The 56971-nt window shown below is 67.9% G+C and carries 47 protein-coding genes and 1 pseudogene (1 of these 48 cut by a window edge); 13 read left to right on the top strand and 35 right to left on the bottom strand.

Annotated elements, in window-relative coordinates:
* The 6 genes from GSE44_RS18770 to GSE44_RS18745 all read right to left on the bottom strand — a co-directional run.
* Positions 1-411, bottom strand: partial view of a carbohydrate ABC transporter permease gene (locus tag GSE44_RS18770; RefSeq protein WP_159350366.1) — the start only. Its footprint begins 552 nt before the window's first position; the window shows 411 of its 963 coding nt (coding positions 1-411); its start codon is at positions 409-411; its stop codon lies off the left edge, out of view.
* Positions 412-438: 27 nt separating this feature from the next.
* The gene (locus GSE44_RS18765; RefSeq protein ID WP_159350365.1) at positions 439-1767 is read right to left on the bottom strand and encodes an ABC transporter substrate-binding protein; all 1329 of its coding nucleotides are present in this window, start codon (positions 1765-1767) and stop codon (positions 439-441) included.
* Between the two features lie 42 nt (positions 1768-1809).
* Positions 1810-2877, bottom strand: a complete 1068-nt coding sequence (locus GSE44_RS18760) for an ABC transporter ATP-binding protein (protein WP_159350364.1) — start codon at positions 2875-2877, stop codon at positions 1810-1812.
* Positions 2878-3211: 334 nt separating this feature from the next.
* Positions 3212-3844 carry a bifunctional 4-hydroxy-2-oxoglutarate aldolase/2-dehydro-3-deoxy-phosphogluconate aldolase gene (gene eda, locus GSE44_RS18755; protein WP_159350363.1) on the bottom strand — a complete coding sequence of 211 codons (633 nt, stop codon included), beginning with the start codon at positions 3842-3844 and terminating at the stop codon, positions 3212-3214.
* Positions 3841-4785 (bottom strand): sugar kinase, encoded by a 945-nt coding sequence (locus GSE44_RS18750; RefSeq protein WP_159350362.1) that lies wholly within the window; start codon positions 4783-4785, stop codon positions 3841-3843. Before GSE44_RS18750 ends, eda begins: the two co-directional genes overlap by 4 nt.
* 15 nt (positions 4786-4800) lie before the next feature.
* Positions 4801-6570, bottom strand: coding sequence for an IlvD/Edd family dehydratase (locus GSE44_RS18745; protein ID WP_159350361.1), 1770 nt, complete (start codon positions 6568-6570; stop codon positions 4801-4803).
* Between the two features lie 564 nt (positions 6571-7134).
* Here GSE44_RS18745 and GSE44_RS18740 point away from each other — a divergent pair.
* Positions 7135-9783 (top strand): beta strand repeat-containing protein, encoded by a 2649-nt coding sequence (locus GSE44_RS18740; protein WP_159350360.1) that lies wholly within the window; start codon positions 7135-7137, stop codon positions 9781-9783.
* A 161-nt stretch (positions 9784-9944) separates the two neighbouring features.
* On the opposite strand, the gene GSE44_RS18735 is transcribed toward GSE44_RS18740, so the two are convergent.
* Entirely contained in the window at positions 9945-11102 is a 1158-nt protein-coding gene (locus tag GSE44_RS18735; protein ID WP_159350359.1) for a M20 aminoacylase family protein, read from the bottom strand.
* 76 nt (positions 11103-11178) lie between these two features.
* Positions 11179-12765, bottom strand: a complete 1587-nt coding sequence (locus GSE44_RS18730) for an ABC transporter substrate-binding protein (protein ID WP_159350358.1) — start codon at positions 12763-12765, stop codon at positions 11179-11181.
* 313 nt (positions 12766-13078) lie between these two features.
* Here GSE44_RS18730 and GSE44_RS18725 point away from each other — a divergent pair, with 313 nt between their 5' ends.
* A complete protein-coding gene (locus GSE44_RS18725; RefSeq protein ID WP_159350357.1) occupies positions 13079-14284 on the top strand; it encodes an MFS transporter in 1206 nt (401 codons plus the stop codon).
* A gap of 88 nt (positions 14285-14372) precedes the next feature.
* On the opposite strand, the gene GSE44_RS18720 is transcribed toward GSE44_RS18725, so the two are convergent.
* Entirely contained in the window at positions 14373-15485 is a 1113-nt protein-coding gene (locus tag GSE44_RS18720; RefSeq protein ID WP_159350356.1) for a sulfite oxidase, read from the bottom strand.
* 307 nt (positions 15486-15792) lie between these two features.
* Here GSE44_RS18720 and GSE44_RS18715 point away from each other — a divergent pair, with 307 nt between their 5' ends.
* Positions 15793-17820, top strand: coding sequence for a M3 family metallopeptidase (locus GSE44_RS18715; protein WP_159350355.1), 2028 nt, complete (start codon positions 15793-15795; stop codon positions 17818-17820).
* A 32-nt stretch (positions 17821-17852) separates the two neighbouring features.
* Positions 17853-18809 carry an MYG1 family protein gene (locus GSE44_RS18710; protein WP_159350354.1) on the top strand — a complete coding sequence of 319 codons (957 nt, stop codon included), beginning with the start codon at positions 17853-17855 and terminating at the stop codon, positions 18807-18809.
* Positions 18810-19229: 420 nt separating this feature from the next.
* On the opposite strand, the gene GSE44_RS18705 is transcribed toward GSE44_RS18710, so the two are convergent.
* The 11 genes from GSE44_RS18705 to GSE44_RS18655 form a co-directional block, all read right to left on the bottom strand.
* A complete protein-coding gene (locus GSE44_RS18705; protein WP_159350353.1) occupies positions 19230-19613 on the bottom strand; it encodes a response regulator in 384 nt (127 codons plus the stop codon).
* A gap of 105 nt (positions 19614-19718) precedes the next feature.
* A complete protein-coding gene (locus GSE44_RS18700) occupies positions 19719-20060 on the bottom strand; it encodes a hypothetical protein (RefSeq protein WP_159350352.1) in 342 nt (113 codons plus the stop codon).
* A gap of 336 nt (positions 20061-20396) precedes the next feature.
* Positions 20397-21137 carry a RadC family protein gene (gene radC / locus GSE44_RS18695; protein ID WP_235924944.1) on the bottom strand — a complete coding sequence of 247 codons (741 nt, stop codon included), beginning with the start codon at positions 21135-21137 and terminating at the stop codon, positions 20397-20399.
* Positions 21138-21515: 378 nt separating this feature from the next.
* Positions 21516-22091, bottom strand: coding sequence for an alpha-ketoglutarate-dependent dioxygenase AlkB (locus GSE44_RS18690; protein WP_159350350.1), 576 nt, complete (start codon positions 22089-22091; stop codon positions 21516-21518).
* A 122-nt stretch (positions 22092-22213) separates the two neighbouring features.
* The gene (locus tag GSE44_RS18685) at positions 22214-23191 is read right to left on the bottom strand and encodes a Bug family tripartite tricarboxylate transporter substrate binding protein (protein WP_159350349.1); all 978 of its coding nucleotides are present in this window, start codon (positions 23189-23191) and stop codon (positions 22214-22216) included.
* Positions 23188-24789 carry a hydantoinase B/oxoprolinase family protein gene (locus GSE44_RS18680; protein WP_159350348.1) on the bottom strand — a complete coding sequence of 534 codons (1602 nt, stop codon included), beginning with the start codon at positions 24787-24789 and terminating at the stop codon, positions 23188-23190. Before GSE44_RS18680 ends, GSE44_RS18685 begins: the two co-directional genes overlap by 4 nt.
* Positions 24786-26798, bottom strand: coding sequence for a hydantoinase/oxoprolinase family protein (locus tag GSE44_RS18675; protein WP_159350347.1), 2013 nt, complete (start codon positions 26796-26798; stop codon positions 24786-24788). The genes GSE44_RS18680 and GSE44_RS18675 overlap by 4 nt, the downstream gene beginning before the upstream one ends.
* A 169-nt stretch (positions 26799-26967) precedes the next feature.
* Positions 26968-27687, bottom strand: a complete 720-nt coding sequence (gene trhA, locus GSE44_RS18670; RefSeq protein WP_235924939.1) for a PAQR family membrane homeostasis protein TrhA — start codon at positions 27685-27687, stop codon at positions 26968-26970.
* A complete protein-coding gene (locus GSE44_RS18665; RefSeq protein ID WP_159350346.1) occupies positions 27668-27859 on the bottom strand; it encodes a hypothetical protein in 192 nt (63 codons plus the stop codon). Before GSE44_RS18665 ends, trhA begins: the two co-directional genes overlap by 20 nt.
* Positions 27860-27934: 75 nt before the next feature.
* Positions 27935-28168, bottom strand: coding sequence for a hypothetical protein (locus GSE44_RS18660; protein ID WP_159350345.1), 234 nt, complete (start codon positions 28166-28168; stop codon positions 27935-27937).
* Between the two features lie 361 nt (positions 28169-28529).
* Entirely contained in the window at positions 28530-28736 is a 207-nt protein-coding gene (locus GSE44_RS18655; RefSeq protein ID WP_159350344.1) for a cold-shock protein, read from the bottom strand.
* 972 nt (positions 28737-29708) lie between these two features.
* Between GSE44_RS18655 and GSE44_RS18650 the strand changes: the two genes are divergently transcribed.
* On the top strand, positions 29709-31046 hold the full coding sequence (locus GSE44_RS18650) for an AsmA family protein (RefSeq protein ID WP_408015122.1): 1338 nt from the start codon (positions 29709-29711) through the stop codon (positions 31044-31046).
* Between the two features lie 8 nt (positions 31047-31054).
* On the opposite strand, the gene GSE44_RS18645 is transcribed toward GSE44_RS18650, so the two are convergent.
* The 9 genes from GSE44_RS18645 to GSE44_RS18605 all read right to left on the bottom strand — a co-directional run bounded on the left by GSE44_RS18645 (position 31055) and on the right by GSE44_RS18605 (position 43967).
* Positions 31055-33058: an acetyl-CoA carboxylase biotin carboxylase subunit gene (locus GSE44_RS18645; protein ID WP_159350342.1), complete on the bottom strand. Its 2004-nt coding sequence runs from the start codon at positions 33056-33058 to the stop codon at positions 31055-31057.
* A 5-nt stretch (positions 33059-33063) separates the two neighbouring features.
* On the bottom strand, positions 33064-34704 hold the full coding sequence (locus GSE44_RS18640) for a carboxyl transferase domain-containing protein (RefSeq protein WP_159350341.1): 1641 nt from the start codon (positions 34702-34704) through the stop codon (positions 33064-33066).
* Positions 34704-35873, bottom strand: coding sequence for an isovaleryl-CoA dehydrogenase (locus GSE44_RS18635; RefSeq protein WP_159350340.1), 1170 nt, complete (start codon positions 35871-35873; stop codon positions 34704-34706). Before GSE44_RS18635 ends, GSE44_RS18640 begins: the two co-directional genes overlap by 1 nt.
* 79 nt (positions 35874-35952) lie before the next feature.
* Entirely contained in the window at positions 35953-38229 is a 2277-nt protein-coding gene (gene xdhB, locus GSE44_RS18630) for a xanthine dehydrogenase molybdopterin binding subunit (RefSeq protein WP_159350339.1), read from the bottom strand.
* The gene (locus GSE44_RS18625) at positions 38229-39602 is read right to left on the bottom strand and encodes a xanthine dehydrogenase small subunit (protein WP_159350338.1); all 1374 of its coding nucleotides are present in this window, start codon (positions 39600-39602) and stop codon (positions 38229-38231) included. The genes xdhB and GSE44_RS18625 overlap by 1 nt, the downstream gene beginning before the upstream one ends.
* A gap of 69 nt (positions 39603-39671) precedes the next feature.
* Positions 39672-40034: a response regulator gene (locus GSE44_RS18620; RefSeq protein ID WP_159350337.1), complete on the bottom strand. Its 363-nt coding sequence runs from the start codon at positions 40032-40034 to the stop codon at positions 39672-39674.
* A 111-nt stretch (positions 40035-40145) separates the two neighbouring features.
* Complete coding sequence (locus GSE44_RS18615; protein WP_159350336.1) at positions 40146-41141, bottom strand: tripartite tricarboxylate transporter substrate binding protein BugD; 996 nt, start codon at positions 41139-41141, stop codon at positions 40146-40148.
* A gap of 99 nt (positions 41142-41240) precedes the next feature.
* A complete protein-coding gene (lepA, locus tag GSE44_RS18610; RefSeq protein ID WP_159350335.1) occupies positions 41241-43046 on the bottom strand; it encodes a translation elongation factor 4 in 1806 nt (601 codons plus the stop codon).
* Positions 43047-43154: 108 nt separating this feature from the next.
* Positions 43155-43967: a potassium channel family protein gene (locus tag GSE44_RS18605; RefSeq protein ID WP_201306136.1), complete on the bottom strand. Its 813-nt coding sequence runs from the start codon at positions 43965-43967 to the stop codon at positions 43155-43157.
* A gap of 295 nt (positions 43968-44262) precedes the next feature.
* Between GSE44_RS18605 and GSE44_RS18600 the strand changes: the two genes are divergently transcribed.
* Positions 44263-44736, top strand: a complete 474-nt coding sequence (locus GSE44_RS18600) for a PadR family transcriptional regulator (RefSeq protein ID WP_235924938.1) — start codon at positions 44263-44265, stop codon at positions 44734-44736.
* Positions 44736-45557, top strand: a complete 822-nt coding sequence (locus GSE44_RS18595) for a siderophore-interacting protein (RefSeq protein ID WP_235924937.1) — start codon at positions 44736-44738, stop codon at positions 45555-45557. Before GSE44_RS18600 ends, GSE44_RS18595 begins: the two co-directional genes overlap by 1 nt.
* Positions 45558-45564: 7 nt before the next feature.
* Here GSE44_RS18595 and GSE44_RS18590 read toward each other — a convergent pair whose 3' ends face one another.
* The 5 genes from GSE44_RS18590 to rpmI form a co-directional block, all read right to left on the bottom strand.
* Positions 45565-46143 carry a peroxidase-related enzyme gene (locus tag GSE44_RS18590; protein ID WP_159350333.1) on the bottom strand — a complete coding sequence of 193 codons (579 nt, stop codon included), beginning with the start codon at positions 46141-46143 and terminating at the stop codon, positions 45565-45567.
* A 71-nt stretch (positions 46144-46214) separates the two neighbouring features.
* Positions 46215-48710, bottom strand: a complete 2496-nt coding sequence (pheT, locus tag GSE44_RS18585; protein WP_159350332.1) for a phenylalanine--tRNA ligase subunit beta — start codon at positions 48708-48710, stop codon at positions 46215-46217.
* A gap of 7 nt (positions 48711-48717) precedes the next feature.
* Complete coding sequence (gene pheS / locus GSE44_RS18580; protein ID WP_159350331.1) at positions 48718-49800, bottom strand: phenylalanine--tRNA ligase subunit alpha; 1083 nt, start codon at positions 49798-49800, stop codon at positions 48718-48720.
* 182 nt (positions 49801-49982) lie between these two features.
* Complete coding sequence (gene rplT, locus GSE44_RS18575) at positions 49983-50351, bottom strand: 50S ribosomal protein L20 (protein WP_159350330.1); 369 nt, start codon at positions 50349-50351, stop codon at positions 49983-49985.
* 18 nt (positions 50352-50369) lie between these two features.
* Positions 50370-50576, bottom strand: a complete 207-nt coding sequence (gene rpmI, locus GSE44_RS18570) for a 50S ribosomal protein L35 (RefSeq protein ID WP_073132793.1) — start codon at positions 50574-50576, stop codon at positions 50370-50372.
* A 218-nt stretch (positions 50577-50794) separates the two neighbouring features.
* Here rpmI and GSE44_RS18565 point away from each other — a divergent pair, with 218 nt between their 5' ends.
* The 6 genes from GSE44_RS18565 (at position 50795) to GSE44_RS18540 (ending at position 56672) form a co-directional block, all read left to right on the top strand.
* On the top strand, positions 50795-51532 hold the full coding sequence (locus tag GSE44_RS18565; protein WP_159350329.1) for a metallophosphoesterase family protein: 738 nt from the start codon (positions 50795-50797) through the stop codon (positions 51530-51532).
* Between the two features lie 11 nt (positions 51533-51543).
* Positions 51544-52956: a bifunctional serine/threonine-protein kinase/universal stress protein gene (locus GSE44_RS18560; protein ID WP_159350328.1), complete on the top strand. Its 1413-nt coding sequence runs from the start codon at positions 51544-51546 to the stop codon at positions 52954-52956.
* Entirely contained in the window at positions 52953-53492 is a 540-nt protein-coding gene (locus tag GSE44_RS18555; RefSeq protein WP_159350327.1) for a deoxycytidylate deaminase, read from the top strand. The genes GSE44_RS18560 and GSE44_RS18555 overlap by 4 nt, the downstream gene beginning before the upstream one ends.
* Positions 53493-53573: 81 nt before the next feature.
* The gene (gene dapF, locus GSE44_RS18550; RefSeq protein WP_159350326.1) at positions 53574-54404 is read left to right on the top strand and encodes a diaminopimelate epimerase; all 831 of its coding nucleotides are present in this window, start codon (positions 53574-53576) and stop codon (positions 54402-54404) included.
* Between the two features lie 313 nt (positions 54405-54717).
* The gene (ftsY, locus tag GSE44_RS18545; RefSeq protein ID WP_408015121.1) at positions 54718-55872 is read left to right on the top strand and encodes a signal recognition particle-docking protein FtsY; all 1155 of its coding nucleotides are present in this window, start codon (positions 54718-54720) and stop codon (positions 55870-55872) included.
* A complete protein-coding gene (locus GSE44_RS18540) occupies positions 55869-56672 on the top strand; it encodes a creatininase family protein (RefSeq protein ID WP_159350325.1) in 804 nt (267 codons plus the stop codon). The genes ftsY and GSE44_RS18540 overlap by 4 nt, the downstream gene beginning before the upstream one ends.
* Here the strand turns inward: GSE44_RS18540 and GSE44_RS18535 are convergent.
* A pseudogene (locus GSE44_RS18535) lies at positions 56666-56971 on the bottom strand (hypothetical protein); the annotation flags it as partial. The gene GSE44_RS18540 and the pseudogene GSE44_RS18535 overlap by 7 nt on opposite strands.

Genomic DNA, 56971 nt, shown 5'->3' with positions numbered 1-56971 from the left:
GACGGTCGGCACGATCCAAGGCATCAAGATGATGGCGCGGATCAGGGACTTGAGCGGCACGTTCTCGTTCAGCAGAAGTGCCAGCCAAAGCCCCAGTCCGAACTTCAGGACCGTGGCAACGGTTGTGTAGAAGACCGTGTAGAACACGGCTCCCCAGAACACGTTATCGTACCAGAGCGATTCAAAGTTCTCGAGCCCGACGAAGATGCCGCCTCGGCCCACATGGGTGTCCGTAAAGGCGAGCCAAATGCCCAGGCCGAGCGGATAGGTCAGGAAGGTCAGCAGCAGCCCGACTGCCGGCAGCAGGCAGAGGAAGATCAGAACAGGCTTGCTGTCCAGCAGTCGGGCGATCGCACCAGGTGCGGCTCGCTTCGGGCTCCAGGGCACTTCAGCAGTGGTGACCTCGGACATGCTGACCTTCCTGCGCTGGCCGGGAGTCTAGCGGTAGTAGCGGCGGGCCCGGCGCTCGGCATCACGGACGGCATCTTCGGGCGAGGATTGCCCTGACGATGCCGCGGCAAACATTTGGACCACGACATAGTCTGCGGCGACGGAGCCGGAGGCAGCACTGATGGGCCCCTTGTACCCTGACCAGAACTCGACCGTATTCGAATCACGGTAGACCGCGATTTTCGGGTCGCTCTTCCAGACATCACTTTCGGCATAGGCGGCGAGGGGGTGCGCCCAGTACCCGCCGCATCCCGTCAGCCAGGGATCATACTGCTCCGCCTCCATCATAAAGCGGATGTATTCCTTCGCGGCATTGGGGTAGCGCGTGTGCTTGAACACCATGGCGTTCAGCAGAAGAACATTCTCCGCCATCTTGCCCGATGGCCCCGTCGGCATGCGCATCATGCCCGTATCCTCGGCGATGGCTGCGGTGCGCGGGTCGTTCTTCAAGGAGAAGTACATGGACACGCCATTCTGGGTCAGGCCGACTTCGCCCGCCGCATAGGCGCGGTTGTTGTTCACGTCGCCCCAGGAGAGGGTGCCGGGGATGAAGGTCTGATACAGTTCCTTGGCGTAGCGCAGCGCCTGCAGCGTCTGCGGGCTGTTGATGGCGACCTTGCCGGCCTCATCCACCACCATCCCGCCATGTGACCAGAGCAGCCAGTTGCAATAGGCGTTGCCGTCGCCGACGGCGTTGCCAAGTGCGAAGCCGGCCGGGTGGCCATTGCGCTTAAGCCCCTGGCAGAGCTTCAGGAATCCATCGTGGTCCGTCGGGATGCTGTCGTAGCCGGCCTCCTTGGCCCAGGAGATGCGGTAGACACAGGGTGCGCCGGTGCCGCCCATTGGAATGGCGATCCACTGCTCGCTGCCCCACTTCTTGCCGAAGCGCTGGGGCAGGGCGAGCCACCCACCATACTTCTGGCCAAGGTAATTCGCGAGCTCGGACAGGTCCAGCAGCTTGTCGGAATAGATGTGCGGATCATCCGCCCAGCCCACGACCACATCCGGGCCTGCGCCGGTGTTGGCTGCCACTGCCGTCTGCGGCCGCAGGTCCTCCCAGCCAGCGAAATCGGCGCGCACCTGGACGCCCGTCTGGGCAGTGAACTTTGCGGTGTTCTCGCGGAAGACCGTCTCGTCGGCATCCACGAATTTGGTTGGGCGCAGCACGCGCAGGGTCGCGCCATTCTCGATGCGCGTCTGCGGCGGCGAGACATTGGCCGTGGGAATGGCCGCGCGAGTGCCGCGAGGTCCGACAGCAGTGGTCGCAAGGGCACCGGCGCCGAGTGCAAGCGTACCGCGCCGCGTGAACAGATCCATTCTTCGTTTCCTCCCGGGATGTTCTTGTTTGCCGAGTGGTCTTCAGCTCGTCAGCCGCATCCCCGTCTCTTCGCTGAACAGATGAGCGAGGGCCGGGTCCGGCATGATCCGCAGCGTGTCGCCAACTTTGGCCGATACGCGCTCGCGGAACGCCCCGACCAGCGTGGCATTGCCCAACCGGGCCGTGACCATTGTCTCCGAGCCGGTGGGTTCCACGAGCTGAATGGTCACGGGAATGCCGCTGTCCGAGAGGCGAAGATGCTCCGGGCGGATGCCGTAGACCGCGGGCTTCCCGTCCGCCACTGGCTCGGGCAGGGGAAACACGATGTCCGACGTCGGGCTGGTGCCCGGTAAGCGGAAGCCGCCGCCTTGAACCTGGCCGCGCAGCAGGTTCATGGCGGGGCTGCCAATGAAGCCGGCGACGAAGAGATTGGCCGGGTGGTCATAGAGCTCCAGCGGTGTGCCGATCTGCTCCACCCGACCGCCCTGCATGACCACGATTTTGTCGGCCATCGTCATCGCCTCGATCTGGTCATGCGTGACGTAGACCGTCGTCGTGCGGAGCCGCTGGTGCAAGTCCTTGATCTCGCCCCGCATCTGGACGCGGAGCTTTGCATCAAGGTTGGAGAGTGGCTCGTCGAAGAGGAAAACCTGGGGGTGCCGCACAATGGCGCGGCCCATGGCGACGCGTTGCCGCTGCCCGCCCGAAAGCTGGCGGGGGTAGCGATCCAGAAGTGTGTCCAGTCCCAGGATGCGACTCGCGCGGCTCGTCTCGGCCTCGACGACCGCTTTGGGCGCCTTCGCGAGACGCAGCGAGAAGGCCATGTTCTCGCGGACTGTCATGTGGGGGTAGAGCGCGTAGTTCTGGAACACCATGGCGATGTCCCGGTCCTTCGGGGGCACGTTGTTCACGACCTTACCACCGATCGCGATCTCTCCGCCGGATATGTTCTCCAGGCCTGCGATCATCCGCAGAAGCGTGGATTTTCCGCAACCTGATGGGCCCACAAGGACGCAGAACTCGCCGTCAGCGATGTCCAGGTCTATGCCATGAAGGATGGGAGTGCCGCCGAAGCTCTTGCGGACGTCCCGTATCTCAACTGCAGCCATGGACCTGCCTGCTAGCCCGGCACGCGAGGGCGCACATGCTGGCTTCCCATGACATCCGCCTCCCGTTGTTCCGCTGAGCCTACGCAGGCCGAGAGAGCGAATGCAACAAGGTTTGCGGACTGAGCGCCCGGAGGTCGTTCTGCGTCCCGGGACTGGAGGGTGGCGCCGCAGACCTGGGAACTCGCGCCGACCTGCGCTATCCGGCGGGTGTGGCCGAATGCGGCGGCCAGCTACGGGATGGATAACGGCGCGGCAGGGCCAGGCGGGCAAAGGTGCCGCGAGTCCTTCGTCCTGCCGCCCGCGCATCGTTTGCAATGCGGCAGCGGCCAACCCCTCAGGATGCGAGCCCGGCCATCGCCCGCCGTGCAAGGGTCTCGATGACGCCCCACTCGCCAGCCGCTACCTTGGCAGCCGGGGCCAGCCAGGAACCACCCACCGCCAGCACATTGGGAAGGGCAAGGTAGTCTCGGGCCTCCGTCTCGCTGATGCCACCGGTGGGGCAGAAGCGTGCATCGGGAAAGGGGGCGCCGAGGGCGCGTAGCGCGGCTATACCGCCGAGCTGTGCGGCGGGGAACAGCTTCACGGTTGAGAAGCCCCGCGCCATTGCTGTCATCAGCTCCGAAGCGGTAGCAACGCCTGGCACGAAGGGGATGCCCGCCTCGGCCGCAGCGTCCAACAACTCCGGCGTGGCGCCAGGGGAGAAGGCAAACTGCACGCCCAAGCGACAGGCGAGGTCGAGGTCGCCTTGGGTCAGCACCGTTCCCAATCCGACCAACGCTTCCGGCACTTCCTCCATGATCGCCTTGGCCGCATCAGCGCCTGCCCTGGTCCGCAGCGTGACCTCCAGCATATGCACGCCACCCGCGACCAGGGCCCGGGCTAGCGGAACTGCCGTCGTCACGTCCTGGATGGTCAGTACCGGCACGATGCGCGCCGCGCGCAGGAGATCGGCGGGCGACCGCGTCATGGGGTCACCGGGGCGCCCTGGGGCGCGGAAAGGTCTGTCGGCATGGCATCGCGGGGGATGATCGCGCCGGGATGGCGGATCACAGTGCCCGCAAGGCGATGCCCGGCCAGGACGGCCGCCCTGGGCGAGGCGCCGGACAGGCGCGCCGCGAGGAACGCGGCGGCGAAGCTGTCCCCTGCCGCCGTAGTGTCTACCGGCGTCACCGCCTCAGGCACGGGCACCATCGCCTCGCTCTCTCCGGACAACACGATGGCCCCGGGCTCATCCAGCTTCACCACCGCCTCCACCACGCCCGCATCGCGCAGACGCCGCAACAGTTGGTCTGCAGTGCATTCGGTTTCGAGCAAGGCAAAGTCCTCAACACCGGCCAGCACAGTGTGGCTGAGCTTGAGCGCCCGCCCGAAGGCAACCCGGGCTTCGTCACGGTCCGGCCAGCCGCGCGGGCGGAAGTTGGTGTCGAACACGACCTGACCGCCCCGCATCCGAACCGCTTCAAGAAGACCGAACAACCGCTCGCGCGAACTTCCAGGGAAGAGCGACAAGGTAATTCCAGACAGGTAGAGCACATCCGCGGCGGCTAAGGCTGTTTCAATCCGCGGCGTATCCGGCAGGTCGAAAAGGCGGCGTACGGGAGAATGGTCGCGCCAGTAGGAGAAGCGCCTTTCACCTTCCTGATCGGTCTGGATCAGGTACAGGCCCGGCAACTGGCCAGCGATGCGCAGGACGAGGGAGGTTCCCACCCCCTCTGCCTCCCAGGCGCGCAGCATCTCCTCGCTATGCGGGTCATTCCCGAGGGCCGTCGCGTACTCCACGGCTGTGCCCAGGCGGGCGAGATAGACGGCCGTGTTCAGCGTGTCTCCGCCAAAGCCGCGAGAGAGCAGCCCGTCTGGGCGCTCTCGCAACTCAATCATGCATTCGCCGACGCAGATGACGCGAGGCATGGACGCTCCAGCTGCTCAGTGAGAATGCCTCGGAAAACCAGCCTCATTGGCGACATCCTGGTAGGCCGTGGCAAAGTCCATGCAGGCGCCATCGGAAAGCTGCCCGACCCGCTCACGGTAGAGCTGCTGCCAGGGCGTCTGGTTCCGGAGCTCGTACGGCTTCAGCGCGGCCCTGCGTTCCGCCATCTCTTCCTCCGTGAGCAGCAGGTCCACGCGCCGCTGCCGCAGGTCGAAGCGCACCCGGTCCCCCGTCCGTAGCAGGGCGAGGCCACCGCCCACGGCGGCTTCCGGGGAGACATTGAGGATCGACGGACTGGCCGAGGTACCGCTCTGACGGCCATCGCCGATGCAGGGGAGGGCGGTAACCCCATTCCGAATGAGCGCGTCTGGCGGCTGCATGTTCACCACCTCCGCCGAGCCGGGGTAACCAACCGGGCCGCAACCACGGATGACCAGGATGCAATACTCGTCGATCTCGAGCGCCGGATCGTTGATCCGCGCATGGTAGTCCTCGGGTCCCTCGAACACGATGGCTCTTCCCTCGAAGGCGTCGGGATCCGAGGGATTTGAAAGATACCGGGCGTGGAACTCGCGGGAGATGACGCTGGTCTTCATGATCCCTGAATCGAACAGGTTGCCGCGCAGTACGAGCATGCCTGCCTCCGGCATCAGCGGGGCAGAAAAAGGACGGATCACATCCCGATCCTCAACAGCGACAGCGGCCAAGCTGTCCGTGAGGGAGCGGCCACTCACGCCCACGACCTCGCCGTGCAAAACGCCCGCGTCGAGGAGCTCCCGCATCACCGCAGGCACGCCGCCCGCGCGATGGAATGCCTCTCCCAGATAGGCGCCGGCCGGCTGGCAGTTGACTAGCAGCGGCAGCGAATGTCCGACACGTTGCCAGTCGTCGAGGCTCAGCTCCACGCCGACATGTCGTGCTATGGCGATGAGATGCGGCGGGCAGTTGGTGGAGGCACCAAGGGCCGACGCCACCATGATAGCGTTTTCGAAGGCTGGCTTCGTCATCACCCGGCGCGGTGTCAGGTCTTCATGGACCATGCCGATGATGCGATGCCCCGTGTCGTAGGCCATCTGGCCACGTTCCCGGTAGGGCGCCGGAATCGAAGCGCAGCCGGGCAGGCTCATGCCCAGCGCCTCGGCCAGGGAGTTCATCGACAGCGCGGTGCCCATGGTGTTGCAATGGCCCACGCTCGGGGCCGACGCGGCCGCGATCCGCATGAACTCCTCGTACCCGATCTCGCCGGTGGCCAGGCGGCGGCGCGATTCCCAGATGATCGTGCCGCTGCCGGCCAGGCGCCCCTTGTAGTGCCCATCCAGCATCGGTCCGCCCGAGAGCACGATCGCTGGGATATTCACCGTAGCAGCGCCCATCAGCAGGGCCGGCGTGGTCTTGTCGCACCCGGTGGTGAGCACGACCCCATCCAGGGGATAGCCGTAGAGCACCTCCACCAGCGACAGGTAGGCGAGGTTTCGGTCCAGGGCCGCAGTGGGACGCTTGCCCGTTTCCTGGATGGGATGGCAGGGGAACTCCAGCGGGATGCCGCCTGCATCGCGGATGCCGGCCTTGACCCGCTCTGCCAGGGCAAGATGGTGACGATTGCAGGGAGCAAGATCGCTGCCGGTCTGGGCAATGCCGATAATTGGACGGCCCGACTGCAGCTCACCTCGGGTCAGGCCGAAATTCAGGTAGCGCTCGAGGTAGAGAGCCGTCATGTCAGGATCGTGGGGATCGTCGAACCAGGCTTGGCTGCGTAGCTTGCCCATGTCGCTGCTCGATCCTTTTGTACGGACGTTCCTGCGGGCTGGATCAGTACCTGCGCCAGCCTGATCCAAGATGCTCGGTCTAAGCTGTTGCCGCTCTTCGCGTCAACGGCCGGGTAAGGACCGACACACTGTCATATCCTACGAAGCCCATAACGCAGAACTTTGTGTGCGGCGCAGCGAAAACTGGTTACCTGCGAGCGGCGCAAGCCATCTGCGCAGGCAATAAAGTCCTGGGCGAGGCCGCAGCCTGAGGTGGGGATGCGCCTGCGCGGGAGAATTAGGACCAGCTCGCCCGGACCTTATCCGAGGTTAAGGAACTGCCATGTGGCAGCAGTAATGATCCTCCAGAAGGCGGTGCCGATATTGAGTGGCAGGGAAGGGCGCGCCCCTCCGTCACCGGTGTATCATTTCGACGACGCCGAAGAGCGGTCGCACAAACCACCCGTGTAGTTGAGGGTCAATCCCTGCGGATTGTTACAATGACGTACCCGTTGCGGATCCCTTTCGCTGAACCTGCGTACGTTCTGTTGAGAAGAACGAGCACTCACTGTCAGGGGACGACAAATGAGCAGTTTCTACGTGTCTGCCACAGCGGCGAACGGCATTGCCGCGGGAAATGACCAGACCGGGAACGGCTCACGGGAACGTCCCTGGGCGACAATCGGACGTGCCAGGATGGCAGCCGCGAACGGCGACACGGTTTATCTGAATGACGGCATCTATTCACCGTCGGATGGCGTCTATGCACCGGCCAAGACCCTGGAGATCAGCAACTCTGTTTCTTGGATGGGTGTAAGGGATTACGGTGCCACCATCCGTGGCGTCGCGGGCCAGTCGCGTGTTGTTGGCATTTCCGAGGACCAGGCCGGGACCGTCACATTCGGCAAGATCAACATCGACGGTGCCAATGGCACCACGTCACTAATCACGCTCAACAGCCAAGCCTCCACCTACGGCATCCGGCTTGATGGCACACGGCTGTTGAATCCGACGAGCTACGGCATTCAGGGAACGAGCAGCGGTACCCGCGCGCGGATCAGCCTTAATAATGTTCAGTTCAGCGCAAGCAGCGCGCTTTCGATGCTGAATGTATCATCAATGCTCGCCGGTGGCGTCACCATCCAGGGCGGATCCGTGAATATCGCGAGTGCCTGGCGCTCGGGCTTCGGAGGAATCGCCACCGTCAACGCGAACGCCGCAGGCGTTTCTGCGAGCATATCCGGGGTCGTCGCCAACCTGACGGCGACCGGCACCAGCGCGACGGGCAATGGCGCAGGCCTTTACTATGGAATCCGCCTCACCGACGTGGCAGCGCCGCTGATCGAGAACAACAACATCACACAGAACGGCACGTCCGTCGACCAGATCGGCTCTACGGTGCTGGTGACCTACGATAGGCTGAATCCCTTCAACGTGTCCGGCGGCATCATCCGCTATAACACGCTGCGGAACTATATCGACGGCGGTGCCGGCAAGATCATCCTGGTGGGTGCCGACTCCGATCCAGGCGACTCTGTGCGCAATTATGCGAACAACTTTCAGATCTACGGGAATAGCGGCTTCGGCGACCAGGGAGCGGAATCAGCGAAGCTGCACGGCATCCTGGTCGGCTGGCAGACGGGCGCCAAGGTCTATGACAACAGCATGGACTACACGAGCCTCGCCTATGTGATGAAGGGAATGTCGGGGCAGACGCTTGTCTTCGACAACACCGACACGCATACGAGTTCCAAGAGCCTGTACCAGAAGGGCGGCACAGGCGTTCAGTTTCTCTACAACACAAGCTACCAGACCGGAGATCTAAGCCCGGACATCATCAATATCGGCGATGCAAGCTCGGCCATCTACAACGCCAACAACGCCACCGTCATCGGCAATTCCCTGGTCTACACCGGGACGCCGGACTCCTTCCTGACGGTCTCCCCAGGATCCAGCATCGCCACCATTTCAGGCAACAACTACTATTCCGCCACGGGCAATGTCAGCTCTGCCTGGAGCTATAAGGGCACCAATTACAAGACGATCGAAGCATGGAGGGCGGCCGTCGAGGGCAGCGCGACGGCAAACCGGAACGTGACGCTCGGCCAGGGTGCCATCCTGGATGCCGTCGGCGTGTCCGGCCAACCCTTGAAGCTGGCCGGCATGGTCAACGGCGTGCAGACCTACCGCGTAACCTTCACGACCGGCGTTGCCGGCACAACGACCTTCGCGATCGGCAATTTCGGTGCGTCCGGTGCGGCTGCCATCTCGGGCACGGTCGACGCGAACACAACCGGGACCGGCAATTCGAGCTTGAGTGGCTCTGGCCTCCAGGATGGAAGGTACGGGCCCCTGGGAAGCGGCGGCCGGAAATCCTACAGCGTTTCCTACGATGGTCTGGCTGCGGTCGGAGGGCAGGTCCTGCGCGTCTATGGCAACTACACCAACACGCGGCCGATCGAGATCCAGTTCAGCAGCAACACGTCGGGCGCCGCACCCAGCGCGACTCACACGGCGCCGGTCTCGTCCGATGTCGCAGCAAACAAGACGAGGAGCGAGCAAATGGTCACGATGCCATTCGCGAGCACCTCTCTTGTTAGTCCTGAGGCGGGGCAGATCGGGACGGATGGGTTCGCGGTGAGCAGCAGGGTCCAGGGTGTCTCCCTTGCAGATGCCGGCTTCCCTGGCGTCGAGAATGGCACTTACAGCTTTACGGGCGGCGCGGCGTCTGCCCTGTATCCATCGCTTGACCCGACGGTCGCGCCGCATTTGCGGGGAGGCACCAGCGCGGCGGCGGCGGCACCTTCAACCAAGGCCGGGAACACGGCACCGCTTCTGACGGCGGACGCGGTGAGGGCCGTCGCGGACGACCGGACGGTCAAGCCTTTCGCAGGTGCGACGGTCAATGATCCGGACCGCGGCGCCAAGACAAGCGTGACAGTACAGCTGGATGACCCGGCGAAGGGCAGCTTCGCCTCACTCGGCGGCTTTACCGATAACGGCAATGGTCTCTACGCTTTCTCGGGCAGCCCCGACGAGGCCCAGAAGGCGTTGCGCGCCATGGTTTTCGATCCGGCCGACGGACGCGTTCCAGCAGGGAAGAGCGAACTTGCGCAGTTCACCGTCACTGCTTCCGACGGCATGGTCGCGTCCTTTGACGAACGCATAACGGTGATCGTCTCCGGAACGATGGAGCGGCGTCAATCCCTTCTCACAGCGAGCCCGGCCGCCTGAGCGCATCAGGGCTGTCTGATCAGGGCTGCCGCTGGAGGAGGCGAGTTTCGAGCGGCGCAGGACTGGCCTGGGGATTTGATGGGCAAGCCACTGGCCGGTCGCCAGCCGTGCTGGAGGAGATGCATGGCGGCATCCCGAGGGAATGCCGCCGCCGCGTCACCTCACCCAGGCAACATCCGCTCCACGATGCGGGCATAGAGGGCGGCACCATAGGGGATTGCGGAATCGTTGAAGTTATAGTGCGGATTGTGCGCCTGGGCGCCGGGACCGTTGCCGACATGGATATAGGCACCCGGCACCTTCTCCAGCATGAAGCTGAAGTCTTCCGAACCCATCACGGGCGGGCGGTTGCGATTGACCAAGTCCTCGCCCACCAGGTCCGCCGCCGCATCGGCCAGCTCCGTCGCGCGCTCCGGATGGTTGATGGTAGGCGCGAAGATCAGCCGGAAGTCGAGGCGTGCCGTCGCACCGAAGCCCGCAGCGACCCCTTCCACGACGCGCCTCATCGCCACCTCGATCTCCTGCGCCACCTCCTTGCTGAAGAAGCGCGCGGTGCCGGAGAGCGTGGCGCTTTGCGGGATCACGTTGTAGGCGTCGCCCGCAACGACCTTGGTGACGCTGACGACCGCCGTCTCGCGCGGAGAGAGGTTGCGCGCGACGATCGACTGCAGCGCCGAGCCGATATGGAAGGCCGTCAGCACCGGATCGACGCTTACCTCCGGGCGCGCGCCATGCGCGCCGCGCCCCTCGATCATGATGTCAAAGAAGGCGCCACCGGCCATGAAGGGTCCGCTGCCGATGGCATATTTCCCGACGTCGAGTGCCGTGGCGTTGTGCATCCCGTAGAGCTTGTCGCAGGGGAAGCGATCCAGCAGCCCGTCCTCCAGCATGGCCAACGCCCCGCCGCAGCCTTCCTCACCCGGCTGGAAGATAAAGTTCACGGTTCCGCTGAAGGCGCGCGTCTCCGCCAGGTAGCGCGCCGCGCCCAGCAGCATCGTGGTGTGCCCGTCATGGCCGCAGGCATGCATGCGGCCCGGATTGCGGCTCGAATACGGGAGGTTGGTCAACTCCTCCAGCGGCAGCGCATCCATGTCGGCGCGAAGCCCGACGGAACCAGTGCCGCTGCCATTGCGTAGCACGCCGACGACGCCGGTCCGACCAACGCCCCGATGCACCTCAATGCCCATCGCTTCTAGCTGCTCCGCGACGATACCAGCCGTGCGGTGCTCCTCCATTCCCAGCTCGGGATGGGCATGCAGGTCCTGCCGAATGGTGGTGAGCTCGTCATGATAGCGGCTGATATGCTCGAACGCGGACATCGTGGTCTCCGGCAGGGCAGCACCGCCCGAGTGGCGGCAGGGAGCGCCGGGCAGGCTTGCCCGGCACCAGGTCAGGTCAGGCGGCGCGAACGTCCCAGAAGACGAACAGTCCCTTCGGCACATCCGAGAGACGCCGGCGGAAAGCGGTCTTGTAGAAATACTGGCCGGTGGGCACGTAGGGCACCTCCTGCATTGCCACGGCCTGAATCTCGGCAGCCGCCTTTTCCTGCGCCTCGACATCCGGCGCGTCCAGCCAGGCCTCGCGGAGCTGCTCGATGCGCGGGATGTCCGCCCAGCCGAAGAATCCCTTGTCGCCGTTGCAGCGAAGTACCTGCTGCACAACGGGGTTGATCATGTCGAGGCCCGCCCAGGTCGTGTTGAACATGCTCCAGCCACCCTGGTCCGGCGGCGCCTTGCTGGCGCGCCGCTGCACCAGCGTGCCCCAGTCGGACACGGCTGGTTCGACATTCATGCCGATCTTCTTCAGCGTATCCAGGCAGACTTCACCGAGCGCCGCCAGCACCGGCTGGTCGGAGGGGATCATCAGGATCACCCGCTCGCCCTTGTAGCCAGCGGCCATGAGCGCCTGCTTCGAGGCTTCCATAGCCCGCTTCTTCGTTATCGCCTCGATGGAGGCCGCATTTGCCATCGGGGTGTTCGGCGTGAAGATGCCGACGCCCGTCGCGTAGAGGCTGGGATCAGTGCCCGCCGCGGCGATCATTGAATCCTCCTGGCTCATTGCCTCCAGCACAACCCGGCGCACCGCGGCCTTGTCGAAGGGCGGATGCAGGTGGTTGAAGATGCCGGTGCCCATGGTTCCGAGCGGCGTCGCAAGCTGTGTCGCGATCTGGCGGCTGCGCTCCAGTACCGGAAGGAGGTCATTGGTCGGGTTCTCCCACCAGTCGACCTCGCCATGCGACAGGGCGGAGGCGGCCGTGCCGGGATCCGGCATGACATGCCATTCGACACGGTCAAAATGCGCGCGCTTGGGCCCTGCAGCCCAGCTCGAGAGGCTGCCGCCCTCGCGCGGCCTGTATCCGGCAAATCTCTCATAGACCGCCCGGGCGCCGACCACGCGCTCATCGGCCTTCCATCTGAAAGGACCGCTGCCGATCATCTCAGTAACGGCCCTTGTGGCCTCGGTTTGTGCCAAGCGCTCGGGCATAATGAGCAGGGCAGGGGGCCCGACCTTCGCCAGCGTGTCCAGCATGGCGCCGTAGGGCCGCTTCAGCCGGATGACGAAGCTGCGGTCATCGGGGGCGCTGATCTCGTCCATCCGCGCCAACAGCGCTTGGCCGAGCGAGTCCCGCTGCGTCCAGCGCCGGATCGAGGCCACGCAGTCGCGCCCTCGCACCGGTTCGCCGTCGTGGAATTGCAGCCCTTCGCGGAGCCGGAAGGTCCAGCGCCGGCCATCATCTTCAACCCTGTGCCCCTCGACCATCTGCGGCTGCGGGCGCAAATCGGCATCCAGACCATAGAGCTGATCCCAGATCATCAGCCCATGGGTGCGGGTGATATAGGCGGTGGTCAGCACCGGGTCGACGACCGTCAGATCGCTCTGCGGCACGTATTTCAGGACCGAGTTGCCTTGGGACTGCCCGAGCGAGGGGCGTGGCAGGATGGTTGCTGCGGCGGCGCCGGTCAGCAGGGTGCGTCGAAGCATGGCGGACCTGTCTTCTCCAGGGCGGGAACCAGGACTGGCGCGGGGCGTCTGACGCGCCCGTTTCGGCCCCTACCAAAGCCTGCCGCACGCCGGGCGACAAGGACCCTTGCACCAAATGCCGTGCCGCTTCGGCTTCGGTTCGAGGCCGGGGCCGGCCTCACCGGATCCGCCAACCTGTGCTAACCAAGGGGCGGCTTCGTTCCGGCTGGAGGGCTGATCATCGCTGGTGACAGCCCGGAGGCGCAAGATGCGCGTCCTGCATCGATGAACGACTTGCCGGGCGGGAGGGGTTTGGGCTGTGGCGAAAGAGAGCATGACGGACTCCACCTATGCGTGGTGGCGGCTGCTGGCCTCGGTCCTTCTCTCCGCTATCGGCGGCATCGGTCTCTGGTCCATCGTGGTCGCGCTGCCCACCGTGCAAGCGGAGTTCAACGTTGCGCGGGCCGGAGCCTCGCTGCCTTACACGCTGACGATGCTGGCCTTCATGCTGGGCGGCGTGCTCATGGGACGTGTCGCCGACCGCTTCGGCGTCGTCCTACCCGTTGTGATCGGCACGCTGGCGCTGGGCACAGGATATCTGGCGACTGCCTTCGCCGCCGATCTCTGGCAGTTCGCGGCGCTCTACGCGCTTTTCATCGGCGGCCTAGGCAGCTGTGCCGTCTTCGGCCCTCTTGTGGCGGATACCTCCCTCTGGTTCGTCCGCAGGCGCGGCATCGCGGTGGCACTCTGTGCCAGCGGCAATTACTTCGCGGGCGCCATCTGGCCACCAATCCTGCAGCAGTTCATTGCGACCTACGGTTGGCGCACGACGCATATCGGCATCGGCCTGTTCTGCGTCGCAACGATGCTGCCTCTGGCCCTCGCTCTTCGCCGTCCGCCGCCGGTGCAGGCCGCCGGAGCCGCGGCGCTGACGAAAGGGGGGCTGGCACAGCTCGGGCTCTCGCCCGGTGCGCTGCAAGCCCTGCTCATGATCGCGGGCGTTGCCTGCTGCGTCGCGATGGCGATGCCGCAGGTGCATATCGTCGCCTATTGCGGCGATCTCGGCTACGGTCCGGCGCGCGGAGCCGAAATGCTGTCGCTCATGCTGGGCTTCGGCGTCATCAGCCGCCTTGTCTCTGGCGGAATCACGGACCGGGTGGGGGCGCCCATCATGCTGCTGCTGGGCTCAGCCTTGCAGGCCGTGGCGCTGGCGCTGTTCCTCCAGTTCGACAGCCTTGGCTCGCTCTACATCCTGTCGGCCATCTTCGGCCTTTTCCAGGGCGGGATCGTGCCTAGCTACGCCGTCATGGTCCGGCAGTTCTTCCCGCCGGCCGAGGCGGGGCTGCGCGTCAGCCTGGTCCTGTCTTCCACCCTGGCCGGGATGGCCCTCGGCGGCTGGCTCTCGGGCGCCATCTTCGACGCTACCGCGAGCTACCGGCTGGCAATGGTGAACGGCATCGCCTGGAACCTGCTCAACCTGTCCATCGCGGTTTGGCTTGTGCTTCGGCTGCGCGCCAAGCCGGCGCTGCTGGCACGATAGCCGCGCTCGAGCCACGCGGCCGCTCCGGGGCATACGCGGACGGCGAGTGGCCAGACGCGACGGCTTGATCGTCGTCCAGGACGTGGCGCTATGCGACGAGCACCTCGACCTTCTGGCACTGGTTGTTGGCGTAGCCCTTCGGGTTCCACGGCGCCTCTTCGATCGGCTGGGCAGCGCCCCGCGCATTCCTCGCACGCGGCATCAAAATGAAATGGCCGGCCGAGGGAGGTGTCCAGCTCAACCGGAACGGAACCCAGGCAAAGGCGCCCCCCGCCGGCGACATCTCGGCAGCCTTCCAGTCCCGTCCACCATTCGTCGAGACATCGACACCGGCCAAGGGTGTATGGCCGGACCAGGCGAAACCGTGAATTTGCACCGCCTGGCCCACTTCAAGCTTCTCCGTGGCAAGGGGCGACACGATGAGCGACTTCACCGGCATGTCCTCGATCACCTTCATCTCGGAAGGGGCCGGCTTCTCGCCGGGCTGCAGGCTGCGTACCGGCAGGCGGTAATCGTAGCCGGTCATCTTGGCGCCATCGTGTTCCCGGTCGCGTAGCGTGATCCGCTCCAGCCACTTCTGCCAGGCCGAGCCCGGAAAGCCCGGCGCCACGATCCGCATCGGCGCACCGTGAAGCGGCGTCAGCGGATTGCCGTTCATGGCGAAGGCAACGAGGGTCTCCGCCGAAAGAGCCTTCCACAGAGGAAGACCACGCGACAGCGCGGGCCCATCGCTCTTCGGGTCCCGATCACAGCTGAAATGTGCCGTGTAGCACGCCGAGGGTCTCGGCCCGGCAGCCCTCAGCAGATCGGCGAGGCGCACGCCAGTCCACCGCGCGCAGCCGATCGCGCCGTCGCCCCATTGAAGCCCCTCCGTCGGAGGCGTGAAGTTACGGCGGCCATTCCCCGCGCATTCCAGCACGGCCTCCTCCGTCACCGTCTCGAAGCGAGACCGGATATCATCCAGGCCGAGGCTCATTGGCCGATCGACCTCTCCGTCGATCACGAGCCTCCAATCGTTCAACTGCTGCGCGGTGAAGGAAGGAAGAACACCGTTGTTGCGCACGAAGAAGCGGTCGATCGGGGTCACAGCGTCGCGCAGCAGATGCACCGGCGCTTCCGCGTTGAGGGTCACGTCCTCTAGCACCACAAGGTCGCCCTTACCGGACCGACGCAGCAAGTCCTCGAATGCCGCCGCTTTCATCTTCTATCCTAATTTTTCGCCCGCGGTTGGAAAGCCTTGCCCGGATCTGGATCCCCGAACCCCGGGTTTCCACGGTAGCGACGTTCCTAGCCCTGCTCGGATCGTTCCAATCCCGCGGCCGCAACAAGCCCAGCCTGCCGCCACAAGGCCCGCGCCGCTGGCCGTGCGGCGGCCGCTCATCCGGTGCTTTCGCCCCGTGAGCCCCCGGGAAACCTGCCGCCGGAGCCATGAAGCGGCGAGCACAGCTAACCCGCCGCCTACACAAGTGTCCCTTGACCCGGATGTCACTTCTGCACCGTATGCCGCCATGAGCGAGACGAACCCTCTCCTGGCACCCTGGACGACCTCGTTCGGCATGCCGCCTTTCGACCGGATCCAGCCCGCGCATTTCGCCCCCGCCTTTGAGGAAGCCATGGCGTCGCATTTGGCTGAGATAGAGGTCATCGGGGCCAATCCGGCGCCGCCGGACTTCACCAATACCATTGAAGCCCTGGAGCGCAGCGGCCGTGCCCTGACGCGGGTCGGCACCCTTTTTTCCAACCTGGTGGTCAGCCTTGGGGGCGAGGCGCTCGAGGCCCTGGACCGGGAGTTGTCGCCGCGGCTCGCCCAGCACGGCATGCGGGTTTCACTCGATCCTGCGGTCTTCGCCCGGGTCGATGCCCTCCACCAGCAGCGGCACGCGCTGGGGCTGGAGGAAGATCAGCTGCGCCTGCTGGAGCGTATCCATCTCGGCTTCATTCGCAGCGGCGCGGCCCTGGACGAGGCGGCGAAGGAGCGCATGGCCGCGATCTCCGAACGGCTCGCGGTGCTGCACACCCGGTTCGGCCAGAACGTGCTGCATGACGAGAAGGCTTGGCACCTGACGCTGGCCGAAGCCGATCTCGATGGGCTTCCCGACTTCGTGCGTGCCGGCGCGTCCCAGGCGGCCGCTGAGCGGGGGATCGAGGGCTTCGCCGTCACCCTGTCCCGCTCGCTGATCGAGCCCTTCCTGACCTTCTCCGCTCGGCGGGACCTGCGCCAGGTCGCCTACAAGGCCTGGATCGCCCGCGGCGCCCATCCCGGCGACCGCGACAACCGGGTGTTGATCCCCGAAATTCTGGACCTGCGCGCGGATCGGGCGAGGCTGCTCGGCTATCCGAGCTTCGCTGAGTTCCGCCTGGTCGACACCATGGCGGGCACCCCGCAGGCGGTCCAAGGCCTGCTGGCGGAAGTTTGGGAGCCGGCCAAGCGCAAGGCCGCGGCCGAGCGGGACCGGCTCCTCGCCGTGGCCGGGGCCGAGGGATTCGTCGGACCAATCGAGCCCTGGGACTGGCACTACTATGCCGAGAAGGTCCGGCGCGCCGACTACGCGCTGGATGAGGCCGAGCTGAAGTCCTACTTCGTATTCGCCAACATCCAGCAGGCCGCCTTCGACACTGCCACCAGACTCTTCGGCGTCTCCTTCGCACCGCGCCCAGACCTGGCGACCTACCACCCGGATGTGCAGGCCTATGAGGTGCGGGACGCGTCGGGGCATGTCGGCGTCTTTCTGGCAGATCCCTATGCCCGGGCCGACAAGCGCTCCGGCGCATGGATGAGCAGCTACCGCGACCAGGAAACGCTCGACGGCCTGGTTTCGCCGATCGTCGTCAACAACAACAACTTTGCCAAGTCCGAGCCGACGCTGCTCAGCTTTGACGATGCGGAGACACTGTTCCACGAGTTCGGCCACGCCCTGCATGGCTTGCTCAGCCAGGTGCGCTATCCCAGCCAATCCGGCACCTCCGTCCGCCAGGACTTCGTGGAGCTGCCTTCGCAGATCTACGAGCACTGGATTGCCCTGCCCGAAACCCTGCGCCGCTACGCCCTGCACCACGGGACCGGCGCGCCCGTACCCGATGACCTGATCGCGCGGCTGCTTTCCGCGCGGGAATTCAACCAAGGCTTCGCCACGGTCGAGTACACCGCTGCCGCCCTGCTGGACATGGCGCTGCATAGCCACCCTGCGCCGGCTGCGCTCGACATCGAGTGCTTCGAGGCCGATTATCTGAAGTCCATCGGCATGCCGGCCGAGATCGGCATCCGCCATCGCCCGGCGCATTTCCAGCACCTCTTCGCGGGGAGCGGTTATGCGGCGGGCTATTACTCATACCTGTGGGCCGAGGTGCTGGATGCCGATGGCTTCGAAGCCTTCAGCGAGGCGCAGAATCCCTTCGATGCCGCCACAGCCGCCCGCCTGCGAGCCCTGCTGGGAGCTGGAGACACACGGGATCCCATGGATCTGTACGTCGCCTTCCGCGGCCGCCCTCCCAGCACTGCGGCGCTGCTCCGTAGCCGCGAGCTGGTGACCAACTGAACCTTCCGAACGATTGCAATTGGACCGTCTTGATGCCCATCGACAACGCACGTCCCGTGCTCGCCACCCATAGCGGCAAGTTCCACTGTGACGAAGTATTCGCCTATGCCGTCCTACGCTTGGCGCTCGGCCTGAACGAGCCGGGCGGGGACCATCTCCTGTTGCGGACGCGCAAGCCGGAGCTGCTCGAAAGCGCCGACATCGTCTGGGACGTGGGAAGCCTCCATGATCCGGCGAAGAACCGCTTCGATCATCACCAGCGCGGCGCGCCCCTGCGTCCCGATGGCACGCCCTTCTCCTCCGCCGGCCTCGTCTGGCAGGTATTCGGCGAAGGTGCGGTCGCCCGGCTGCTGCAGGCAAAGGGGGCTGAGGCTTTTGCCGCGGCTATCGCGGCCGAGCTCGACGCGGGCCTGATCCGGCGCATCGACGAGGTGGACACCGGCGTCTCGGCCAATGGCCCTGTCTTGGATGATAGTCTCGGGCTCGCGGCATTAATCGGCCAGTTCAACCCGACCTGGGACGATCCCGCCGGATCGGGCGCGACTGCTGGGGACGCGGCCTTCCTGGAAGCCGCGGCATTTGCCGATGGGGTCCTGCGCCGCAAGGTCGGCAGCCTGCGCGCGCGACACGCCGCGGAGGCGTCGGTGCTGGCGGCCCATCGGTCCGGGGAGGACCCCCGCATCCTGGTGCTGGATCGCGGCATGCCCTGGAAGGGCGCAGTCTTCAGCCATGATCTGCCGGTCCTTTTCGCCGTAAGCCCAGCCTCGAACGGGAACTGGATGCTGGACACCATGCCGCCGGAACCGGGCTCCTTCGCGCAGCGCCAGCCCCTTCCGGAGGCCTGGGCGGGCCTGCAGGAGCGTGAGCTTGCCCAGCAATCCGGGGTGGAAGACGCGGTTTTCGTGCATTTGCGGCGCTTCGTCGGCGCGGCCAGATCGAGGGCTGGGGCGGTCGACATGGCGCGGAAGGCCCTGGGAGAGGTTGGCTGAGGATCCAGGGCCTCACCGGACCTGTTTCAGTCACGAGTGGTGCTAGGCGGCATCCCGATATGGAGCGGCATCGCTCCATATCGGGATAAGATGCCGTTACTACGACGGCGTGCCGCGTATGAAAGGATGATCGGGGCGGCGGATCAGAGTTCACGTTGTCAAAGGATGTGGTCGGTGCTGATCAAATCCTCATACTCGCCGTTCTCGCTCGCTTCCTCACCGATGCCGTTTCGCGCGACCTGAGGGCGATCACGAACCTCGCCGGCGCCATACCCGCCATACCTACGTCTTTCGGACCCGAACTCGCCCGAGAAGCGAAGGAGGTAACCGCACGGATTCAAGGCGGCATCTACTTTGGCTGATCTACCAAGAACATCCAAGATCGTCAGAGGTCGGCAGGCTTCCGGGCTTCTCCACTCCTCATCGCGGGAGCGGTGATCCGCTCGGCTGCACGCCTAGTTCCTGCAACGTCGAGAAGAGTTCCAAGCGGCTGAAGGGCTTCTCCAGATAGCGCTCGTTCTGGCCCAGCGGACGGTCGGCGGGCGCCCGTTCGTGGCCGCTGTAGTAGACCGCGAGAAGGTCCGGCCTTGAGCGGCGCGCCTCCTCGACCACCGCAAAACCGTTCATCTCAGCACCGAGATCGATGTCCGTGAGGATGATCTGGCAGGCCGGGGTTGAACGCAGGACGTTCAACGCTGCTTCGGGCGCACTCGCCTGCCTGATCGTATACCCACGATCCTCCAGGGCGAGATGAACGATTTCGAGGACATCCGGATTGTCCTCAACCACCAGCAGATCACACATAGGACAGCCCCGATACCAAGTCTGATAGGAGTTCTAAACTACGGTTGGGACCAAAGGTTTTCCCCGAGCCGGCGGGGTGGCCGCTGGTGTAGTCAGACTCCGGCTTCAATCCTGTCCGGAGGCGAGAGCCTGCACGCGCCGCGCCATCTCCGTGACGCCCGGCCCAGCATCCCGCAGCACCCGATCGCGATCGAGCATGAAGGCAGGGGCACCGCAGTTGAAGGCGGCGATTCCCCCTTTCGGAAGCGCGACGGCGGCGCCGGCGGAATGGACCTCGCGGTTCCAGTCGCCGATGGAAACCGTGAAGCCGAGGGCGGCATGCATGTCCACGGCCTCACGCAGCGCATCGCGAACCACCGCCCAGCGCTGGGGGAAGCGCTCGGCGATCTGGTGGTCGATGGCGGCGCGTTCTTCCGCCGAGGCGATGGCGTAATAGGCCCGCCCCATGGCAGTGACCGCGGGCGGGATACGGGAACCCTTGTCGAACTACAGCGCCACAGCCGGGGGCGGCTGGCAATGCTCGACATACAGCATGCAAAGGCGGTCCCGATCCCCCGGTGGCGATCTTGCGAATTCTCATCCGCGCCGCCTAACTCGCCGCGCTAACTGATCCGGCGGCCGGGTGCCCGGTGCTGGCCCGCGCCCGCTTCGAACAATCCAGGTCATCGGATGCGGCTGGGATCCTGGCTGAGGGGCGAACCACCGGTGCGGCGCGCGTCCATCGGGCGGAGCCCCACGCCTCATCTGCACAGCCGCTCGCAGCGCCAAGCGCCATGCAGCGTCTCAGAGAAGTCCTTCGCGCCTGAACGAGAGATGGCGCCCATTGCCGATGATGAGATGGTCATGCACGACGACGGCGAAGATCTCGCCGGCCTGCCTGATTTCCCGCGTCATCTCGATATCGGCGCGGCTCGGTGTCGGATCGCCGCTGGGATGGTTGTGTACGAGGATCAGCGCGGTCGCGTGCAGGTCCAGCGCCCGCTTGATGACCTCTCGCGGATAGACAGGCGTGTGATTTACCGTGCCCTTTTCCTGCGCCTCGTCCGCGATCAGGCGGTTCTTGCTGTCCAGGAACAGGATTCGGAACTGCTCAACCTTCTCGCGGGAGATCGCGGCGTTCAGATAGGCGAGCAGCCGGTCCCAGTTGTTCAGCACCGGCTGCTCCATCGCTTCCGCGCGCGCAAGACGCAGCGCCGATGCCTGCACGAGCTTCAATGCGGCGACGCTGTGCTCGCCGAGCCCGCGCGTCGCCATCAGTTCGCCCTGTGGGGCCGCCAACACGGCCGCGAAACTGCCGAAGCGGTTGATCAATGACTTCGCGAGCGGCTTGGTGTCCCCGGTTTTGAAGGCGAAGAAGAGCAGCATCTCCAGCAGCTCGTAATCCGCCAACGCGTCCGGCTTGCGTTCAAGCAGCTTTTGCCGCATACGCGCGCGATGGCCCACTGGGCCGGTTCCGGGAAAGGGCGTGCTACCGATCCCGCTGCCGCCACGGCGGGTGGGCCATTCCGCCTCGCTTGTGGTCATCTCGCCGGACCGGAGGAAGCGCGGGGCGCGGCCGAATTCATGGGCCCCCATGTCCTCGGCAAAGCCGGACCGCGTCGCGGGAGCGGAGCGATAAGAAGGAGCGCACCCGGCCTGCTCCCGCCGCCTGAATATCGCCAGGCGAAAGACTTTGTCCAGCCACATCGCCCTCGCCCCATCCTGGCAGTTCATGTCGCCTTCCTGGCGACGCGCAGGAGATCATTCCCCCGCTACTGGCCAATCTCAAGGCAGAATTCACGACTTTGTGAGGTTCTGGTGGCCTTTTTGCCCGCAAGCGTCGGGAGCGGCCGCCGTGGGCAAGGCTCACCTATACGGAGGCCACCGCGGTAACTCGCACCGCAGCAGCGCGAAGCCCGTTCTTCAACGCGCTCGCAGGTTCCGGAAAGTCACCGAGTAGCGAAGGCTGTCGACCGCCGGGACACTGTGTTCCCATTCGGTCCGCGCCGGTCCCGCCAGCAGGTAGGCCGAGCGTGGCTCCAGGGTCAGCGACGCGCGCTTCAATCCGGTGCCCGCCTGCCGCCTCAGTCGAAGCACGCAGGGGGAGAGAAGCGAGACCCCGACCACCTCCTCAAACACGGCCTTGTCCCGGTGCCAGCCGATCCCCGCACCCGCTGCGTATTCAGTAACGAGGATGTGCTGCAGCCCGGCCGGATCAACGCCGGCGAAGGCTGCGGCACGATTGCGGAGGGGAAGCAGAAACGTCGGAATGCTCTCCGCCCTACGGATTGCCTCCTTGCTGAAATCATAGTGCCAGCCGAAAGAGACCACGCGGCGCTTGCCGAGGTAACCGTGGAACTCGAAGGGCGCGAAGGGAAGCCCGGTGAGCCGCTCCACGAGGCCGCGCTCCTCCTCGGCCGAGATCAGGTCGTCCCGGTAACGGAAGCCCTCCGGCAAGTCGGGCGCCGGCTCGAAGAGATCGGTTTGCGTCGCCTTCATGGGGAGATCCAAGCGGCAGCGGGCTCCTCAGGTTGCGTCGCAACAGTGCAGAGGTGGCGCCGGAGGCCACATGCGCCGTTCAACGTCAGCGAACGGTGGCCGTGACCACGGATCGTACCTTCTCAGTCCTCGACCTCGATCTTTGCTGCCGTTACGACCTCCGCCCAACGCCGCATATCCGCACGCCACACCGCGTCGAACGCGGATGCCGGGGCAGGGGCGGGCTCCGCACTGATGGTGCGAAGACGTGCCAGGCCGGCTGGCGATCGCACTGTCTCCACGATCGCGCCCGAAAGTTGCTCAACTGTTCGCGGCGGCAGGTTGGCGGGAGCGAAGACGCCCACCCAACTCGTCACCACGAAGTCCGGCACGCCGGCTTCCGCCATGGTCGGCACATCGGGCAGCGCCGCAAGGCGTTTGGCCGAGGTCACGGCCAGGGCGCGCAGCGTTCCCGCCTGTATCTGCCCGAAGACATTGGGCAGATTGTCGAACATCACTTGGATCCGGCCAGCCTGGAGATCCAGAACCGCCGGTGCGCTGCCGCGATAGGGCACATGGGTCATGGCAATCCCCGAGCGCAGCCGGAACATTTCGCCCGTCAGATGGATCGAGGTGCCGGCGCCCTGCGAACCGAAGTTCAACCCGGCCGCCTGTGCCCTACCCATCGCGATGAAGCCCTGCACGTCGCGCGCCGGCGAGTCGCCACCAACCACCATGACATCGGCGAATTCCGCGACACGGGCGATTGCGGTGAAGTCACGCGCCGTGTCGAAGGGCAGGTTGCGCCGCACCGCCGGCGTTACCCCATGAGTGCCCGCGCCACCAATCAGCAGAACCGTGCCATCCGCCGTCGCCTTGGCCACGTGGTCGGAGCCGATGGTGCCGCCCGCGCCTGTGCGGTTCTCCACAACCGCAGTCACCCCAAGGCGCTCCCGAAGCCCGTCCGCCACAAGCCGCCCGATCACGTCGAAGGAGCCGCCGGGGGCGTAGCCCACCACCAGCCGAATGGTGCGGCCAGCTTCGACCTGGGCGGCGGCGGGGCGCGGCAATACCCCGAGTGCCAGCGTGGACAGAAGCAGCGTCACGAAAGTGCGTTTCATGCGGATGGCCCCCAGCCTCCGGCGCCGGCAGTGCCCATCAGCAGCCGGTCGCCTGTGCTCAATACCGTGGTGAGCTTAGAGCGCACTTCCTCCCGCCGTCCGTCCCGGCGGATCACCCAGGCTTCCGCCATCAGGCCATCCTGGCCGCCGGCGCTGCCCCTTGCCGCGTGGTAGTGCCGCTCTCCCCGGAAGGTGAGGGTGAGTGGGCCACGCAGAACTTCGTATTCGCGCTCGATGCCACAGCCGCCGGCATGGAGCCCCGCGCCGCCCGAGCCGCGCCGGACCGACAGCCGGTGCACGCGCACCGGCGCATCCGTCTCCATCGCCTCCACTGGCAGGTTCATCGTGTTACCGACATCGGTGGACACGCCATGCACCCCGGGCCCCTGCGAAGACCCGCCGCTGCCACCCGCCATGACCTCCGTCACCACCCAGGCAGATCCATCCGCATGGCGTCCGGAGAGGGCCATCACGGTGGCGCAGCCGGAGTTGGCGGCGGGGATGCGTTCCGGAAGCGCCTGGGCCAGCGCGCCGAGAATCGCGTTGGTCAGCAGCTTCACCGTGCCTGTCCGGGCATTGACCGCCGCGGGCATGCGTGGGTTCAGCAGCGATCCCTCCGGCAGCACCACGCGCAGCGGACGCGCGCAGCCACCGTTGTTCGGGATGTCGGGCCCCGTGACCGCGCGCAGGGCGAAGAAGGCTCCCGCCATCACCCCCGCCGGGGCGGCGTTCACGGGCCCGCGCACCTGCGGCGAGGTCCCGGTGAAGTCGAGGGTTATCGTATCGTCCTTGACCGTCACGCAGAGCCGGATCGGCACCGGGCGATCGAGATCGACGCCATCATTGTCCAGCGCGTCCTCATAGGTCCAGCTGCCGTCGGGAATGGCACGGATGGCGGTGCGGGTGGCGGCCTCGGCCCGGCGCACCAGCTCCTGCATCATCGCGGTCAGTGCCTCGGCGCCATGGCGCGCGGCCAGCTCCTCCATCCGCGCGGCGGCTGTGCGGCAGGCGGCGATCTGCGCCTCGAGGTCCCAGCCAAAGGCCTCGGGCGTGCGGGTGTTGAGAGAAATGATCCGCATGATCTGCGCATCCGTCACGCCGTCGCGCACGAGGCGGAGCGGCGGCAGGCGCAGCCCTTCCTGGAAGATTTCGGTCGCGGTGGTGGGTAGCGATCCCGGCGTCAGCCCGCCGAGGTCCTGGTGGTGCAGGATGGTGCCGGCGAGGGCGATGACCTGTCCCTCCGCGAAGACCGGCAGCATCAGCGACACGTCCGGGATATGCGTCCCGCCATCATAGGGGTCGTTCATCAGATACACGTCGCCGGACCGCATCTGCGCAAGCGGGAAGTCCCGCAGCATGGTTGCGATGGCCGGCATCAGGCAACCGAGCAGCAGGGGCAAGGAGGTGGACTGCGCCATGACCGTGCCGTCCGGCAGGAAAATGCTGGCGGATGCGTCATTTGCCTCGCGCACGATGGGCGAGACGGCGGAGCGCAGCATCACCGCCTGCATCTCCTCCGCAATCGCTTCCAGGCGGCGGCGGACGATCTCGATCGTGGCGGGGTCGAGGCGGCCCGTGTGGAAGGTCGTGGCGTTCATGCGACGCGCTCCATCATCAGATGCGCTGGATGCGCCGCCACGCGCCAGCCCGCTGGCACGACGAGGGTGGTGTCGTCCTGCTCAAGGATGGCGGGGCCGTGCAGTACCTCGCCGGGCGCGAGCGCCGCGCGCGGCACCACCGCCACATCCTGCGGCAGCCCCCCGAGCACCGCCACGCGCGTCCGCCGCGCGGCAAATGCCGAGTCTGCGGGGATGAGTGCCACCACCGGCGCAGCCAGCCGCTGCAAGGCACGCAGCAACACCAGGCGCACCGGCGCCGCGCGCGCATGGCCATAGGCAGCCCGATGGGCGGCGATGAATCCGTCGCGGATCGCGCGGCCCGGCTCCGAGGCATCGGGCGGGATCGCCACCTCCAGGCTGTGTCCCTGGCCAACGAAGCTGGCGCTGGCCGTCACCAGCGTCTCCGGCGCCGCCTCCACGCCCTCCGCCGCCATGGCCGCCTGGCATTCCGCCACCAGCTCGGCGATGATGGCCCGCAGTTCCACCTCCGGCAGGGTGTCCAGCACCTGGCCGAGGCCGCGGGCGGCATCATGTTCCAGCGGGGCGTCCAGCAGGCCAGTCGCTGCCAGCACGCCGGGCGCCGCGGGAACCACGATCCGGGTCTGCCCCAGCTCCTCCGCGATGGCCGCCGCATGAAGGCCGCCGCCGCCGCCCGCCGGCACCAGGGGCAGCTCGCGCGGGTCGGTTCCGCGCGCAACGGTCACGCTTCGCACGGCCTCGGCCATGGTGGCGTTGATGATGCGGTGGATCGCGACGGCCGCCTCACGCAGCCCAAGGCCGAGGGGGCCGGCGATGTCACGCTCAATAGCGGCCGCTGCCGCGGCGGCATCCAGGGCCAGCTCCCCGGCCGCGAAGGCCGCCGGGTCCACCAGACCCAGCACGACCGATGCATCCAGCACGGTAGGCCGCATGCCGCCGCGCCCATAGCAGGCCGGTCCCGGCACCGCACCCGCCGAGCGTGGTCCGACGCGGAGGCCGCCGGCACCATCCACCCAGGCGATTGAGCCGCCGCCCGCTGCCACCGCCAGCACATCGGCAGTGGGCACGCGCACGGGGAAGGTGCCGATCATCCCATCCATGCGCAACGCCGGCGCGCCGCCCCGGATCACTGCGACATCGGCGCTGGTGCCGCCGACATCGATGGAGACGCCATCCGCCAGCCCCGCATCACGCAGCACGGAGGCTGCGCCGATCGCGGCGGCGGAGGGCCCAGAGAGGGTGAGCCGGATCGGCCGTCCACGCGCGGCACCGGCGCCGAGCAGGCCCCCGCGCGAATGCATCACCTGCAGCGGCACGCGGATCTCCGCTTCGCGCAGGATGGCCTCTACGCGGCCGAGATAGTCGCCCATCACCGGCTTCAGCGCGGCGTCGAAGACGGTGGCGCAGGTGCGCTCATATTCGCGCGGCGCCGGATCGACCTCGGAGGAAAGGGAGACGGCGAGATCCGGGCAGGCGGCGAGCACGATCTCCCGTGCCCGGCGCTCATGCGATGGATCGAGGAAGGCGAAGAGGAAGCAAATGGCAATGCTGCGTGCGCCGGCCGCCTTCAGGGATCGCGCTGCCTCGGCGACGCCCGCCTCGTCCAGGGGTTCCACCACCGCGCCATCGGCGCCGATACGTTCCGTCACCTCCCTGCGCCGCGATGGCGGCACGAAGTCCACCGGGGTCTGCGGGCCGAAGAGGAGATCATAGTTCGAGGCGCGGGTCATGCGCCCCAGCTCGATGACATCCGCGAATCCGCGTGTGGCGATCAAGCCGACCGGGGCGGCCGTGTTCTCGAGGATGGCATTCGTGGCAACCGTCGTGCCGAGCAGGAAGCGCCGCACCGCTTCGGCGTCGCCTTGGCCCAGCAGGCGGGAGAGCGCGTGGCCGACGGCGCGGGCCGGATCATCGGGCGTGCTGGGTACCTTCAGCGAGCGGAGCGCCCCGCCGTCACGCCGCAGCACCGCATCCGTGAAGGTGCCGCCGATATCGATGCCGATTTCCACCCTGTCAGGAACTCCGGTGCTGGCGCGCCGCCGTGCCAGAACCGGATCGCCCGGGAGGATCGGCCCCGGCGGATGTCTGCCGCGCTGTGGGACGGGCGGCTGGTGCCGGCCGATGGGTCCAGAGGTTACGGGCGCGGCGGCATGACCGGCAAGACGCCTCGCCAGCGCCTCAGGCGGTGACGATGCTCAGGACAAGGGCGTAGTGGGACGCCGCCGCCATCAGCACGACCAGGTGCCACAGGGCGTTGTGATAGGGCAGGCGGGTCGCCAGGTGCAGGATTACCCCAAGGCTGTAGAGCACCCCGCCAAGTGCGAGCAGGCCGAGTTGCACAGGCGACATCGCCTCGATCAGGCGCGGCAGGGCCGCCAGCGCCACCCAGCCGAGCAGCAGATAGGCAACAAGGCTGGTCCGTTCGAATCGTCCCGGCGCAAGGAGCTTGATCGCGACGCCCAGGATTGCGCCCGTCCAGACGACGGCAAGCATCGCCCAGCCCCAGGCCCCGCCAATCGCGAGTCCCGCGACAGGTGTGTAGGTGCCGGCGATCATGAGGAAGATGGCTGCATGGTCGAAGCGGCGGAGCAGCGTCTTGCGCGGCCCTTCCGTGGCCAGGTTGTAGGCGGCCGAGCAGCCGAAGCTGGCAACCATGCCCATCGCATAGAGGCTGAGCGCCGCCAGGGCGCCCGGGGGCACCGGGCGCGGGACCAGCGCAAGCAGAAGGAGGCAGCCGGTGAACACCGAGGCAAGCCCCAGCACATGCACCGCACCGTCGGCAATGCGTTCTGGCCGCGTGTAGCGGGGCTCCGCGGCAAGTGCGGTCCCGCGCCCGGTCCCGTTGGCGGAGACCGGGTGGGCCGGAATCAGCGGCGCGTCAGCGCCGGGACTTGCCACGCTCGATCTCGCGCTCGATGGCGCCGCGCTCGGCGGAGCCGAGCTTGCGCGCGATCTCCCGTACAATGGCCACGGAAACGCGATGCCGCTTCGCGAGATACGCGATCGTCTCCTCGAGCGCTTCGGAATTCGGCGTCCCGACCGTCTCGGGTTTGGTCCTGCTATGCGACACGGGATGTCCTCGATCTTTGCTGGTAGTGATCTTCACCGGTAGTATTCCGCACCGCACTGCGCGGCAGGGTGCCGCTCAGCCGGGGAGCGGCAGGTTCTTGCCCAGGACAGCCAGGGAGCCGAGGCGCATCTGGCTCTCGCGCACCACGCGCTCATGACCATCCCGGTCATTCTTAATTCGGTATTCGCGGTCCGCGGCGTCGTTCGGCAGCAGCCGGACCACGGTGTAGTGGCCGAGCGCGTCGCGCGGCGTCAGGAAACCCGCCAGGAGTTCGACATTCTGACCGACTTCGAAGCGATGGGGCTGCATGGTCGTTCCTTCGCTGGGGCGGGGCCCCGTTCTCACCCGATCAGTTCGAGGATGATCCGGCGGATCTCGTCGGGCGCGAGACCCGCAGGCATCGACTCACGCGGCGCTACAATAGCGGGCGGAGGCGATGACGGGGAAAAAAGCACGGGTCGGCCGCTCGCGGCCTGAAAAGATGACAACTGGACGTTTCCTTGCACGGTGCCTGCCATCATGGGGCGGCATCCGCATCATCAGAGAGTGCCGGCGGCGCCTTGGCACCACACGGCGATGTCCGGCCGAAGAAGAGGCCGGATAAAATGACGGATGGCGCATGACGCGCCGCCCGCAGTTACGCTGCATTGGCCCCAAAGGGGCCGCCGAGTCAGGCCGCCTTCAGGTCGGAGGCGGAAACGCGCCCCTGCTGGCCGCGCTGCAACTCATACTCGATTCTGTCGCCCTCGCGGGGCTCCTGCATGCCGGCGCGCTGTACGTCGGAAATGTGCAGAAAAACATCCTTGGAGCCGTCTTCCGGCTGAAGGAATCCGAAGCCCTTGGACGCGTTGAACCACTTGACGATACCAATGGCCATGATGGGTGTTCCGATGTGCTGATGTGCCGATCCAAGACGCCGAGGAACGGATCAAGCTCCGACAAGACACGGACACCAGGCTCGGCGCTCGGTGAAGAGCAGAGGAGGACAGGCCGAACCTAACGAGATTGACCCCTTACACATGGGCCTATGTGCCCAAAGCCACAAGCCCGAATGGCCCGAATTCGAACAACTTACCGATTTCCTTCGCCCGCGCGTCGCCTCCGGCGCTGGCGCCGACCCCTCCCGGATGCCGTGCGGATGCCGGGAACCGGAACGGTTCTCGCGCATTATATCGCAAGATAATGGGGCCGTTTTCGTGGCCTCAAAACAGTGCGGAGAGCAGGAATGGCGCAACGCAAGATTCCGCGCTGGCTGGTCTGGACCGGGGTTCCGGCGGTCCTGATCGTCCTGCTCCTCGCCCTTTGGTCCTGGGACTGGTTCATCCCGCTGGCCGAGAGCCGCGCCTCGGCCGCCCTTGGCCGCAAGGTGACGATCGAGCACCTCCATGTCCGGCTTGGCCGCGTCACCGAGCTTTCGGTCGATGGGGTGCGGATTGCAAACCCGGAGGGCTTTTCCGAGGATCCGCCCTTCGCGCGGGTCGAGCGGCTCACGGCCCGGTTGGATGTGATGGCCTATTGGCATGAGCGCGCCGTGGTTCTGCCCTCCATCGAGGTGACCCGTCCCGTGATCGAGGCGGTGGCGCGCGAGGACGGTTCCGCGAATTATGACTTCAACCTCGGCAAGCCAGCCGGGGAGGGCGCGCCGGCCGAGCCCGCCAGCCCCGCACCGAGGATCGGCCTGCTCCGCATCGTGGAGGGCCGCGCCCATGTGGTGCAGCCTAAATTAAAGGCCGACTTCAACCTGGCCGTGGCCACGCGGGAAGAGGAGAGTGCCGAGCCCCGGATCGCGGTGGAAGCACGGGGGACCTATGCCGGCCAGCCCATCACCGGCACTGCCCTCGGCGGCGCTGTGCTGGCCCTTCAGGAGGGAAGCAGCCCCTGGCCGATCGAGATGCAGATTGCCAATGGCCCTACCCAGGTCAGCCTGCGCGGCACGCTGCAGAACCCGCTGGAGTTGCAGGGCGCTGATGTGCGTCTGGAGATGCGCGGCCCGAATATGGGGCTGCTCCAGCCCCTGACCGGCGTGCCCATTCCGAAGACGCCGAATTACGAGATTGCCGGCCAGCTCGACTATGTTGAGAACCGCGTGCGCTTCCGCGACTTTCAGGGCCGGATGGGGCGCAGCGACTTGGCCGGCACCATCACCGTCACGACCAGGAATGCGAAGCCCGATGTGGAGGCTGATCTCCGCTCCCGCCGGGTGGATCTCGCCGATCTGGGCGGCTTCATCGGTGAGGAGCCGGGCCGCGTCGACACTCCGGGCCAAAGCCTGCAGCAGCGGCGCGAACAGGCGCGCAACCAGTCACGCGGCCGCCTGCTTCCGGACGACCCCATCAACTTCCCGAAGCTCGACGCCGCCAATGTCCGGCTGAACTACCATGCCGAGAGCATCGTCGGCCGGAACGTCCCCTTCGACAATATGCGGGTCGCGATGGAGGTGAAGGACGCCGCGGTGACGCTGCGTCCGTTGGCCCTGGGCGTCGGAAACGGGCAGATCGAAGGTACCATCGCGCTCACCCCGCAGGAGGGTGGGCAGCTCCGGGCCCAGGCCGATGTGCGTTTCCAGCGGCTGGACGTGTCCCGCCTCATGCAGGCGACCCAGACCTTCGAGGGTGCCGGCCGCATAAACGGGCGCGGCAGGATCGAGGGGACCGGCAAGTCCTTCGCGGATATCCTGGGCCGCGGAAACGGCGAGCTCACCCTTGGCATGTCGGGCGGCAACCTGTCCGCACTGCTGGTCGACCTCTCCGGGCTTCGCCTCGGCAACGCCATCCTCTCTGCGCTCGGCGTGCCGGGGCGGACCACCGTGCAGTGCTTCGTCGGCAATCTCGCTCTGCAGCGCGGTGTCGTAAACCTGCGGACGATTCTGCTCGACACGGAGGATGTGATCATCAGCGGTACCGGCAACGTGAACCTGGCGCGCGAGCGGATGGAGGTTCGCCTCCGCAGCGACTCCAAGAGCTTCACCATCGGCGCGCTGCCCACCTCGATTCTCATCGACGGTAGCTTCCGCAATCCGGATGTCGGGCCGGAGATGGGCGAACTCGCGACGCGGGGCGGGCTCATCGGCGGCCTTGCAGCCCTGGTTGCGCCGGTGGCCGGACTGCTGCCCACCATCCAGTTCGGCACCGGCGAAGATAACCGATGCGAGGCGTTGGTGCGCCGCGGCGGGCGGGCTGCGCGGTAGAGCCTCTTTTATTCCAGTGTGATGAGTTCGGTATTGTCTTGGACGAGTTCGCCTTTGTTGCAGAGGATGCGGGCGATGGTGGCGTCTATGGGTGCGGTGATGCGCATCTGGACCTTCATGGCTTCCATGACGAGCAGGACGGTGCCGCGTGTGACGTCTTGTCCGGGTGCGACGAGGATGTCGAGGATTTTGCCGGGCATGGGGGCGAGGATGCGCCCGGCGGCCGTGGTCTGGGCTTCGGCGGGCGCGCGGGGGTCCACCCGCCGCAGCGGATAGGCTCTGCCGCGCAGCAGCACCGTGAGCGCCTCTCCCTGCTGCAGGGCCCGGGCGTGGAAGGCATCGCCATCCACGCCCAGCGCGAGGGCCCCGTCCGGTGCCTCCCGCGCGGTGACGGCGAGGGTGGCCCCGTCCGGCAGGTCGAGCCGGAAGCCGCCCGGCTGGGGATGGGCGCGGAGGCGGTGGAGGGTCTCGCCCTCGGCCAGCTGGATGTCCTGGTAGCCCTCGCCGTTGAGGCGCCAGGCGGAGGCGGCATCCCAGGGCGAGTGGGGGTCGGCCGGATCGGCGGGGGGGCGGGCGGCCTGGTCGAGCAGCAGGCATGCGGCGGCGGCGACCAGGGCTTCGCGCGGGGCGGGGCCGGGCGGGGCGAGGAGGCTGTCGGCGTGGCGGCTGATGAAGCCTGTATCCAGCTCGCCCGCGCGAAAGGCCGGATGGGCGATGATGCCGCGCAGCAGGGGCAGGTTGGTGGCCGGGCCGAGGAGTTCCGTCCCCGCCAGCGCCCGCGCGAGGCGCGCCAGGGCCGCGCCGCGATCCGGTCCCCAGGCGATGAGCTTGGCCAGCATAGGGTCGTAGTGGATGGAGACGGCATCGCCCTGGCGGATGCCGGCATCGAGGCGGATGCCCTCGCCTGCGGGCAGGCGCAGGTGGTGCACGCGCCCGGTGGAGGGTGCGAAGTCGCGCGTCGGGTCCTCGGCATAGAGGCGGAGCTCGACCGCATGGCCCTGGATGCGAAGCTGGTCCTGGGAGAGCGGCAGGGGCTCGCCGGCGGCGACGCGGAGTTGCCACTCGACCAGGTCCTGGCCGGTGATGGCTTCTGTCACCGGGTGCTCGACCTGCAGACGGGTGTTCATCTCCATGAAGTGGAAGGCATCGCCCTCGGCCTGGACCGCGGCGCTGCCGGCGACGATGAACTCGACCGTGCCGGCGCCGACATAGCCGATGGCGCGGGCGGCATCGCAGGCGGCGCGGCCCATGGCCTCGCGCCGGGCCGGGTACATGCCCGGGGCGGGGGCCTCCTCCACCACCTTCTGGTGGCGGCGCTGAATGGAGCAGTCCCGCTCGAAGAGATGGACGGTGTTGCCCTGCGCATCGGCAAAGACCTGGATCTCGATGTGGCGCGGCCGGGTGAGGTAGCGCTCGAGCAGCACATGGTCGTCGCCGAAGGCCGAGCGTGCCTCGCCCTTGGCCAGCGCCAGCCCCTCCTCGAGGCCGGCGGGCCCCTCGACGATGCGCATGCCCTTGCCGCCGCCGCCGGCGCTCGCCTTGATCAGCAGCGGGTAGCCGATGCGCTCGGCGGCCGCCCGCAGCACCGCGGGCGACTGGTCCTGGCCGTGATAGCCGGGCACCAGCGGCACGCCCGCCCGCTCCATCAGCGCCTTGGCGGCGGATTTCGAGCCCATGGCGCGGATGGCGGCCGGCGGCGGGCCGATGAAGGTGAGGCCGGCGGCGGCGCAGGCCTCGGCGAAGTCGGCATTCTCGGAGAGGAAGCCATAGCCGGGATGGATCGCCTCGGCGCCCGAGGCGAGGGCGGCGGCGATGATGGCCTCGATCCGCAGGTAGCTCTCGCGGGCGGGGGCGGGGCCGATGCGGCGGGATTCATCGGCCATGGCGACATGCATCGCCTCAGCATCGGCGTCCGAATGCACGGCGACCGTGCGGATGCCGAGGCGCTGGGCCGTGCGGATGATGCGGCAGGCGATCTCGCCGCGATTGGCGATCAGGATGGAGCCGAACATGCGGGTCACATCCGGAACAGGCCAAAGCGGCGCGGGGAGGGGGCGGAGGAGGACCCGTCGGCCCAGCCCTCCACCGGCGCGTTCAGCGCGGCCGAGAGGGCCAGCGCCAGCACGGTGCGGGTATCGGCGGGATCGATGATGCCGTCGTCCCAGAGGCGGGCGCTGGCGTAATAGGGGTGGCCTTGGGTCTCGTACTGCTCGCGGAGCGGAGCCTTGAAGGCCTCCTCCTCCTCGGCGCTCCATTGGCCACCCTTGGCCTCCATGGCGTCGCGCCGCAGCGTCGAGAGGACGGAGGCCGCCTGCTCGCCGCCCATGACGCCGATCCGGGCATTGGGCCACATGAAGAGGAAGCGTGGCGAATAGGCGCGCCCGCACATGCCGTAATTGCCGGCCCCGAAGCTGCCGCCGATGACCACCGTGAACTTGGGCACCGTGGCGGTGGCGACCGCGGTGACCATCTTGGCGCCATCCTTGGCGATGCCGCCGCTCTCGTATTTGCGCCCCACCATGAAGCCGGTGATGTTCTGCAGGAAGACCAGCGGAATGCCGCGCTGGCAGCAGAGCTCGATGAAATGCGCGCCCTTCTGGGCGGATTCCGAGAAGAGCACGCCGTTGTTGGCGATGATGCCCACCGGATAGCCATGCAGCCGCGCAAAGCCCGTGACGAGCGTCGGCCCGTAGAGCGGCTTGAACTCGTCGAACTCGGAGCCATCGACAAGGCGGGCGATCACCTCGCGCACATCATAGGGCTCGCGCAGATCGGCCGGGATCAGCCCGTGGATCTCGCGCGGGTCGTGTAGGGGCGGGCGCGGGGCCGCAAGGTCGAGCGAGGCGGGCTTGCGGCTGTTGAGCCCGGCCACGATCCGCCGCGCGATGCCGAGCGCCTGGGCGTCGTTCTCGGCCAGGTGGTCGGTCACCCCCGAGATGCGCGAATGCACCTCGGCCCCCCCCAGATCCTCGGCCGAGACCACCTCGCCGGTTGCGGCCTTCACGAGCGGGGGGCCGGCGAGGAAGATGGTGCCCTGGCCGCGCACGATCACGCTCTGGTCCGACATGGCGGGCACGTAGGCGCCACCCGCGGTGCAACTGCCCATCACCACCGCGATCTGCGGGATGCCCTTGGCCGACATGTTGGCCTGGTTGAAGAAGATGCGGCCGAAATGGTCGCGGTCGGGAAAAACCTCGTCCTGGCTAGGCAGGTTGGCGCCCCCTGAATCCACCAGATAGAGGCAGGGCAGGCGGTTCTGCTCAGCGATCTCCTGGGCGCGCAGATGCTTCTTCACGGTGAGCGGGAAATAGGTGCCGCCTTTGACCGTCGCATCATTGGCCACGATCATGCACTCGCGGCCCGAGACCCGCCCGATGCCGGTGATGATGCCCGCCGAGGGCACGTCGCCACCATACAACCCATGCGCCGCCAACTGCCCGATCTCCAGAAAGGGCGAGGCGACATCGATCAGCGTGCGGATGCGATCCCGCGGCAACAACTTGCCCCGCGCGAGATGACGCTCCCGCGCCACCAAACCACCCCCCTCCCGAACACGCTCCGCCTGCACCCGAAGGTCATCCACCAGGGCGCACATCCGCGATGCATTCTCCCCATACTCAGGCGAGCGCACATCCAAGGCCGTCGACAGGACCGACATCACAGGGTCTCGGCGAAGAGTTCGCGTCCGATCAGCATGCGCCGGATTTCGCTCGTCCCGGCGCCGATTTCATAGAGCTTCGCGTCCCGCAACAGGCGCCCCGTCGGGTAGTCATTGATGTAGCCGTTGCCACCCAGGGCCTGAATCGCCTCCAGCGCCATCCAGGTCGCCTTCTCGGCGGCATAGAGGATCGCACCTGCCGCATCCTTGCGCGTGGTCTGTCCCCGATCGCAGGCCTTCGCCACCGTGTACACATAGGACTTCGCGGCATTCATCACCGTGTACATGTCGGCAATCTTGCCCTGCATCAGCTGGAACTCGCCGATGGGCTTGCCGAACTGCTTGCGGTCATGAACATAGGGCATCACCACATCCATGCAGGCCTGCATGATGCCGATCGGCCCGGCCGCGAGCACCGCGCGTTCGTAGTCTAGCCCGCTCATCAGCACGTTCACGCCGCGTCCCTCGGCGCCGAGCACGTTCTCCGCCGGCACCTCGCAATCCTCAAAGACCAGTTCGCAGGTGTTCGAACCGCGCATGCCCAACTTGTCCAGCTTCTGCGCGGTGGAAAATCCCTTGAAACCCTTCTCGATCAGGAAGGCGGTGATGCCGCGTGGCCCGGCATCGGGATCGGTCTTGGCATAGACCACCAGCACATCGGCATCCGGCCCGTTGGTGATCCACATCTTGTTTCCGTTGAGCACGTAGCGGTCGCCCTTTCGCTCCGCACGCGTCCGCATTCCCACTACATCGGACCCGGCGTTCGGCTCGCTCATCGCCAGTGCGCCGACATGCTCGCCGCTGACCAGCCGCGGCAGGTAACGGCGCCGCTGCGCCTCGTCGCCGTTCCGGGTGATCTGGTTCACGCAGAGATTGGAATGCGCGCCATAGGACAACCCGACACTGGCCGATGCGCGGCTCACCTCCTCCATCGCAACGCAATGCTCGAGATAGCCCATGCCCGCGCCGCCATATTCCTCCGGCGCGGTGATGCCGAGCAGCCCCAGCTCCCCGAACTTCCGCCACAGGTCCATCGGGAACTCGTTGTCGCGGTCGATCTCGGCGGCGCGCGGCGCAATCTCGTCGGCGGAGAAGGCGGCCACCTGCTCGCGCAGGGCATCGGCCGTCTCGCCGAGGCCGAAATCGAGTCCACGGAAGCTGTTGCTCATGCCGTTCCCTCAGCCCTGCTCGACCGGCGGGCTCATGGAACGGTATGGTCCGGGGGCCCGGCCCGCAAGCGTGGCGAGGTTATCCTCGCGCAGCCATGAGCAGCCGCTCCGGCGTGGCCGGCAGGTCCAGCCGCGCAGGCCCCGCCGCATCCCGCAGCGCGTTCCAGACGGCGGTCGCTAGCATCACGGGCGGTTCCCCCACCGCCTTGGAGCGGAACACCGTCTCCGCCCGGGCCGGCGCCCCCTCCAGCAGCCGGACGTTGAAAACCGGCGGAACGTCGCGCGAGCCCGGGATCTTGTAGGTGGAGGGGCCGAGGGTCCGCAGCCGGCCCTCTTCGTCCCACCACAACTCCTCGCAGGTCAGCCAGCCCAGCCCCTGCACGAAAGCCCCCTCGATCTGCCCCAGGTCCACCGCCGGGTTCAGGGAGCGTCCGCAATCTTGCACCAGATCGGCGCGCAACAGCCGGTGCTCGCCCGTCAGCAGGTCGAGCTCTACCTCCGCTACCGCGGCGCCGTAGGAGAAGTAGAAGAAGGGCTCGCCACGCAACGCTGCCGGATCCCAGTGGATGTCCGGCGTTTTGTAGAAGCCGGTGGAGGAGAGCGAGACCCGCGCCTGCACGCAGCGATGCGCCAGTTCGGGAAACCCCATGCGATGGTTCCCGGCGAAGACCTCCTCCGCCTCGAACGTCACCTCCTCCGGCCGCACGCCCCACTCGGCGGCAGCCAACTCGGCCATTCGCGTGCGGATGGTGGTGGCGGCGATCTGCGCGGCCCAACCGTTCAGGTCAGAGCCCGTGCTGGCTGCGGTAGGGGCGGTGTTCGGAACCTCGGCGGTGCTGGTGGCAGTGATGCGGACCCGCTCCACCGGCACCCCGAAGACGCCTGCGACCACCTGGGCGATCTTGATGAACAGCCCTTGCCCCATCTCGGTACCGCCATGGTTCAGCCGGATCGAGCCATCCTCATAGACATGCACCAAGGCGCCCGCCTGGTTCATCGACATGACGCCGAAGGAAATTCCGAAGGCCAGCACGAAGCTTCCCAAGCCGCGCCGCAACACCTCGGAGCGCGCGTTGAAGGAGTCCACCTCTGCGCGACGCCGCTCCCATTCGGATCCTTCGCGGCACTCCGCCCAGACGCGGCGGATCAGGTCGCCCTCCAACGCCTGGCCATAGGGGGTGAGGGCGTCATTCTCCCCGCCAGCCAGGTTGCGCTCCCGCACCACCTCCTGCGGCACGCCCAGCGCACGGCCGACCTGGCGTGTCACATCCTCCATCAGCAGCACGCCTTGCGGCCCGCCGAAGCCACGGAAGGCGGTATTGCTGACCGTGTTCGTCTTGCAGGCGATGCCCGTGATCGTCACGTCGGGTACGTCCAAGCAATTCAGCGCATGTGTCACGGCGCGGAACACCACGCCGGGCGAGAGATCGACGCTGTGTCCGCCATCCGCCGCCAGCACCGCGTCCAGCGCCAGGATGCGGCCGCTGTCATCGAAGCCAGCCTCCCAGCGGAACAGCATGGGATGGCGCTTGCCCGTGGCCGCGATGTCCTGCTTGCGCCCGAGCCGTAGCTTCACCGGCCGCCCGGTGCGCCGCGCAGCCAGCGCCGCGCAGGCGGCCACCCAGGAGGCATTACTCTCCTTCCCGCCGAAGCCCCCGCCCAGCCGCCGCACCTGAACCGAAATCCGGTTCTGATCGCAACCGAGGATGCGTGCCGCGACATGCTGCACCTCGGTCGGGTGCTGTGTGGAGGAGTGGATTGTGAGGTCCCTATCCTCCCCCGGTACGGCCAGGGCGATCTGCCCCTCCAGATAAAAATGCTCCTGTCCACCCGCCTGGAAGCTGCCGGAGAGGCGGCGGGGCGCAGCCGTCAGCGCGGCGCGCGTGTCGCCGCGCGCCAGCACCATCGGCGGCAGGAGGAAGGCCTCGGCCTCCAGCGCCTCCTCGACCGAAAGAACGGGCCGCAGCGCCTCGATGGACGGACGGACGGCCGCAGCGCCAGCCAACGCCGCATCCCGCGTCTCCGCGACGACGATCGCCAGGGGTTGCCCCCAATATTCCACCAGCCCTTCGGCCAGCATGTGCTCCTGGCCGCGCTTCGGCTGGGCGATGTCATTGCGCCCGGGAATGTCGCCCGGTCCGAGCGCTGCGACCACGCCCGGAAGGGCAAAGGCGGGCGAGAGGTCGACTGGCGCCAGCCGCCCATGCGCGACCGGCGAGAGGACGAGCGCTGCGTGCAGCATCCCAGGTGGCTCGGGAATGTCGTCGGCGAAGCGCGCCTCGCCGGTCGCGTGCTTCAGGGCGCTGTCCTGGCGAAGTGCGGCACCAGGTCCGGTGTGGCGGGGCGGGGCGCCCATCACGCGGCCTCCGGATGGCGGTGCCAGAGACGGCGCAGCAGATTGCCGGCCGCAATCCGGCGGTACTCCGCGCTGCCGCGCCAGTCCGACAGGGGCGTTATGGCCGCCTCCAGGGCCGCCGCGGCGATCTCCACCGTTTCACGAGTCCAGGGCTGCCCCACCAATGCGGCCTCGGCGGGCGCGCAGCGTTCCACGCGCGGCCCGGTGCCGCCCAGCGCAATCCGCGCCCCGACAACACGCGTGCCGTCGAAGCGAACCACTGCTGAAATGCCGACCGTCGTGATGTCCTGGTCCGGCCGCTTCGACAGCTTTTCGGCCGCGAAGAGCGACCCGGCCGGTGGGCGAGGGATGAAGAGGTCGCGGATCACCTCGCCGGGGCGCAGCGCATTGATCCGGTAGCCGGTGAGAAAATCCTCCACCGCCATCTCGCGAAGCCCTACCAGCCCCTCCACCCGCAACGAGGCGCCGAGCGCCACCAGCGGCGGCAGCGCATCCCCGATGGGCGATGCCGTGCCGAGATTGCCCCCCACGGTCCCCATCCCTCGGATCTGCCGCGATCCAAGCCGCCGCAGCAGCGCCGCCAGCGGCGCGAAGCCGGTATCAGCCTCGCAGGCCGCCAGAAGGCGGCGATAGCTGGCCGCGGCCCCCAGGCGGATCCCGTCCCCAGTTGCCTCCAGGCAGTTCAGCTCTGGCACGTCGGAGAGGCAGATCACTTCGGCCGGCACCTCCCGCCGCTCCGACACGCGCAGGCCGAGATCGGTGCCGCCCGACAGTAGCCAGGCCGAGGGATGCGCGGCACGAAGGGTGAGCAACTCGTCCAAGCTCGCGGGGCGGTGGAAGACCTGCCCGGGCGCCTCCAGTCGCGTGGCGGGCGCGGAGGGTGGGGCAGGGGACGCAGCCCCATCATCCTGCAGCGCACCAAAAGCCTCGACGATGGGTCGGTAGCCCGTGCAGCGGCAGAGGTTTCCGGCGAGCGCGTCATGAACGTCGCCGCCCTCCCTCGCATGGGCCCAGCCGGTCATGACGATACCCGGGGTGCAAAAGCCGCATTGGGTGGCATCGGCCTCAGCCAAGGCGCGCTGCACCGGATGGGCGCCGCCATCGGGGCCGCGCAGCCCTTCCACCGTTCTGATGCAGCGGCCATGCACCTGCCCAAGCAGCGCGAGGCAGGAATTGACCGGCACGCGGGCACCGTCCGCCTCTTCGAGCACCACGGTGCAGGCGCCGCAATCACCTTCGGCGCAGCCCTCCTTCGTCCCTACCAGGGCAGCAGGGCCGCGCAGCCAATCCAGCAGCGTCATGCTGGGCGAAGTGTCTGGCGGCAGCCGACGCGGCGTGCCGTTCAGGGTGAAGGCGATGGGACCGGTGGTCATGGGCGGAGCCTAGCAAGCTCCGCGCCCGGGGGCAGCCACTCGGCAGGGCTGGGAAAGAGCCCCCGCGGATCAGGTCACGGGAAGGCGGGCGAGTGCAGCCGTCAGATCCTCGGGCGCATAGGGCTTGGCCAGCACAGGTGCGCTGGCGAGCCGCTGCGGCAGCCCGGCCGCGCCATAGCCGGAGGCCACGACGAAGGGCACGCCCATCCTGATCAGCGCCTCGGCCACGGGCTCCGAGGTTTCGCCGGCTAGGTTCAGGTCCAGCACGGCGAGGTCCGGCCGCTCCTTCTCGAGCAGCGCGAGCGACTCCGACACCGTCGCCACGGGCCCGAGGACGACGACACCGGCGTCCACCAGCGTGTCCTCCACAAGCATGGCCACCAGGGTCTCATCCTCGACCACCAGAACACGTCGCCCTGCCAGGCTCGGCATGCAGACACTCTCCATTCGTCCGGACGCCCGGCGGGGCAGGGCCCGCCAAGCCATGACGGGGTGGCGCCCGGCCGCCCGACTGTCAAGGGCGGCCGTGTTCCATCTTGCGGATCAGTCGGCGTATTGGCCAGCCGCCTGGATGATCGGCCGCCACTTCGCGATGTCGGCTTGCCAATAGCGGCGGTGGTATTCCGGAGTCGCCTGCTCCTGGGTCACCGGGGCAGTGCCCAGCTCGGCGAAGCGTGCCACCAGCCGCTCATCCCGCAGCGCGACCTGCAGGGCGCGGGAGAGGCGGTTCACGATGGCCGAATCCGTGCCCTTAGGCGCGTAGAGACCGTGCCAGACCGAAACCTCGAAGCCTGGAAGCCCGGCCTCGGCAGCGGTTGGCAGATTCGGCAGGGCGGCGTTGCGCGTCGCGGTGGTCACCGCATAGGCCTTTACGGCGCCCGAATTGATCTGCTGGGTCGTGTTCGTGGTCTGGTCGCACATGAGATCGACGGTGCCGCCGATCAGGTCGGTCATGGCCGGGCCGGTGCCGCGATACGGCACGGTGGTCACCTGCGTCTGCACCGCCGATTGCAGGAGCAGGCCACAGATGTGGGAGGCGGCGCCGACACCGGCATTGGCCAGGTTGATGTCCTGCTTGCGCTCGCGCATCACCTGGATCAGCTCGGCCAGGTTGTTCGCCGGAAAGTCCTTCTTCGCGATGATGGTCATCGGCACTTCGGTGACGAGCCCGATGGGCTCGAAGCCGTTGACCGCGTCATACGCAAGGCGACGGTAGAGGGAAGGGGTGGTGCCCATCCCGATATGGTGCAGCAGCAGGGTGTAGCCGTCCGGCCGGGCCTGGGCCACGCGCTGGGCGCCCAGCGTGCCGCCAGCGCCGCCGACATTCTCCACCACGACGGGCTGGCCCAGATCGCGCGCCATCACCTCGGCCGCCAGGCGCGTGACCACATCAGTCGGGCCGCCGGCGGCGAAGGGTACGATGATGGTGATCGGCCTGTTCGGGTAGGCGGCCTGCGCCCAGGCGAAGCCGGGGATCAGGGCCGGTGCCGCGAGGGCAACCCCCAGGGCGAGCGCACGGCGGCGGGTGATATTTTGCATGGACGTGGACTCCCGTTCCTGAACCGCCGGTCGCAAGAAAGGATGGTGCCTGTCAAGCGATTGCGGAGGCGGGTTGTTACGCCCGGCTCCGCCCGTGCATCAGGAATCCATCTTGAGAGCAGCGATGAAGGCGCTCTGCGGAATTTCGACCTTGCCGAACTGCCGCATCCGCTTCTTGCCTTCCTTCTGCTTGTCCAGGAGCTTCCGCTTGCGGCTGATATCGCCGCCGTAACACTTGGCCGTCACGTCCTTGGACATGGCGCCGATCGTCTCGCGCGCAATCACGCGCCCGCCGATCGCCGCCTGGATGGGGATCTTGAAGAGCTGGCGGGGGATCAGGTCCTTCAGCTTCTCGCAGATCGAGCGGCCCCGGCGCTCCGCCTGGGAGCGGTGCGCCATGAAGGAAAGGGCATCCACCGGCTCGTTGTTCACGAGGATGCCGATCTTCACCAGATCGCCCTCCTCATAGCCGTCCATCTGGTAGTCGAAGGAGGCGTAGCCGCGCGAGATGGACTTCAGGCGGTCATAAAAGTCGAACACCACCTCGTTCAGCGGAAGGCGGTACACGGCCATGGCCCGGCTGCCGACATAGGTCAGCTCCACCTGCTGCCCGCGTCGCTCGCTGCACAGGGTCAGGATGTTGCCGAGATACTCGTCGGGCACGAAGATCGTCGCCTTGATCCAGGGCTCCTGGATGCTCTCGATCGAGACGACGTCGGGCATGTCGGCCGGGTTGTGCAGCTCCCGCTCGGTGCCGTTGGTCATCTTCAGCTTGTAGACGACGCTCGGCGCCGTCGCGATCAGGTCCAGGTCGAACTCGCGCGACAGGCGCTCCTGGATGATCTCGAGGTGCAGCAGCCCGAGGAAGCCGCAGCGATAACCGAAGCCGAGCGCGGCGCTGCTCTCTGCCTCGAAGTGGAAGGAGGCATCGTTCAGCCGCAGCTTCGCCAGGCTGTCGCGCAGCTTCTCGAAGTCGTCGGCGTCCACGGGGTAGAGGCCGCACCATACCACGGGGATGGAGGGCTTGAAGCCCGGCAGCGCCTCGGCGGCAGGATTGCGGTCGTCCGTGATCGTGTCGCCCACATTCGTGTCGGCGACGGTTTTGATCGCGGCGTTGATATAGCCCATCTCGCCCGGGCCGAGCGATTCCACCGTCTGCATCTTCGGGCGGAAGACGCCGACCTGCTCGATAACGTGGGAAGTGCCGCCGGCCATCATGCGGATCTTCTGGCCCTTGCGGAGATGGCCGTCCTTCACGCGCACGAGGATGACCACGCCGAGATACGGGTCGTACCAGCTGTCCACCAGCAGCGCCTTGGTGGGGGCGGCCGCGTCGCCCTTGGGCGGGGGCAGTCGGGTGACGATGGCCTCCAGCACGCCCTCGATATTGAGGCCAGTCTTGGCGGAGATCATCACAGCGTCGTCGGAGGGAAGGCCGATCACATCCTCGATCTGCTGCTTCACCCGGTCCGGCTCGGCCGCCGGCAGGTCCACCTTGTTCAGGATGGGGACGATCTCATGCCCCGCATCCAGCGCCTGGTAGACATTGGCCAAGGTTTGCGCCTCGACCCCCTGGGAGGCGTCCACCACCAGCAACGAGCCCTCGCAGGCGGCAAGGCTGCGCGAAACCTCATAGGCGAAGTCGACGTGGCCAGGCGTGTCCATCAGGTTCAGGACATAGTCCTGGCCGTCCTTGGCGCGATAATCCAGGCGCACGGTCTGCGCCTTGATGGTGATGCCGCGCTCCTTCTCGATATCCATGTTGTCCAGCACCTGCTCCGTCATCTCCCGGGCGGTGAGGCCGCCGGTGGTCTGGATCAGGCGATCGGCCAGCGTGGACTTCCCATGATCGATATGGGCGATGATCGAGAAGTTGCGGATGCGGTCGAGCGGGGTGTCGGTCATGTGATTCCGGGCCGTGGGCGGGGCAGGCCCCGGCCAATCTGGGGCGTCTCAGCCTCCAGATAGGGCAGGGACGCCCCGGGGCCAAGCGCGGTCGCGCCGCCGGCCGGCTCAGCTCCCTTCGTCGGGGATACTCAGGACCTCGCCGCAGGCCTTGCAATGCACGGCATCCGGCTCGTGGCGCTGCAAACCGCAGCGCGGACAGGGGAAGCGAACCTTCGCCGGGCGGAACAGCGACTGCGCCAGGCGCAGGAACAGCGTGACACCGCAGAACATGATCACCACCGTCAGCAGGCGGCCGCCCCGGCCCGGCAGGGTGATGTCCCCGAATCCGGTGGTGGTGAGGGCGGTGACGGTGAAATAGAGCGCGTCGGCATAGTCGCCGATCTGCGGGTTAGAGCGGTACTGCGTCTCATAGACCAACCCGGTCATGATGAAGATGAACACCATCAGGTCCGCACCCGCGACCACGGTGTCCTCGTTGCGCTGGAAGGTCGGAAAGTCCCGCCGGAGCCGCGCCAGGAGCCTCTGTGAGCGGAGCAACCGGATCACCCGCAACGCGCGTAGGAAGCCCGCAGCGGCCCCGAGGGCGGGGATGAGGAAGCAGATGATGGCCACCGCATCCGCGATGGTCGCCGGATGGGCGAGTTCGCGCAGCGGACGTGGCCCGGCCCGAACCCGGGCCACGAACTCGGCCAGCAGGACAAGCCCGAGCAGCGTATCCGCAATCTCCACCGCCACGGTCCGCTCGAGGAAGGAGGTGCCGATGATGAACAGCACGGTCACCGCATCGAGCAGCAGCAGTCCGTAGCGGAAGCGCACCGCGCGCGGCGTATCCCTGAAATAGAGCTCCCGGAACAGGCGGCGATCGGCCGGAAGGGTTGCGGGCGCTGCTTGCAGCCTGGCGGGCTGGGGCGTCTTCACGCGGCAAGGTGCCGGCCGGGCCGCCGGGGCCGGGCGCAGGATAGAATGAGACAATCAATCATGCTGCCGGCCTCATGAAGAAACGGTCTGTTGCCGCATGGCGACTGGGATAACGCCGCCATCCGCCACCACCAAGGCTACAGGAGGCACTTGACTCGGAAGGGTTTAGATATATCTAAACTTCGATATATCGATAGTGCTCCAGAGAACGCCGATGTTCCATGCCTTCCGCGACCACCATTGTAACCACGAGAGGCGCCGCTTCCACCGCGGAGGACCCCGATTCGGGCACCACATGGGTGGGAGGGGCGGCCGCTTCTTCGAGAGTGGCGACCTGCGCCTGGTGATCCTGCGCCTGATCGCCGAGCGCCCCCGGCATGGCTATGAGCTCATCAAGGCCATCGAGGAGCGGCTGGCGGGCGCCTATTCGCCCAGCCCCGGCGTCGTCTACCCGACCCTCACCTTGCTGGAGGAGCTTGGTCATATCGAGGTCGCCAGCACCGAGGGCGGCCGCAAGCTCTACGCGGTCACCCCTGAGGGGGAGCGGGTGCTGGCCGAGGGCAAGGCCGGGATCGACGCGCTCTTCGCCCGTATGGAAGCCGCCGCCGGCGCGCGCCCGGGGGGCGCGGCGCTGCAGGCGGTGCGGGCCATGCACAACCTGAAGATGGCCCTGCGGCTCCGCCTCACCCGTGGTTCGCTTTCGGAGGAGCAGCTGCAGCGGATCGTCACCCTGATCGACGAGGCGGCCGTGCGGGTGGAGCGCGTCTGATGGCGGAGATGATGGAGGGCCGCCTCGGCCGACGCGTGCGGCACGAGCTGCGCCGCCGGATCTTGGAGGTGCGGCGCGTAACCCGGATCACGCCCCGCATGCTGCGCGTGACGCTGGCGGGACCCGACCTGGAAGGCTTCACCAGCGCCTCCTTCGACGACCATGTGAAGCTCTTCTTCCCCTCGCCGGGCGAGGCGGAGCCGACCCTGCCCGAACTGGGCCCGAATGGCCCGGTCTTCCCCGAGGGGGCGCCGCGTCCCGCCGCGCGAGACTACACGCCGCGCCGTCACGATGCCGCGCGCGGAGAGTTGGAGATTGACTTCGCCCTGCATGAGGCTGGCCCGGCCACCGAATGGGCCGAGCAAGCCACACCCGGCCAGAAGCTCGGCGTGGGCGGTCCGCGCGGCTCCTTCATCCTGCCGGACGACCTCGACTGGTACCTGCTGGTGGCGGACGAGACGGGGCTTCCCGCCATCTCCCGCCGGCTGGAGGAACTGCCCGGGACGGCGCGGATCACCGCGGTGATCGAGGTGGCCGACGCGGGCGAACGCCAGGAGCTTCCGTCACGCCCGGGAATCGAGCTGGTCTGGCTTGACCGCAACGGCGCTGCGCCCGGATCGCCGGACCGGTTGGTGGCGGCCGTCGAGGCGCTGACCCTGCCGAGCGGCGGGGGCGATGCCTGGGTCGCCTGCGAGTCGGACGTGGCGCGCCGCCTGCGCCGCGTCCTGCTGGATCGCCACGGCCTGCCGAAGGAACGGGTGAAGGCCGCCGGCTACTGGCGCCGCGGCGCCATCGCCTCGCACAACACGGTCGAGGACTGAGCAAGCCCTACTTGCGGCCGAGCATGTGGAACTCCGTGTTCGGCCGCAGGTCGGTCGCATTCGCCAAGCGGTTGGACATGGAGAAGAAGGCGGCGATGGCGCCGATGTCCCAGGCCTCGTCCTCGGTGAAGCCAGCCTTGGCAAGCCCCTCGTGGTCCTCGTCCCCCACCAGGTGCGACTGGGTGGCCACCTTCAGCGCATAGTCGAGCATTGCCCGCTGGCGCGGCGGCAGCCCAGCCTTGCGATAATTGGTCGCCACCAGATCGGCAACCAACGAGTCCTTCGCCCGCACGCGCAGGATCGCACCATGCGCGACCACGCAGTACTGGCAGGAATGCGCGGCGGAGACGGCCACCACGATCATCTCGCGCTCGGCCGCCGTCAGCCCCTCGCGCTTCTCCATGAGCGCGTCGTGATAGGCCACGAAGGCGCGGAACTCCTCCGGGCGGCGGGCCAGCAGCAGGAAGACATTGGGCACGAAGCCCGCCTTCTCCTGCACCGCCAGGATACGCTCGCGGATGTCCTCCGGCAGCGTGCCCAACTCCGGCACAGGGTAGCGGAAGGGGCGGGGGGCGTCTTTGGCCATGGGCATTTCCGTGTGGTGGGCGCCCTCCGGAGCGGGCGCCTCCTCACGCTAGACCCTCAGGGCCGTACTGGTCAGCCCCGCAGCGTCGCCCCGGTCGCCTTGGCGACGGCCGCGACCACCTTGGCGACGGCCGCCTCAATCTCCGCATCCGTCAACGTCCGCTCGCGCGGCTGCAGCACCACTTCCAGCGCCAGCGAAACCTTGCCCTCCGGCAACCGCTCGCCCGCATAGCGGTCGAACAGCGAAACCTCGGCGATGAGGTTCCGCTCGGCATTGCGCGCGGCGCGCAGCAGCGCATCGGCCTGCACCTCCCGATCCACGAGGAAGGCCAGATCGCGGCGGACCGGCTGGAAGGCCGGCAGGTCAGGCGCAGACTTCTTCTTCCGCTTCGGCTCGGGGATGGAATCCAGCAGCACCTCGAAGGCAACGGCCGGTCCGTCGATGCCGAGGGCGGAGAGCACGCGCGGATGCAGCTCGCCGAAGCGCGCGAGCGGCAGCTTCGGCCCGCTGCGCAGGATTCCGGAACGGCCCGGGTGGTAATGCGCCGGCGCGTCGGTCGTGACCGTCAGCGCGGCCGGTGAGACGCCCAGCGCCAGCAGCACCGTGAGCGCATCGCCCTTGGCATCCAGCGCATCCACCGCACGCGGCTTCACATCCCAGTGGCGTGGCGTCTGCCCCAGCCGCAGCCCGGCGGCAGTGGCAAGCTGCCCCTCCGGCGTCGGCGCGACATAGGAGGCGCCGATCTCAAAGAGCGACACATCCGGATAGCCCCGCGCCGCGTTGCGCCCGGCGGCTTGCAGCAGGGTCGCGACGGGGCTCGGCCGCATCTGGTCCAGGTCGGCGGCGATCGGGTTCTCCACCCGCAATGCCTCCGGCACCGCCCCGAACAGCGCCGCGGTGTCTCGTGCGGTGAAGCCGAAGGTGACGGCCTCGGCCAGCCCGCGCGAGGCCAGCACACGCCGCGCCAGGGCCGCGCGGCTCTGGCGCGGGGTGAGGGAGGGCAGGGGAAGCGGACTGCCGACGGGCAGGGAGACGGAGGGAATGGCATCCAGCCCCTCCAGCCGCAGCACTTCCTCCAGCAGATCGCACTCGGCCTCGACCGCCTCGACTCCCTCGGCGGCCGCCTTGGCACGGGCCGGGTCGATCCCCGGCTCCTGGGTCAACTCCGTGCCGCCAGCACGGTAGGTGGAGCGGGAAGAGGCCACGTCATTCCGCCAGGACGGTACCGCGACCGTCACCTCGGCCGCATCCTTCGCCTTCACCACGAAGCCCAGCTTCTCCAGCGAAGCCACGGCGCGTTCCGCCGGGATGGAGGAGCCGCCGAGCCCCGCAATACGCTCGAAGCGCAGCGTGGCCTCGCGCTGCCAAGCGGGTTCCGCCCCGGCTTCGGAGATCGTGCTCGCCTCGCCGCCACAAAGCTCGATGATCATCCGCGTCGCGGCTTCGAGCATGTCGCGCTGCGCCGCCGGGTCCAGCCCGCGCTCGTTGCGCGCGCGCGCATCGCTATGCACCTGGTGGCGGCGGCCGGTGAGGGCGATCCGCACCGGATCGAACAGCGCGCATTCAACGAAGACCTCGCGCGTGTTCTCGTCGCAGCCCGTCGACTCGCCGCCAACGATGGCCGCCAAGCTTTCCACCCCGGCCGCATCGGTGATGACGATGTCCTCGGGCGTCGGGCGGTAGGTCTTGCCGTTCAGCGCCTCGTACTCGTCGCCCTCGCGGCCGAGGCGCATGGTGAGGGTGCGCCCCTTCACCTTCGCCACGTCAAAGACGTGCAGCGGGCGGCCGAGATCGAAGGTGAAGTAATTGGTCACATCGACCAGCGTGTTGATCGGGCGCAGCCCGATCGCCGCCAGCCGGTCCTGCAGCCACTTGGGCGAGGGGCCATTCGTCACGCCCCGCACCGCGCGGCCCAGCACCTGGATGCAGGCGCGCGGATCCTCGATCACCCAATCCAGCGGCGTCGGATAAGCGGGTGCCACCGGCTCCGGCTTCCAGGGTTTCAGCGTGCCGATCCCGGCGGCCGCCAGGTCGCGCGCCACGCCGCGCACGGCGAGCGCATCGCCGCGGTTGGGGGTGACGCTGATCTCGATCACGGGGTCGCCGAGCCCGGCCCATTCGGCATAGGGCATGCCGAGCGGCGCGTCCTCAGGCAGGTCCACGATGCCGCTGTGGTCGTCACCGAGGCCCATCTCGCGGCTGGAGAGGAGCATCGCCTCGCTCTTCACGCCGCGGATCTCGCCGGCCTTCAGCGTGATGCCAGTGCCCGGCACGAAGGAGCCCGGCAGCGCCGCCACGGCCTTCATCCCAGCGCGCGCATTCGGCGCACCACAGACAACGGAGCGGATGGTGCCGTCGCCCACATCCACCTTCAGCGCCCGCAGGCGATCGGCATTCGGATGCTGCTCCGCCTCGAGCACATGGGCGATGCGGAAGGGCGCGAGGGCGGCGGCGCGGTCCTCCACGCCCTCCACCTCAAGCCCGATGGTGTTGAGCGTGGCCAGGATGGTCTCGAGCGACGCATCCGTGTCCAGATGGTCGCGCAGCCAGGAGAGGGTGAACTTCATCGTCGCCTCAGGCCGCGTCGTGCAGGGTGAAGGGGGAAAGCGGGCTGGTGGCGTAATGCCGCAGCCAGCGGAGGTCGGCCTCGTAGAAGGGCCGCAGGTCGGGAATGCCATGATTCAGCATGGTGATGCGCTCGATCCCCATGCCGAAGGCAAAGCCCTGCCACACCCGGGGATCCAGCCCGCAATTGGCCAGTACCTTGGGATGCACCATGCCGCTGCCGAGGATCTCCAGCCAGTCGCCGCCTTGCCCCAACTCGCCCGTCTTCCGGCTCCAGCCGATATCGACCTCCATGGAGGGCTCAGTGAAGGGGAAGTAGCTGCTGCGGAAGCGCACCGGCAGGTCGGCGATGCCGAAGAAGGCGCGCAGGAAGTCGATCAGCGTGCCCTTCAAATGGCCCATATGGATGTCGCGGCCGATCACCAGCCCCTCGACCTGATGGAACATCGGGGAATGCGTCGCGTCATGGTCGGCGCGCCAGGTGCGGCCGGGCACGATCACGCGGATCGGCGGCTCCTGAGTCAGCATGGTGCGGATCTGCACGGGGCTGGTGTGGGTGCGCAGCACGGGCCGGCGGCCACCCTCCGGCGGGGTCAGATAAAAGGTGTCGTGGTCCTGCCGGGCCGGGTGATGCTCGGGAATGTTGAGGGCGGAGAAGTTGTGCCAGTCACCCTCGATATCCGGCCCCTCGGCCACGGCGAATCCCATTGCGCCAAAGAGCGCGATCAGCTCCTCCATGGTGCGGGAGATCGGGTGGATGCTGCCAGCCTCGGGCCCGGTGGGCGCAAAGGGACGCGGGGGGAGGGACACGTCCATCCGCTCGGCCGCCAGCCTCGCATCGAGGGCGAAGGCCTCCAGTGTCACGCGTCGGTTCTCAAGGGCGCGCTCGATCTCGCCCTTGAGCACGTTCACCTCGGCGCCACGGGCGCGACGCTCCTCCGGCGGCAGGGCGCCGAGGCCCTTCAGCAACCCGGTGACCTGGCCGCTCTTGCCGAGGGCGGCGACGCGCACGGCGTCCAGCGCGCGCAGGTCCTCCGCACCGGCCATCGCCGCCTCGATGTCGGCGCGCAGCATGTCGAGATCGTCAGCCATTCCCGAACCTGATCCTGATCCTGGCGGGGACCGCATGGCGGACCGGATCGGTCCTGCGGCCGGGCCTGATATGACGAAGGCCGCGCCGCCAGGATTATCCTGGCGGGAGCGGCCCCCGGCGTTTCGGTGGCGACCCTCGCGGGCCGCCATGATGGGCCCCGCCTTGCGGCGGGACGCTCGACTCAGGCGTTCTGGGCCGGGAGGGACGCCTTGGCCTTCTCGACGAGGGCCGCAAAGGACGTGGCATCGTCATAGGCGATCGCGGCCAGCACCTTGCGGTCCAGCTCGATCCCCGCGGCCTTCAGGCCGGCGATGAAGCGGGAATAGACGATCCCGTTCTCGCGGCAGGCAGCGTTGATGCGCTGGATCCACAGGCCACGGAAGTCGCGCTTCTTGTTGCGGCGGTCGCGGTAGGCGTACTGCAGCGCCTTCTCGACCCGCTCGAGAGCCGGGCGGAAGGCGGTGGAGGAACGACCCACATAGCCCTTGGCGAGCTTGAGGACCTTCTTGTGACGGGCGTGGGCGGTTACGCCGCGCTTAACACGAGCCATTGATTTGTCTCCTCTCGCTTACCGGGGCAGGCCGTAGGGCAGCCACTGCATGACGGTCTTGGCGTCCTGATCGCGCAGCACCTGATTGCCGCGGTTCTGGCGCTTCACCTTCTGCGAACGGGCGGAGAGGTTGTGGCGCTTCTTGCCCGGGCCGGCGAGAACCTTGCCGGTGGCCGTGATCTTGAAGCGCTTCTTGGCCGAAGACGTCGTCTTCATCTTGGGCATTTGGTCCTCCTCATGGTCGGGGGATGGACGGCCCCACCTTGCGCCGTCCCCTTTCGGGAACAGGCCGCACCATGCGGCGGGGGCCGGGACCACGGCCGGGCAGCCCAGAGAAGCCCGGTGCGCGTGGAGGGGCGCGGTATAGGCGATGGGGGAGGGCGGGGCAAGGGTTGTGCCGATCCTGGCGTTCCACCCCTCATTCGCGCCAGGATGCCGCCGAGATGATTGCCTTCCTCTCCGACATCCATGCCAACCGCGAGGCCCTCTCGGCCTGCCTGGACCACGCCGACCGCGCGGGCGCGACACGCTATGTCTTCCTCGGCGACTATGTCGGATATGGCGCCGATCCCGCCTGGTGCCTCCGCACCGTCATGGCCCGTATCGCCGACGGCGCCGTCGCCATCCTCGGCAACCACGATGAGGCGGTGTTCCGCCGCGGCACCGCCCTGCACGGCCGCGCCGGGGAGGCGATGGCCTGGACCCGCGAGCAGCTCAGCCCGGATGCCGCCGATTTCCTGAAGACCCTCCCTCTCGAATATGCTGAGGAGGACCGCCTCTACGTCCATGCTGACGCCTCCGCGCCCGAGGATTGGCATTATGTTTTCAGCGCCGAGGAAGCGCGCCGCAGCCTGGAGGCCACCCCGGCGCGGCTGACGATCTGCGGCCATGTCCATGTCCCGCGCCTCTTCGGCCTGACCGCGACGGACAAGTGCACCGCCTTCACCCCCGCCCCCGACTCCCCGGTGCCGCTCGCTCCCGCCCGCCGCTGGCTTGCCGTGATGGGCGCCGTCGGTCAGCCCCGGGACGGTGATCCCTCCGCCTGCTACGCGCTGCTGGACCCTGGGACATCGGAACTCCGCTGGATGCGCGTGCCCTATGACGTGGAGACCGCAGCGGCCAAGATCCGCCGCGCGGGGCTGCCGGCAAGCCTCGCCACCCGCCTTTTCACTGGCAGTTGAGACCGCGCGTGATGGCCCATCGGCGCCCGCGCCAGGGCGACAGGCTGGATGGCTTCACCCTCGGCGCCAGGCTGCACGAGGGCGGCATGTCGGCAATCTTCGAGGCGACCCACCCAGACCATCCCTTTCCGCTGCTGGTGAAGCTCCCCTTCATCGATCTGGGGGACCGGGCCGAGATTGTCTCCTTCGAAATGGAGCAGATGATCCTGCCTCGGCTGACCGGCCCGCATGTCCCGGGCTTCATCGCGGCGGCAGGCTTCGAGGCGCCGCAGCCCTATCTGGCGATGGAGCGGATTCCGGGCCCCTCCCTCCTGATCCGCCTCCGTGAGCTGCCGCTGCCGGTGGAGGAGGTGGCGGCGATCGGCGCCAAGGTCGCGCTCGCCCTGGCCGCACTGCACCGCCAGCGCGTCTCCCATCTCGATGTGAAGCCCGCCAACATCCTGTTCCGCCCCACCCCGGACGGGCTGCGCGGCGATGCGGTGCTGGTGGATTTCGGCCTTTCCCATCACGGACACCTGCCGGACCTCATCGAGGAGGAGTTCCACATCCCCTACGGCACCGCGCCCTATATGGCCCCCGAGCAGGCCATGGGGCAGCGGGACGAGCCGCGCAGCGACCTCTTCGCCCTGGGCGTGCTGCTCTACCAGTTCGTCACCGGCGTCCTCCCCTTCGGCGAGCCGCTGATGCTGAGCGGCGTCCGCAAGCGCCTGTGGCGCGATCCGGTGCCGCCCCGCCGCCTGCGCCCGGATTGCCCGCCCTGGATGCAGGAGACCATCCTCCGCTGCCTGGAGGTGGAGCCGGCCCGCCGCCACCCCACCGCCGCACAACTCGCCTTCGACCTGCGCAATCCCGATTCCGTGCGGCTGACGCCCCGCGCCACGAAGCTCCGGCGCGACAGCTGGTTGCGGGTGCTGGAGCGCCGCGTGAACCTCGATCGCTCGCCGCGCCGTGCCCGCACAGCCGCCACTGCCCATGCGGCGCCGATCATCGCCGTCGCTGTGGACCTTCGCGAGCAGACCGCGCCCCTTGCCGAGGCGCTCCGCGCCAGCGTCAGCAATGTCCTCCGTACCCTGCCGGGCGCGCGGGTGGCCTGCCTGAACGTGCTGCTGACCGGCACCCTGACCGGCGATGCCCCGCTGGACGAGGAAGGCCGCTCCGCCCGCGTCCAGCGACAGGCGGAGTTGCGCCACTGGGCCGCGCCTCTGGGGCTGGAGGAAGGCCGCATCACCTTTCATGTGCTGGAGGGTTCCAATGCCGCCGATGCGCTGCTCGACTATGCCGTGGCGAACGGGGTGGACCATGTTGTGATGGGCGCGCGGGCGAATTCGATGCTGCGGACCATGCTGGGCTCGGTCTCGGGCGAAGTGGCGGCGAAGGCGCCCTGCAGCGTCACCGTGGTGCGCGCGCGGGAGCAGGCGGCATGAATCAGGAGCAGGACACCGGCCTCGGCCGCTGGGATCGGCGCTATCTCGGCCTGGCCGCGCATATCCGGCAGTGGTCCAAGGACCCGCGCGGCCGCGTCGGCGCCGTGCTGGTGGCACCGGAGCTGAACCGCATCGTCGCCACCGGCTTCAACGGCTTCCCCAGCCGGGTGGAGGACGACGTCGACCGCCTGTCCGACAAGCCCACCAAGCTCGAGATGATGGTGCATGCCGAGCAGTCGGCGCTGCTCTTCGCTGGCCGGGAGGCGCGGGGCTGCACCCTGTATGTCGTGGGCAAGCCCGTCTGCAATCACTGCGCCGTACTCTCGATCCAAGCCGGCATCCGCCGCGTGGTGGCGGCGCCACCGCGCAACGGCACGCGCTCCGAATGGGACCGGCGCGGCCATATCTCGGCGCGACTCTTCACCGAGGCCGGGCTGCGCTTCGACCCGGTTCCGGAAGACCTCCTCGCCACGCTGATGCCCGGCGAGGCCGGCGCCGCGACGACGCTCGACCCGACGCCGACACCCGCCGGATAGGCGGACCATGCACGCCGGAGCATCCCCGCGCAGCCCTGGCCGCTTCCGGCGCGGCGCTGCGACGCCTATATCGACGGCGCGATGATCATCCCTTTCCGCAAGATGCACGGCCTCGGTAACGACTTTGTCGTGCTGGACGCCCGCGCCGCGCCACTGCCCATCACCCCCACCCGCGCCGCCGCCATCGCGGACCGCCGCACCGGCATCGGCTGCGACCAGTTCATCGTGATGGAGCCCGGCACGGACGGTGCCGATGTGTTCATGCGCATCCGCAACCCCGACGGCTCCGAGGCCGGCGCCTGCGGCAATGCGACCCGCTGCGTGGCCGAGCTGATGATGACTGAGGCTGCCTCCGGCGCCGTCGCCATCCGCACCATCGCCGGCGACCTGCCCGCCGAGCGCCTGCCGGACGGCAGCATCCGCGTCGATATGGGCCCCGCCAGGTTGGGCTGGCGCGAGGTGCCGTTGGCCCGGGAGATGGATACGCTGCACCTGCCGCTTTCCGCCGATGGTGTCTCCGACCCCGCCGCCTGCTCCATGGGCAACCCGCACGCCACCTTTTTCGTGCCCGAGCTGGACGCGCTGGACATCCCCCGCATCGGTCCGCTGCTGGAGCACGCCCCCCTCTTCCCGGAGCGCGCCAATATCGGCTTCGTGCAGGTTCTGGCGCCGGACCATCTGCGCCTGGTGGTGTGGGAGCGCGGAGCGGGCCTGACCCTCGCCTGCGGCACCGGCGCCTGCGCCGCCCTGGTGAATGCCGCACGCCGGGGGCTCTCCGCCCGCGAGGCCACCGTGTCGCTCCCGGGCGGTGACCTGCGAATCGCCTGGCGCGATGACGGGCATCTGCTGATGTCGGGCCCCACCGCGACCGCCTTCACCGGCATGATCGACCTCGACGCCTTCCCGGCGTGATGCGCCGCCCGCGACGAGAAAGCCTGACGAGAGAGGATGAGCGATGGCGCTGAAGGACCTCTGGGGCCGGCTGACCGGCCGCGCCACCACGCCCGAGCCCGAGGCGCCTCCTCCACCCGCGCGCGAGCCCGAAGCCCCGCCCATCGCGCCGCCGCCCCGGGAGGAGCCGGCTCCTGTCCGCGAACCCGAGCCGCCGGCGCAGGTCCCGGAGCCTGACCCGGGCACGGGCGATCCCCCACTCTCGCCGCCCCCCATCCAGGCGCGGCAGCCTGACCACCTCCTGCCCAAAATTTCCCCCGTTCCAGGCTTCTCCATGCCCGGCGCACCCTCCATTCCGGCCGAGGAGGGTGACTTCCCTCGCACGCCCGGGCCCGTCATGCCCGGCATCCCGGAGGAGCCGGACGCGGGCGATCTTCGGGTTGCCCTGCCGACGCCGCCCGAGCCACCGCCCGTGGAGCCCTCCGCGCCCGCGACCTTCCGCGAGGAGCCGCGCTCCGCACCGGACCTGCCGGATGTGGTACCGGCCGCTCCTGAGCCTGCCCCGGCCGGCGGCTTCTTCTCCCGCCTGAAAGCGGGCCTGTCCCGTTCCACCGCCCGTCTGACCGAAAACCTCACCGGCCTGTTTCGCAAGCGCCGCCTGGACGAGGCGGCGCTGGAGGAGCTGGAGGAGACGCTGATCACCGCCGATCTCGGCCTTCCCGCCGCTCAGCGCATTGTCGAGGGCTTCCGCCGCACCCGCTTCGGCAAGGAGGTCGGCGAGGATGAGGTGAAGGGCGCGCTGGCCGAGGAGATCGCCGCCATCCTCGCCCCTGTCGCCCAGCCGCTGCGCCCGGATTGGGACAAGAAGCCCTATGTCGTGCTCGTGGTTGGCGTGAACGGCACGGGCAAGACCACCACCATCGCCAAGCTCGCCCAGAACTACCGTGCCGAGGGCCGCCGCGTGATGATGGCCGCGGGCGACACCTTCCGCGCCGCCGCCGTGGAGCAGCTGCAGATCTGGGGCGAGCGCACCGGCAGCACCGTCGTCGCCCCGGCGAAGGAAGGGGCGGACGCCGCCGGCCTTGCCCATGAGGCGCTGCAGCGTGCCCGCGCCGAAGGCGCCGACATCCTGCTGATCGACACTGCGGGGCGGCTGCACAACAAGGCCGGGCTGATGGAGGAGCTGCGCAAGGTCGTCCGCGTGCTCCGCAAGCTGGACGAGGCTGTGCCCCATGCCGTGCTGCTGGTGTTGGACGCCACCACCGGCCAGAATGCCGTGCAGCAGTGCAAGGTGTTCCGCGAGATGGTGGATGTGACCGGCCTGGTCGTGACGAAGCTCGACGGCTCCGCGAAGGGCGGCGTCGTCGTGGCCCTGGCGCAGGAATTCGGTCTGCCTGTGCATGCCGTCGGCGTCGGTGAATCCGCCGCCGACCTCCGCCCTTTCGAGGCGCGGGACTATGCACGCTCCCTGGTGGGGCTTGAGGCATGAGGGAGGTCCGCTGGGAGCGGCTGACCGCCGCCGAGATCAACGAATGGGCGGCACGCGATGCCGCCGTGATCCTGCCCGTCGCCGCGCTCGAGCAGCACGGCCCGCACCTGCCGGTCTGGACCGACAGTCTGATCGGTCATGCCACCTGCATCCGGGCGGCGGAGCTGGTGACGGAAGACGCGCCCGCCCTCGTCCTGCCGCCCATGTGGCAGGGCATCAGCGAGCATCACCTTCCTTTCGGCGGCACGATCAGCCTTGACTTCAAGACGATGCAGGCGGTGATCGCCTGCGTCGCCCGCTCCGTCATGGCCTGCGGCTTCCGCAAGCTGTTCCTGGCCAATTCCCATGGCGGCAATGTCGAGCCGCTGATGGTGATCGCGCGCGAACTGGGCGCGGAGCTGGGCATTCCGGTGGTGACCGCGACAGTTCACCAGGCGGCTGCCGCCGCCATTGCCGGAATCCTCGAGACCCAATCCGGCACGAGGCATGCGTGCGAGGCGGAGACGAGCCTCTGGCTCGCCCTCGCGCCTGACCAGGTCCGCCAGGACAAGATCGCCGGTGCAATTTCGGAAGGCAGCCGCTCGGTCGGTAGCAGCGCCTTTCAGCGCTTCTGGTCCTTCGCCGAGCGGGCGCCCGGGACAGGCGTGCTGGGCGATCCGCGCGCCGCGACGGCGGAGAAGGGCGAACGCATCCTCGCCGCCATGGCCGAGGCCCTGGCGCGGGGCCTGCGCGACCCGCTCCTCTGGTCGAAGCCTGATGATGTCTGGACGCCCGGGCGGGCCGGGCGTGCCCCTCAGTAGCGGAAGGGAATCTGGAGCCGGGCACCCGGCGCCGGATCCCGGAACAGGCTGTCCTGCCGCTCCGTATAGTCGTTGCCGGGCTGCGCGCGGGTATCGGGCAGGCGGCGAGGCTCGATGAACTCCGGCCGGATCCGCACGACGTCGCCCGCATAGGGCTGGCGTGGTGCTTCCAGGGAGCGGTTCGGCATGGGCGCGATGTCGGCCTGGGGCGGCGGCGGCGGCGGCAGGGGCGGCGCTTCGGCGGCAGGCGGGTGATCGTCGGATTCGGCGACTCCATCACCGATGGTACCGCCTCCACC

The sequence above is a fragment of the Muricoccus harenae genome (assembly GCF_009848505.1).
GTDB classification, from domain to species: domain Bacteria; phylum Pseudomonadota; class Alphaproteobacteria; order Acetobacterales; family Acetobacteraceae; genus Roseomonas; species Roseomonas harenae.
This window is presented reverse-complemented; position numbering and strand designations above follow the sequence as displayed.

Excerpts from the sequence above, each read along its gene's own strand:
- GSE44_RS18765 (WP_159350365.1), bottom strand. The coding sequence starts at position 1,767 with ATGGATCTGTTCACGCGGCGCGGTACGCTTGCACTCGGCGCCGGTGCC.
- GSE44_RS18760 (WP_159350364.1), bottom strand. The coding sequence starts at position 2,877 with ATGGCTGCAGTTGAGATACGGGACGTCCGCAAGAGCTTCGGCGGCACT.
- eda (WP_159350363.1), bottom strand. The coding sequence starts at position 3,844 with ATGACGCGGTCGCCCGCCGATCTCCTGCGCGCGGCGCGCATCGTGCCG.
- GSE44_RS18750 (WP_159350362.1), bottom strand. The coding sequence starts at position 4,785 with ATGCCTCGCGTCATCTGCGTCGGCGAATGCATGATTGAGTTGCGAGAG.
- GSE44_RS18745 (WP_159350361.1), bottom strand. The coding sequence starts at position 6,570 with ATGGGCAAGCTACGCAGCCAAGCCTGGTTCGACGATCCCCACGATCCT.
- GSE44_RS18740 (WP_159350360.1), top strand. The coding sequence starts at position 7,135 with ATGAGCAGTTTCTACGTGTCTGCCACAGCGGCGAACGGCATTGCCGCG.
- GSE44_RS18735 (WP_159350359.1), bottom strand. The coding sequence starts at position 11,102 with ATGTCCGCGTTCGAGCATATCAGCCGCTATCATGACGAGCTCACCACC.
- GSE44_RS18730 (WP_159350358.1), bottom strand. The coding sequence starts at position 12,765 with ATGCTTCGACGCACCCTGCTGACCGGCGCCGCCGCAGCAACCATCCTG.
- GSE44_RS18725 (WP_159350357.1), top strand. The coding sequence starts at position 13,079 with ATGACGGACTCCACCTATGCGTGGTGGCGGCTGCTGGCCTCGGTCCTT.
- GSE44_RS18720 (WP_159350356.1), bottom strand. The coding sequence starts at position 15,485 with ATGAAAGCGGCGGCATTCGAGGACTTGCTGCGTCGGTCCGGTAAGGGC.
- GSE44_RS18715 (WP_159350355.1), top strand. The coding sequence starts at position 15,793 with ATGAGCGAGACGAACCCTCTCCTGGCACCCTGGACGACCTCGTTCGGC.
- GSE44_RS18710 (WP_159350354.1), top strand. The coding sequence starts at position 17,853 with ATGCCCATCGACAACGCACGTCCCGTGCTCGCCACCCATAGCGGCAAG.
- GSE44_RS18705 (WP_159350353.1), bottom strand. The coding sequence starts at position 19,613 with ATGTGTGATCTGCTGGTGGTTGAGGACAATCCGGATGTCCTCGAAATC.
- GSE44_RS18700 (WP_159350352.1), bottom strand. The coding sequence starts at position 20,060 with ATGGGGCGGGCCTATTACGCCATCGCCTCGGCGGAAGAACGCGCCGCC.
- radC (WP_235924944.1), bottom strand. The coding sequence starts at position 21,137 with ATGACCACAAGCGAGGCGGAATGGCCCACCCGCCGTGGCGGCAGCGGG.
- GSE44_RS18690 (WP_159350350.1), bottom strand. The coding sequence starts at position 22,091 with ATGAAGGCGACGCAAACCGATCTCTTCGAGCCGGCGCCCGACTTGCCG.
- GSE44_RS18685 (WP_159350349.1), bottom strand. The coding sequence starts at position 23,191 with ATGAAACGCACTTTCGTGACGCTGCTTCTGTCCACGCTGGCACTCGGG.
- GSE44_RS18680 (WP_159350348.1), bottom strand. The coding sequence starts at position 24,789 with ATGAACGCCACGACCTTCCACACGGGCCGCCTCGACCCCGCCACGATC.
- GSE44_RS18660 (WP_159350345.1), bottom strand. The coding sequence starts at position 28,168 with ATGCAGCCCCATCGCTTCGAAGTCGGTCAGAATGTCGAACTCCTGGCG.
- GSE44_RS18655 (WP_159350344.1), bottom strand. The coding sequence starts at position 28,736 with ATGGCCATTGGTATCGTCAAGTGGTTCAACGCGTCCAAGGGCTTCGGA.
- GSE44_RS18645 (WP_159350342.1), bottom strand. The coding sequence starts at position 33,058 with ATGTTCGGCTCCATCCTGATCGCCAATCGCGGCGAGATCGCCTGCCGC.
- GSE44_RS18640 (WP_159350341.1), bottom strand. The coding sequence starts at position 34,704 with ATGTCGGTCCTGTCGACGGCCTTGGATGTGCGCTCGCCTGAGTATGGG.
- GSE44_RS18635 (WP_159350340.1), bottom strand. The coding sequence starts at position 35,873 with ATGAGCAACAGCTTCCGTGGACTCGATTTCGGCCTCGGCGAGACGGCC.
- xdhB (WP_159350339.1), bottom strand. The coding sequence starts at position 38,229 with ATGGGCGCCCCGCCCCGCCACACCGGACCTGGTGCCGCACTTCGCCAG.
- GSE44_RS18625 (WP_159350338.1), bottom strand. The coding sequence starts at position 39,602 with ATGACCACCGGTCCCATCGCCTTCACCCTGAACGGCACGCCGCGTCGG.
- GSE44_RS18620 (WP_159350337.1), bottom strand. The coding sequence starts at position 40,034 with ATGCCGAGCCTGGCAGGGCGACGTGTTCTGGTGGTCGAGGATGAGACC.
- GSE44_RS18615 (WP_159350336.1), bottom strand. The coding sequence starts at position 41,141 with ATGCAAAATATCACCCGCCGCCGTGCGCTCGCCCTGGGGGTTGCCCTC.
- lepA (WP_159350335.1), bottom strand. The coding sequence starts at position 43,046 with ATGACCGACACCCCGCTCGACCGCATCCGCAACTTCTCGATCATCGCC.
- GSE44_RS18600 (WP_235924938.1), top strand. The coding sequence starts at position 44,263 with ATGGGTGGGAGGGGCGGCCGCTTCTTCGAGAGTGGCGACCTGCGCCTG.
- GSE44_RS18595 (WP_235924937.1), top strand. The coding sequence starts at position 44,736 with ATGGCGGAGATGATGGAGGGCCGCCTCGGCCGACGCGTGCGGCACGAG.
- GSE44_RS18590 (WP_159350333.1), bottom strand. The coding sequence starts at position 46,143 with ATGGCCAAAGACGCCCCCCGCCCCTTCCGCTACCCTGTGCCGGAGTTG.
- pheT (WP_159350332.1), bottom strand. The coding sequence starts at position 48,710 with ATGAAGTTCACCCTCTCCTGGCTGCGCGACCATCTGGACACGGATGCG.
- pheS (WP_159350331.1), bottom strand. The coding sequence starts at position 49,800 with ATGGCTGACGATCTCGACATGCTGCGCGCCGACATCGAGGCGGCGATG.
- rplT (WP_159350330.1), bottom strand. The coding sequence starts at position 50,351 with ATGGCTCGTGTTAAGCGCGGCGTAACCGCCCACGCCCGTCACAAGAAG.
- rpmI (WP_073132793.1), bottom strand. The coding sequence starts at position 50,576 with ATGCCCAAGATGAAGACGACGTCTTCGGCCAAGAAGCGCTTCAAGATC.
- GSE44_RS18565 (WP_159350329.1), top strand. The coding sequence starts at position 50,795 with ATGATTGCCTTCCTCTCCGACATCCATGCCAACCGCGAGGCCCTCTCG.
- GSE44_RS18560 (WP_159350328.1), top strand. The coding sequence starts at position 51,544 with ATGGCCCATCGGCGCCCGCGCCAGGGCGACAGGCTGGATGGCTTCACC.
- GSE44_RS18555 (WP_159350327.1), top strand. The coding sequence starts at position 52,953 with ATGAATCAGGAGCAGGACACCGGCCTCGGCCGCTGGGATCGGCGCTAT.
- dapF (WP_159350326.1), top strand. The coding sequence starts at position 53,574 with ATGATCATCCCTTTCCGCAAGATGCACGGCCTCGGTAACGACTTTGTC.
- ftsY (WP_408015121.1), top strand. The coding sequence starts at position 54,718 with ATGCCCGGCGCACCCTCCATTCCGGCCGAGGAGGGTGACTTCCCTCGC.
- GSE44_RS18540 (WP_159350325.1), top strand. The coding sequence starts at position 55,869 with ATGAGGGAGGTCCGCTGGGAGCGGCTGACCGCCGCCGAGATCAACGAA.